The 57671-nt window shown below is 70.7% G+C and carries 20 protein-coding genes (1 of these 20 running past the window's edge); 12 read left to right on the top strand and 8 right to left on the bottom strand.

The features are described from left to right. Window positions 1-122 precede the first annotated feature (122 nt). Complete coding sequence (locus tag SK571_RS40330; protein ID WP_319989387.1) at window positions 123-1211, bottom strand: hypothetical protein; 1089 nt, start codon at window positions 1209-1211, stop codon at window positions 123-125. Here SK571_RS40330 and SK571_RS40335 point away from each other — a divergent pair. Together SK571_RS40335 and SK571_RS40340 are read left to right on the top strand one after the other, a co-directional pair. Further along, window positions 1174-40674 (top strand): hypothetical protein, encoded by a 39501-nt coding sequence (locus tag SK571_RS40335; protein WP_319989388.1) that lies wholly within the window; start codon window positions 1174-1176, stop codon window positions 40672-40674. The two genes, SK571_RS40330 and SK571_RS40335, sit on opposite strands and share 38 nt — an antisense overlap. A gap of 10 nt (window positions 40675-40684) precedes the next feature. Continuing rightward, complete coding sequence (locus SK571_RS40340; protein WP_319989389.1) at window positions 40685-41437, top strand: type VII secretion system-associated protein; 753 nt, start codon at window positions 40685-40687, stop codon at window positions 41435-41437. Window positions 41438-42066: 629 nt separating this feature from the next. Here the strand turns inward: SK571_RS40340 and SK571_RS40345 are convergent. Beyond that, window positions 42067-42201, bottom strand: a complete 135-nt coding sequence (locus SK571_RS40345; RefSeq protein WP_319989390.1) for a helix-turn-helix domain-containing protein — start codon at window positions 42199-42201, stop codon at window positions 42067-42069. A gap of 369 nt (window positions 42202-42570) precedes the next feature. Further along, window positions 42571-45108 (bottom strand): beta-L-arabinofuranosidase domain-containing protein, encoded by a 2538-nt coding sequence (locus SK571_RS40350; RefSeq protein WP_319989391.1) that lies wholly within the window; start codon window positions 45106-45108, stop codon window positions 42571-42573. Window positions 45109-45721: 613 nt separating this feature from the next. On the opposite strand from SK571_RS40350, the gene SK571_RS40355 reads away from it, so the two are divergent. After that, a complete protein-coding gene (locus SK571_RS40355; RefSeq protein ID WP_319989392.1) occupies window positions 45722-45940 on the top strand; it encodes a hypothetical protein in 219 nt (72 codons plus the stop codon). Between the two features lie 424 nt (window positions 45941-46364). Here SK571_RS40355 and SK571_RS40360 read toward each other — a convergent pair whose 3' ends face one another. From SK571_RS40360 to SK571_RS40375, 4 genes are all read right to left on the bottom strand, one after another. Continuing rightward, window positions 46365-47861: a SulP family inorganic anion transporter gene (locus SK571_RS40360; protein WP_319989393.1), complete on the bottom strand. Its 1497-nt coding sequence runs from the start codon at window positions 47859-47861 to the stop codon at window positions 46365-46367. Window positions 47862-47869: 8 nt separating this feature from the next. Further along, the gene (locus SK571_RS40365) at window positions 47870-48448 is read right to left on the bottom strand and encodes a carbonic anhydrase (protein WP_319989394.1); all 579 of its coding nucleotides are present in this window, start codon (window positions 48446-48448) and stop codon (window positions 47870-47872) included. A 50-nt stretch (window positions 48449-48498) separates the two neighbouring features. Then, window positions 48499-48852, bottom strand: coding sequence for a hypothetical protein (locus SK571_RS40370; protein WP_319989395.1), 354 nt, complete (start codon window positions 48850-48852; stop codon window positions 48499-48501). Window positions 48853-49021: 169 nt separating this feature from the next. Next, window positions 49022-49981: a hypothetical protein gene (locus SK571_RS40375; RefSeq protein ID WP_319989396.1), complete on the bottom strand. Its 960-nt coding sequence runs from the start codon at window positions 49979-49981 to the stop codon at window positions 49022-49024. A gap of 224 nt (window positions 49982-50205) precedes the next feature. On the opposite strand from SK571_RS40375, the gene SK571_RS40380 reads away from it, so the two are divergent. The 3 genes from SK571_RS40380 to SK571_RS40390 all read left to right on the top strand — a co-directional run bounded on the left by SK571_RS40380 (window position 50206) and on the right by SK571_RS40390 (window position 51530). Continuing rightward, entirely contained in the window at window positions 50206-50559 is a 354-nt protein-coding gene (locus tag SK571_RS40380; RefSeq protein WP_319989397.1) for an acyl carrier protein, read from the top strand. A gap of 205 nt (window positions 50560-50764) precedes the next feature. After that, window positions 50765-51007: a hypothetical protein gene (locus SK571_RS40385; RefSeq protein WP_319989398.1), complete on the top strand. Its 243-nt coding sequence runs from the start codon at window positions 50765-50767 to the stop codon at window positions 51005-51007. Window positions 51008-51026: 19 nt separating this feature from the next. Continuing rightward, window positions 51027-51530 carry a carbohydrate ABC transporter permease gene (locus tag SK571_RS40390; RefSeq protein WP_319989399.1) on the top strand — a complete coding sequence of 168 codons (504 nt, stop codon included), beginning with the start codon at window positions 51027-51029 and terminating at the stop codon, window positions 51528-51530. Window positions 51531-51821: 291 nt separating this feature from the next. Here SK571_RS40390 and SK571_RS40395 read toward each other — a convergent pair whose 3' ends face one another. Then, window positions 51822-52340, bottom strand: a complete 519-nt coding sequence (locus tag SK571_RS40395) for a CAP domain-containing protein (protein WP_319989400.1) — start codon at window positions 52338-52340, stop codon at window positions 51822-51824. Window positions 52341-52690: 350 nt separating this feature from the next. On the opposite strand from SK571_RS40395, the gene SK571_RS40400 reads away from it, so the two are divergent. From SK571_RS40400 to SK571_RS40425, 6 genes are all read left to right on the top strand, one after another. Next, window positions 52691-53611, top strand: coding sequence for a substrate-binding domain-containing protein (locus tag SK571_RS40400; RefSeq protein ID WP_319989401.1), 921 nt, complete (start codon window positions 52691-52693; stop codon window positions 53609-53611). 226 nt (window positions 53612-53837) lie between these two features. Next, window positions 53838-54362 carry a thiamine pyrophosphate-binding protein gene (locus SK571_RS40405; RefSeq protein ID WP_319989402.1) on the top strand — a complete coding sequence of 175 codons (525 nt, stop codon included), beginning with the start codon at window positions 53838-53840 and terminating at the stop codon, window positions 54360-54362. After that, complete coding sequence (locus tag SK571_RS40410) at window positions 54359-54919, top strand: thiamine pyrophosphate-dependent enzyme (protein WP_319989403.1); 561 nt, start codon at window positions 54359-54361, stop codon at window positions 54917-54919. The genes SK571_RS40405 and SK571_RS40410 overlap by 4 nt, the downstream gene beginning before the upstream one ends. Window positions 54920-54933: 14 nt before the next feature. Continuing rightward, window positions 54934-55959, top strand: coding sequence for a beta/alpha barrel domain-containing protein (locus SK571_RS40415; protein WP_319989404.1), 1026 nt, complete (start codon window positions 54934-54936; stop codon window positions 55957-55959). Next, on the top strand, window positions 55956-56864 hold the full coding sequence (locus SK571_RS40420; RefSeq protein WP_319989405.1) for an isocitrate lyase/phosphoenolpyruvate mutase family protein: 909 nt from the start codon (window positions 55956-55958) through the stop codon (window positions 56862-56864). Before SK571_RS40415 ends, SK571_RS40420 begins: the two co-directional genes overlap by 4 nt. Further along, window positions 56861-57671: the 5' portion of a phosphoenolpyruvate carboxykinase (ATP) gene (locus SK571_RS40425; RefSeq protein WP_319989406.1), read on the top strand. It continues 281 nt past the right edge of the window; 811 of the gene's 1092 nt are visible here — the first part of the coding sequence; it begins with the start codon at window positions 56861-56863; the stop codon falls past the right edge of the window. Before SK571_RS40420 ends, SK571_RS40425 begins: the two co-directional genes overlap by 4 nt.

The raw sequence follows: 57671 nt of genomic DNA on the forward strand, positions 1-57671 counted from the left end.
GGTCAGCCGTCGACGACGCAGTCGCCGACTACGTCGTCGCAGAATCAGGGCACGGGTCAGCCGTCGACGACGCAGCGGCCTGCCACGTCGTCGCAGGGTCAAGGTGCGGGCCAGGGGACTGGTCAGCCGTCGACGACCCAGCAGCCTGGCACTACCTCGCAGGGCGGGCAGACGACGGTCTCGCCGCAGACCGGCAGGCCCGCGGAGACGCCTGGGCAGCACCAGCAGTCCACCACGCCCACGTCCTCGCCGCGTGTCCCCGAGTCGACCGGCTCCAACCCGGTGCAGCTCAACGACAAGTCGCCTGCCACGTCGGGCGACCAGAGCCACAGCGCCACGCCTGCCAGGGGCTCCGGCGACTCCGACTCGAACACCTCGAACACCTCGAACAGCACGAGCCCTCGCGGCACCGTGCCAAACAGCGGGGACAACCAGGCTCCCGGCTCGGAGTCGCGTCCGTCCACTTCGGACGCCAGCGTGCCCCGCACGGTCGCTACGAACCCGTCGTCGCATGACGCCGGCGTCTCGCAGCCGAGCGTCGTCAGCCGGCCGGGAGACCAGGTACCCGCCGGTACCGGGCACCCCGCTGGACACGACGCCGCGCCACAAGGGACCAGCTCGCCGGTTCGCGATCCCCAACCGCCCGGCGACGGACCGAGCCGCACCACGGAACACCCGCCCGCCGTCTCGCCGTCGCGTGTGGACACGCCCGTTTCCCGTGCGGGCGATGGTGTGACGCCGGGTGACTCCGTCGCGCCCCGCCCAGGCCACCAGCCGATGCACTCGCCCGCCCAAACGACGCCCACGCACAGCGGCGACAGCACGACCATCCCGCCGAGCACGCAGTCGACCACTCCGACAACGCAGGCCGCGCCGTCGACCACTCCTGCCGCGCAGTCGACTCCGTCGACGACGCCGACCACTCCTGCCGCGCAGTCGACTCCGTCGACGACGCCGACCACGTCGACGACGCCGACCACGTCGACGACGCCGACCACGTCGACGACGCCGACCACGTCGACGACGCCCGCCGCGCAGCCCACTACGCCTGCCGCGCAGCCGACCACGCCTGCCGCGCAGCCGACCACGCCTGCCGCGCAGCCCACTACGCCTGTCGCGCAGCCGACCACGCCGGCAACTGCGCCGACCGGCAAGGCGGGCGACAGCACGGCCGTGCCGCCCACGACGCAGTCGACTGCACCGACCGGCAAGCAGGCCGAGCAGCCCGCGTCCAACTCGAGTGGTCAGCCCACGACCCCCGCGGACCGGCCGTCCACCAGCAGCCCGGACCGTGCTGGCCGCAGCGACCAGGCGACTCCGGCCACGTCCCCGGAGCGGTCGCGTCCCGGCTCACCTGCCCGCGGCGAGCAGACCTCGACTCCCACGAGCACGCCCACCTCCGACCAGAACGCCGACCGCGCACGCACCACCAACCCGCCGCTGACCGAGTCCAAGCTGACCGAGTCCAAGCAGCCCGACCGCCCGGCCACGTCTTCCTCCCGCCAGGACCACCGGACCACACCGGCGGACCAGTCCCAGACGGCGCCGCTCCCCGGCCCGCTCGAGCCCGCCGCGCGACCGCCGCGGCAGGCCCGCGACACCGAGCAGACCCCGAACACCGAGCAGACGCCGAACACCCACAACACCGAGCAAACCCAGCGGCCACAAGACACCACGACCCCGAGCAACGAGATCACGCCCCAGCCGGAACCGGCGCGCACCTCCGAGCAGCCGGTCGAGGAACCGGTTTCGCCGAGGCCCGCCACTCCTGTCGACCGGGTTCAGCGCGCCCAGGTCGACCGGCCGAAGGTCGAGGAGGACTTCGACGCCCAGCCGGTGCGCGACGCCGTCATCAGCCTGCTGAAGCTGAAGAACAGCAGAAACGACAAGGTGCTGAAGGCGTTCATCGAACAGCACTTCTCCAACGACAACCTGAAGGAGAACTTCCACCGCGCCCTGGACGGTGGTCTGATCGTCGACCTCGGTCCGCGCAGGCGCAGCGCGCCGCAGGTGCGCGTCGAGATCACGTCGATCGGCACACCGCCCAGCACGCCGAAGCACACGAAGGGCGACTTCTCCGTTTCGACGAAGCGGGAGGAGCAGAAGGTCAGCCTGAGCAACGCCAGGGTTCTGCCCACCACCGGTGAGCGGAACTTCCGGATCCCGCTCAACGTCGTCGCCCTCACGGTCAGGATCGGCGACCTGTTCAACTCGCGGGGCTCGGATCTGAAGACGTCGATCGCGCACAAGGGCGAGACGAAGATCGAGCGCACCGACGCGCCGGGCGAGAAGGCGGTGCACGATGTGCAGTTCACGGTCACGGTGCGCAAGCCGCGCGGGCCGAGCTTCCTGCCGCTGAGGCCGGTCAAGACGACCGACAACGTGTCGGTGCCCGTGACGTTGTTGTGGCCGGAGTCGGTCCGTTCGACGCCTTCCACGCCCACCACGGTTCGGTTGGAACACCCGCAGGACATCGTGCACGCCGACTTCATCGGCCTGAACGACGTGTATCGCGCGCTGGAGAACGAGCTCGGTGACTTCCCGCCGAGCTCCATGGGTGCGCGCCGGTTGCGCGACTGGCTGCACAACCTTCCCTCGAACGCCCCGGACCTCCTCAGCGGCAAGCCGCAGACCACGTCGTTGAAACTGCCTGGCCGTCGCGGTCGCACGGACATCACGGTGATGGTGACCAACCCCATGGTCACGCGTCCGCACCCGAACGCCGACGGCACCATCACCCGGTCCCGTGAGTCGAGTGCCGAGACCAACACGGGTCAGTCGTTGTCGCGTCGCCGGGGCCTCGGCTTCGGCGTGCTGATCGGTGACTTCAGCAAGAAGGTGCCGAACCCGGAAGGCGCGACCCAGGGCGGGGGCATCGGTCCCAACATCGGTCTGTTCCGCACCACGAAGACCGAGACGCGGCTGACGGAGAAGGTCACCGACGAGTTCGCGGCGAAGTACCAGGGTCCGGTCAGGAAGGAGGAGGTGTCGTTCGAGTTCGTGGTGCGGGTCGGCGACGACCGCAAGAAGGTCGTCGGTGCGACGAACCACGACATCGCCAACCAGCACGACATGGTGCGGAAGGAGGACCTGCTCGGTCCGAATCCCACGCGGAAGGAACGGGCGAGGGCCGAGGCGCTCAAGCCGGTTGATCCGTCCAAGGTGCGCCATTACGAGCCGCTCACGGTGTTGAAGGTCGACGGCAAGGCGAATGTGTGGCGCAAGCCGCACGACGAAGTCGCCGACACGAGCACGCCCTCGACCTCGCAGACGCCGCCGACGGTGGTCGAGCCGAACCCGGCCACGCGTCCGGCGCAGGAGTCGCCGGCGATCCCGCCGAAGGTGGATCCGTCGCGGATGCTGGATCGGCTCGATGCCGACCACCGTCTGCCGGAGGAGACGATCTCGCACCTGGTGGGCAGCGTGCTGCACCGGTTGTCGAGCGAGGGGAAGGTGGAGCCACAGCACCTCGCGGACGTGGAGGCGAAGCTCCGGCGGTTCCTGGAGGACAACGCCCACGACCTGGTCCGTGGCGGCGACGGTGTGCGGTTCCCGTTGTCGGGCTGGCACAAGGACGCGCCGGACGTGTTCGTGCGGGCGCATCCGGATGTGTCGAAGCCGCATTACCTCGGCGTGCTGGAGAACGAGACCGGCACGGGCAAGCTGCGGACCGACCACGGCAGCAGCGTCGAGACCGGCCGGACCAAGGACCTGTCGCTGGGCATCTCCTCGATGGGCAACATGACGCAGAAGGACCAGTACTCCCGCACCGGGACCGCTGGGCTCACCTACGACGGGGCGTTCAAGAAGACGACGGAGGCCAAGCACGAGATCGGGCACGAGCAGCGGCTGGAAAGCGACAGGCCGTTGCACCGCGTGCGGTTCCCCGCGGAGTTCGAGGTTCGGTTCGGTGGCCGATGGGCTGAGCCGGGGGAACTGGTGTTCCCGAGGGTTCCGGCGCCCGATGAGACCGGCCCGGTGCACCGGTTCCACAGCGATGTCGAGGTGGTCGCACCGGAACGCCCGGCCGCACTGCCCGACGCCGACACCGGTCGTGGAGAACCCGCTCCGCAGTGGCATGAAGGGCAGGCACCGGAGTCGCGGCAACGTCGCGCCGACCTGCCGCCGCGTTTCGAGCTCGACACCCTCAAGCCGATCCCGGACATGCGGGAGACGGTCGCGAAGATGATCGACGCCCCTGTTCGTTCCGGGTGGCGCAAGCTCCTGGCCGATACCGGCGACAAGGCGCTTTCGGTGCTGAGCGGGTCGAGCCCGGCGCGTTTTGACGAGCACGACGGTCTGGGGCCGTTCGCTCGTGAGGAGGGGACGCTCGACGAGCGCAACGCGGCGCGCGACGCGCTGGAGTCCTTCGGGAGCATGCCCACCCGCGCGGCGAAGTTCGGGTTGGCGGTGCACGGTACGGACTTCACCGTGCTCAAGAGCCACAACACTCCTGGCCTTGCCGGCAACCGGGAGCGCACGGCCAGGGTGGAGCTGTCGACCGAGCTCGCGAACCCGAAGATCCTGGCCGTCGACGACACGCACAGGTTCTCGACCGCTGAGGCCGCGGAAACAGGCACCACGCAGACCAGCGGTGACGGTCACACGGGCAAGCTGAGTCTGGGCCTGACCAACATGTTCCCGGTGGGCACCGGCAAGGTCATGCCCGGTGTGCTGGCCAGCACCGGTGGCGGCTACTCCCGGCTGAACGAGACCTCGCACGGTGACCGGGCGAAGGTGACCGAGACCATCACCCGCACGGAGCGGGGTTACCTGGTCAGCTTCGACGCCACGCACCAGCTGCACACGCGCTGGCAGCACACCTGGCACGACCTGGCAGGCCTCGGCCACCAGTGGCCGGTGCCGACGCGGGAGGCCGAGAAGTGGGTCCACGTACCGGAAGCGGCGACGGTGTGGGTGCCCGCGAGCGAGATCCACCGCATCGGCGACCTCGTCGACGGTGACGTCGCCAAGCTCGACCCGGCGGATGCCGCCAAGTACCGCGAGACCGTCAACTCCAGCGCGGGGGAAGGCCCGAGCGGCTCCGACCCGGCGCAAGCGCCGAGCCACCGGCCCGGCAAGGAGCCGATGGCCGACCCCGGTGAGGGACCGAGCAACCGCGACCAGGACACCACGCCGACGGAGCAGCAGCCGGAACGCGACGATCTGCGGCCTCCCTCCGACGTCGGCCGCGGTACCGGCCGGGTCGAGGTCTACCGGCCGGAGTCGGGCAGGGAGCTGGTCTCCCAGGTCGCCTCGATCCTCGCGGACTGGACCAAGCAGCCGGAGTCGCTCCGGTTGAGCCTCGTGGACCTGACGACGCAGTTGCTGAGCGGGTCCTCCCGGCGGCAGGTGGAGTTCGAGCCGATCAACGACCGGCTCGTCAACGACGTGCTCGGGCCGAGGCTGAGCGGTGCGGACTTCAACGCCGCGCTGCGCGAGATGCTCGGTCCAGGACTGTCGGTCCTGCTGCCCGGTCAGCGCCCGCTCGGCAAGGTCGAGCAGCTGGTGGTGCTCAAGGCCGAGCTGGGCGACGGCGCCTATCACCGGACCGTGATCGGTGAGAAGGTCGAGCTGGAGCTGAGGTCGACGGACAAGTCCACGAAGAAGACCACCGGTGGCTGGTCTTTGGAGGGCGGACTTGGGTTCGTCGCCGCGCGTTCGATGAACGGGCAGCCGGGCTTCGGACTCACCCAGAGCGGCGCCTTCAGCCACAACCGCACGGGCGAGCTCGAAACCGGTCAGGAACGCACCGAGAAGATCAAGTTCACCGACGAGCACGACAGCGTCGAGTTCCTCCACGACCTCAAGGTCACGATGGAGGTGCACACCTACGCGCGCTCCGGCGACGTCCGGAAGATGTTCCCCGGTGCGCGGCGGCTCAGCGACCACTTCAGCCAGACCTTCGACCTGCCAGGTGCCGTGCGGTCGGTCGTTCCGGTCGACGACGCGGTGCCCGTGCAGCCGAGGAACCCGGCGCCGCCGCTGGCCGAGGCCGAAGGACCGTTGCGGGGGTGGCTGGATCCGGAGGGCCGGCCGGGTGGTCTGTCCGACGACGCCGTGGTTCGCCCGTTCGACGCGCCGAAACTGCAGGACGCGCTGAACCAGCTGGCTGATGGCGGCAACGGGCGGCCGATGATGTCGCCGAGCTCGGTGCACGAGCTGCGGGCGGCCACGCAGTCGCCGATGCTGCGCGGTGAGCTGAAGGAGCTGTTGTCGCCTGCGGGGCATGAGGTGAAGTTCCCCGGCGGTGGCGTCAAGAGCGTGAAGATCTCGATGGACGTCGTCAAGCGTGAGCTGGTCGAGGTGCTGGAGACGCCGGCGACGCTCACGGTCACCGAGAAGCAGACGACCACGCAGAACCTCGCGGGCAAGAACGAGGTCAAGGGCAACACGGCGTCCACGCTCAACAACCAGCCGGTGCACCAGACGGCGGGTCAGCGTCCCAGCGGGGCGATCCACGACGTGACGCTCAAGCGCGACTGGGAGTCCAAGGGCGACAGTGCTTCGTCGACGTCGCACGACTCCAATCCCGCCGAGGCGACGAAGCCCGTTGACGGCACCCCGGCCGATGGCACGTTCACCGACAACACGCGCGCTGACGGCACGCCCGCCGATGGTCAGCCCACCGCGGACCCCGCGGCGGACCGGCGGTACCTGGTGCGGTTGACCCCGCAGTGGGAGGTGACGCCGACGTTCCGCAGCTGGCGTGCGCCGACGGAGTGGAACGCGCCGGTGCGGACCGAGCCGGACAAGCCGATCCTGATCGAGACGAACCGCGAGGGCCTGCGCCGCCTCGGGCTCGACGACCCCACCGCTCCGCCGCTCGACACCGCACGCCCGGCCGACACGACCCAGCCTGCTGACACGACCCAGTCGACGGATCCCCGCTCGCCGGAGCGGACCGCCGACACCGATCCGCCGCGGGTCGAGGACCCCGCCTGGATGCGCGACGGTCACGAGCGGCGGCCGCTGGAGACCATCCCGGAAGAGGCGGAACTCGAGCTCGGCGACCGCACTCCGGTGGGTGACGCACCGGCTCACGTGCCCAGCGACGCCCTGGTCGAACCCACGCAGGCCCACCAGCCGCCCGCCGGTCTGCAAACCGTGTCGGACGGCACCCCGCACCGCTCGCAGGAACTCCGCTCCGAGCCGGCCCAGGACAGCGGTCGTGGTGGAGAGTCCTCTTCGGACGATGCCGCTCCGCGTTCCCAGGAGTCCGGTCGTGGGGAAGAGCCGGCGGACGGCGGGTCGCCGCGTTCGCGGGTGTCCGAGGACGATGCGGCGCCGCTGAGCGACACGGAAAGTTTGCTGGCGGAGCTGGAGAACCTGAGCGAGGAGCTCGGGTCGCCGCGTTCGCGGGAGTCCGGTGCCGGTGACTCGACGCCCGCGGGTGACCGTGACGGGACCCGGCCGCCGTCCAGCCAGCCGTCGCCGCGGTCCGAGAACGCTTCGCCGCGCTCGATGGAGCCGCAGGGGTCTCCGCGGCGCGGGTCCGAGCCGGTCGCCGAGGAACACACGCCCGGTTCGCGTCCCGAGAACCTGTCGCCGCGCTTCGTGGAGTCGGGGCCGTCGCGGGACGGTGCGAACGAACCGGTCCACGCCGATGGCGGTCCGGTGGACTCGCGCGACGGTGCGCTCGATTCGCAGCGTGGTGACGAACCGGCGCATTCGCGGGAACCGAGCCGCTCGGCTGAGCAGAGCACTCAGCCGTTGGAGCGCAGCAGGTCGCTCGCGGACTTCCTGCGTCAGGAGTCCCAGCAGGAGGCCAGGGAGTCGCAGGCGCGGCCGGAGAGCCGTCCCTCCCGAGTGGAGCGGGCCGGGCACTGGGTCCAGGAGCGGTTGCGGTTGCGGACCGCGACGCGGGAGAACCTGGAGCTCAGCGGCGAGGGGGTCGCGGACGGCGCGCGCAGGACCTTCCACTCGTCGGACGTGAAGGTCACGCGGGTCTCGCGGGACGGCCGCGACGCGGGGCTGGTGTTCTACACCGGCCGGGACAAGGCCGATGTGCGGTCGTGGTTGCAGCGGCACGACCCGTCGGAGGCGACGCAGCTGTTCCCCGAGGGCGTGCGCGACGGCGAAGGAATCAGGCAGGCGCGTGCGGATGGTCAGTTCGAGAGCACGCCCGCGCCGTGGCCGCGGAACTCGCTGCACGTGTTCGCGCACGGGTCGGAGAGCCGCGCGCGGGTGACGTTGCGGGACGGTTCGGAGGTCAATCTCGACGGCAGGACGTTCGGCCGGTTGGTCGGCGATCTGAAGTCGTTCCACCGCGCGATGAACCGGTCGGAGCCCGACGCGCTGGTCATGGTGGTGTGCGAGGCGGCGCGTGTGGACGGTCCCGGCGGGACCGCGCACGACTTCCGCCAGGCGTTGACGGAGTCGTTCCAGCCGCCGCGGGTGTTCGCGCCGACGCGGGACGTCTACAGCCGCCTCACGCAGAACACCGGCCGGGTGGAGTACTCGATCACCGACGGCGGCAGGTGGCAGGAGCTCCCCGCGCACGGGCCGCCGAGGTCCGACGCCGGACCCGGCGGCACGCAGGAGCCGGCCGTACCGCAGCGCCAGGGCGACCCGGCGCCGTCCGACACGCGTGGCCGTGAGCTGCGGTCCGGACTGTGGTCGTCGGTGACGCGTCCGATCGCGCGGCTGTTCGGCAGGGACTTCGCCACGCTGACCGGACTGGACGAGACCGGTGCGGCGCGGACGTTCCAGCGCAAGGACGTGGTTTCCCGGCCGATCGAGTCCGACGGCCGCCCGGTGGGCATCTCCTTCCGTGACACCGGCACCCCCGCCGAGCTGCCGGCGTCCTTGCGCAGCGGCCCGGTTCACCACGTGGACGTGGACGCCACGGCTGACAGGTTCCAGTTGCGGCTGTCCGACGGTGGCCGCGTGTCCGTCGACGGCTCGACGCTCGCACGCGTGGTCGCGAAGAGCGAGCCGTTCCTCGCCGCGGTGCGTCACGGAGACCTCGCCGCCGTGGTCGTGCCGGGATCGAGGGCGGACGGCTCGGCCGCGCACGACTTCCAGCGCGCCCTGAGCGACCGGCTGGGTGCCGAGGTGCCCGTGCTGGCCCGCACGCCCGAAACGCGGCGGTCGTTGTCCGATCTCATCCGGGAGGAGGACGCGTTCGAGGGGCGTTCGTCTGACGGCGACGGCTCACCTCGCGGCGAGGACTCGCCCCAGCAGGGTGACACGCCGCGTTCGCCGGAGCAGGAGCAGGATGGGGCGCAGCCGTCGCCGAACGAGGCGCTTTCGCCTGTGCACGAGGGGAACCTACAGGTCGTCCCTGCCGGCGGAGCGTTGCTGCGCCTGCCCGCCGACGGCAGCACGTTCGCCGTGCTGGCGCACAACGGCCGGACCGTCGACGTCACCGTGTTCACCAGGGACGGCGAGCTCGGTGCGCGGCCGCAGCCCGAGGGCTTCGTCCAGCTGCGCTGGTCCACCGACGTGCGTGACGCGTCCGAGGTGTTCCCGCCGGACGGGCGACCGCTGCGCGAAACCTGGCAGTCGCTCACCGTCGGCCCGCTGCCGGTGGCCGTGCTGGACCACGCCCACGGCCCCAGGACGTCCGTGGTCATCGACGGCGAGAACGTCGCCCGGATCGTGGCAGAGGCGCAGCCGTTCCGCCGCCTGCTCGGGGATGGCGGGCTCGCCGCTCTCACGCTCCCCGCGGAGCACACCCGCCACGTCGAGACGCCCGGCTCGTCGCCGAGCCGGGCCGACGCGCGGTCCACGCCTTCCGACACCTCGGACGCCGAGTCGCCGCGCAGCGAGTCCACAGAGGACCTCGACAGCCTGCTGGCGGAACTCGACAACCTGAGCGACGAGTTCGGGTCGCCGCGCTCGGCGATCGACGACACGGAGTCCCTGCTGGCGGAGCTGGACAAGCTCGACGACGAGCTCGGGTCGCCGCGCTCGCCAGAAGCCGAACCGTCCCGGCGGCCGGCAGACAGCGTCGCGAACGAGTCCACGACCGGCACGACCACCGAGGTGCCGGCCGACACCGGCCCGGCCACTCAGGAGCCGGGCCCGTCCGCAACCCGCGACGGCGATGGCGCAAGCGGCCGCGACGGCGACGGGATCATGGACCCGGCCGAGCGGGTGCGGAAGGCCAGGACCGACGGCGTCAAGGTGGAAGGCGACGTCGACGGCTCCGGGCTGCGCGGCAAGATCGTCGAGCTGCTCGGCTCGAAGGCTCTGGAGCGCGACGGCGACCTGCGGCGCATGGTTCAGACCGCGTTCTCCGACGACAACCTCAAGGAACACTTCGCGCGTGCGCTCGACGGCGGCTTGACCGTCGACTTCGGCGGACGGCACAAGGGCCCGCAGATCACCCTCGAAGTGACCTCCGTCCACTCGCCGGTCGAACCCAGGCACACGACCACCACCGTCTCGGACGAGCAGGTCCGGCGGTCTTCGAGCATGTGGCGGTGGACCGAGCGTGGGAAGGTCTCCTTCGATCCGCGGTCGTTCCGGCTGCCCCTGCCGTGGGTGATCGTCAGCGGCAGGATCGGCGACTTCGTCAACACCCGTGCCTCGTCGCTGTCCTCCACGACCGCGCACACGCTCACGACGGCGCTGGAGGAGAGCGACCTCCCCGTCCGGACCGCCCAGCACGACGTCGCCTATCGGATCACGGTGCGCAAGCCGGGACGTTTCCCCTGGAGCAACGCGATCATCCGGACCGAGACGCACGACGTGCGGATGGATCTGGCCTGGCCGCAGGATCGCCCGTCGGCGGACGCGCCTTCCGCGAACACGCCTTCGGTGCGGCCGCCGACCTTCGAGCACGTCGAGCTCAGCGGACTCGGCGACATCTACCGGCAGGTGTCGGAGAAGCTCGAACTGCGCATCAACGACCCGGCCGCGCGTGACTTCCGGACGTGGCTCGAGACCCTGCCCGGACGCGCCGACCAGCTCTTCCGCGGTGGCGCGGCTCGCGAGAGCTTCGCCTTCAACGGCAAGAAGCCGGTCGAGGTCGTCATCGGCATCGCGCCGAGGGGAGAGGCCGACAGCAGGGGGCCGGTCGAGGCGAAGCTCACCCAGACCGAGACCTCGTCGAACGAGAGCGTCACGGCGCAGTCGTACATGCGGCGCCGGGGAGCGGGCGTGGACTTCTCCGTCGGCGACATCATCCACCCGGACGGCGGGTTCGCGGGTGTCTCCCTCAGCCACTTCCGCAGCACCACGACCGGCACAGCCATCACGGACCGCCACGGGGCCGAGCTGAGCACTGTCTACGCAGGACCGTTGGACAAGCATCGCGCCGACCTCACGTACGTGGTGCGCATCGGCGACGGTTCGCGCTGGACGCAGGGCGGTGGTCCGGAGAGTCAGATCGGAGCCGACCACGACACGGGGCAGGGCACCACGCCCGTCGACTCCGCGAACGTCCGTCGCTACTCGCCCGACGTCGTCAAGGTGGACGGCTCGGCCACCGTGTGGTCCGGGCCGCAGGAGCCGACTCGCCCGCTCACCGACCCCGACGCCCGCACCCCCGAGACGGCCGACGTGCCGGACCGCGTCGGTGCGCGGTACCGCCTCGACGACGCCACCGTCGACGGCGTCGTGGGTTCGGTCCTGCACAAGCTGTGGACGCGTGGCGACATTCCGGGTGACCAGTTGCCCAGGCTGGCCGACCGGTTCCGCGAGTTCCTCCACGAGCGCGCCAGGGAGGTCACCAACGGCGGCGACGGCGTCAGGTTCCCGCTCAGCGCCTGGCACAAGGACGCGCCCGACGTGTTCGTGCGCGGCTCGTTGCTGCGCGGGGAGGGACGTCACGTCGGTGAGGTGCCGTCGCAGACCTTCGAGGGCAAGGTCGAGCTCGGTCACGCCCACACGGTGACGGTCACCACCGGCACCGAGAACACCGTCGGACTCACCGGGAACGCATACCAGACCCCGTACAAGCCGCCGGCGAACCTGAAGCCAGGCGAGACCGACCCGAACGCGCCCGCGCACCCGGTCAACCCGTCCGAGAGCATCACGCTGAGCAGGGACAGCGGCGTCACCACAACCCGGACGACCGAACAGCAGGCACAGGCCGAACGGTCGCTGGAGAGCGCCGAGCCCGTCCACCGCTACACCTATCCCGTCCAGTTCGAGGTGCACGTCGGCGGTCGCTGGTCCGGCTTCGACGAGTCGTTCGCAGGGCGGTCGGACGACCTGACACCGGAGGTGCTCGCGCGGCACATCGAGGGCGCGGTCGAGATCGACGCACCGCAGCGTCCCGGTGTTCTCCTCGACGCCGGCACCCCGGTGTCCCGCAGCGGCGACCCGATGTGGCTCGACGGCACCGCGGGCGAGAACGGCCGCGTGCCAGGCGAGCTGCCCGCGGGTGCCGAGCTGGAGTCGATCAAGCCGGTGCCCGGCCTGGTGCAGACCATCTCGGCGATGGTGGGCCGCCCGGAGGGCAACCGGTGGTACGACCCGATTCTCAAGCTCTTCATCGGTTCCAGGCCACCCGAGTTCGACGAGCACAAGGGCATGCGGGCCTTCGACAGCCGATGGGGCGAGCCCAACGAGCGCAACGTCTCCCTCGACGTGCTGGAGCAGTTCGGGACCCCGGCCGCGCGAGCGGCCAGGTTCGACCGCGCCCTCATGTTCGAGGACGTGCTGCGCCTGCGCAGCCACAACGGGCCGGGACTTGTCGGCTCGCGCGAACTGGACGCCAAGGTCACCCTGACCACGACGTTGGACACCCCGCACATCGTGGCGCGCGACGACGCGCACACCTTCCGCGACACCCAGCGACTGGGCACGGACGGGAGCACCACGACCGAGACCAGGCGCGAGTACCAGGCGAAGATCGGCCTGAACGCGGCGACCCCGCTGCACAAGGTGGTGCCCTTCAGCGCCGGGGTGGAGCTCGGCGGTGGCGTGCGGAACTCCGAGTCGACGACGGAGGCGCGCAGGTCGCCGGTGGAGACCGGCGAGCACCACTCGGAGCGCGGCTACCTGGTCAGCTTCGACGCCACGCACCAGGTGCGGTCCTCGTTGCAGCGGAGCTGGGGCGACCTCACCGGCCTGTGGCACGAGGGCGCCACCCGTGAGCAGTCGAAGTGGGTCGAGGTGCCTGACGGTGCCCGCGTCTGGGTGCCGGCGAGCGAGATCCACCGCGTCGGTGCGCTGTCCGAGGCCGACCTGGCCAAGCTGGACCCTGCCGACGCCGAGCACTACCGCGCCCAGCGCCCCGGCGACACTCCGGCCGACGCTCCGTCGACCAGCACCCCGACCACGGAGCCGTCGCACAGCGGTGATCAGGACGCGGGGCCGTCGCGCACCGAAGAGCTCGAGTCGCAGCCGCTGCGCGCGCCGAGCGACGTCGGTGCCGGCACCGGCAGGGTGGAGATGTACCGGCCCGCGGCCGGCGCCGAGCTGGTGCGGCAGATCGAGGACCGCCTGCGCCACTGGACCGAGCACAACGGCGGCATGCGGCTCAGCCGCGTCCTGGATGGGCCGGCCAACGCGCTCGGTGGACTCCTCGACGGGGCCAGGCGCCACCCGTTCGAGCCCATCAACGAGCGTCTGGTGCACGACGTGCTGGGGCCGACACTGGGCGGCGCGCTCAGCCACTCCGTGCTCAACGACATGCTCACCGGCGGGCGCGCGGTCTTCCTCGAGGGTGATCTCGCGTTCGGCCGGGCCGAGCAGCTCGTCGTGCTGCGCGCCAGGTTGGGAGACGGCCAGTACCACCGCACGATCACCGAATCGACTGTCACCGACCGGGTGGAGGGAACGCACGACACCGCGGCAGGCGCGGAGACCCGCACCCGGTTCGACGCCGGGCTGAGGACGTTCGTGGGCTACTCGGAGAAGGGCAAGGGCTCGGTCGGCGCGAACGTGAACCCGTTCTCCGGTACGTGGCGCCGGGCCGACTCGACCGAGCTCACCACCGGCCGCACCGACGCGGTCACGACCGAGCACACCAGCGACGCCGCCCAGTTCCTGCACGACCTGCACGTGACGATGGAGGTGTACCCGTACGCCTCACGTGGCTTCTACTCGAGGTACCTGCCGTCCTGGCTCCCGACGCCGGGACCGAGGCCGATCCAGGAGGTCTGGACCACCGAGTTCGCGTTGCCCGGCGCGGCACGCTCGACCGTGCCCATCGACGACGTCGTCCGGACCGACCAGGAACCGCCGCGCGTGCTCGACCGGTCGGAGGGCTCGCTGCACGAGCGGCAGCGCGAGCGGCGGCAGCCGCTCGGCCTGCCGCCGGAAACGCCGGTGCACGTCCGCCAGTTCACCTCGCCGCGCCTGCACGAGGCCCTGCAGGACCTGACGACCGGCCTCGGCGGCCGTCCGATGCTGCACCCGCAGGCGATGCAGCAACTGCTGACGGAGACCGGGATCGCGCCGCTGCGGGCGCACATGGCCGACCTGCTCTCGCCCACGGGTCACCTGGTCCGCTTGAGCGAGGGTCCCGTCTCCCACGTCCGCGTCGGCGCCGACCTGGTCGACCTGGAGCTCGTCCGGGTGCTCGACCAGCCGCTCGGCCACGAGCAGAGCACCGAGCAGGGGCTGACCGCCACCACCTCGCGCTCGGGTGAGATCGGCCTCGGGATCAGCGCGACCGTCAGCGCGCTGCCCATCGAGAACGCCCGTCCGCGGCCGTCGCTGCCGATGACCAGCGTCTCCACGACGCTGCTGCCGTGGTTCAACGAGGACACGAGCACCGTCACCAGCAGGCACGACACGCCTGCGCCGGATGGCGAGGGCGGACAGCGCTACGTCGTGCGCGCCCGGCCGGTGTGGCAGATCAAGCCCACCTACAGCAGCGGGCGCACGCCCTCCGAGTGGTCGGACCCGGTGCGCACCCTGCCCGACGAGCCGATCGTGCTCGAGGTGGACCGCCGCGGACTCGAGGCGCTCGGCCTGCGCGACCCGAACCAGCCCGCAACGCCGCGGACCACCACGGCACCCGATCCCACCGCCGCGCTCGCGACCTTCACCCCGAGCCAGGGCGGCAGGACTCCTTCGCCCGGCGGCTGGACGACGTTCGACCTGCCGCCCACCGTGCCCGGCACGAACCGCATCGGGCAGGTGCGCCACTTCGACCCGGCCGACGCGCGGACGCACGACATCGTCCACAACGGACGAACGGTCGGCATGTCCTTCCGGTCGGACCCGCGAGTGGTGCCCGCCGACGCGCCCGCGAACGCGTTCCACGTCGACATCCGCACCACCCGAGGCGGCGACTTCCAGCTGCGACTGGCCGACGGCAGCCGCCGCGTCGTCGACGCCCCCGCACTGGCCCGGCTCGTCGCCGAGTCGGACACCTTCCAGCGCGCCTCCCGGTCGGGCGACATCTCCGCGATCGTGCTGCGGGCCCCGCGCGCCGGAGCCGAGCGCCACGGCACCAGCCTCGCCGAGCAGTTCCAGACCGCGCTCGCGAACCAGTTCGGCCACGACCACGCGGTGGCGGCGCCGCTGCGCAGGACCATCCCGAACCGCATCGGGCCGGACTTCGAGGCGTTGCGCCCCGAGTCGGGCTGGACCGTGGTCAACCCAAGCACGACCCGCGAGTCCGCCGACCCGCAGCGTCAGTCCGAACCTCAGGTGCGGCCGGAGCCGCAGCCGCCGACGGGTCGCTTGGAGACGATCGAGGAGGGTGACGAGGCTGCCGCGTTGGCTGAGGAGGGTCGGGACGGCGGTTCGGAGGTGTCGCGGAGTCCGGAGGCCGAGCCGGCGCCGGAGCAGCAGCCGGACTCCTCGCGTCAGCCTCAGTCTGGGCGTCAGCCGGGTCTTGAGACCTGGTTGCGGCCGGATCAGCGGCGTTCGGTGGAGCGTCTGGAGACGATCGACGAGGGCGATGAGGCCGCCGCGTTGGCCGAGGACGGCGGCACTCAGTCCGAGCCGACTCAGTCGGAGCCGAGCCAGTCCGAGCCGACCCCTGAAGATGTTGACCAGACCGACGTCGAGCCGAGCGGCCGCGAGGGCGCCGACGCGCCGCAAAGTCCGGAAAGGACCACGGATTCGCAGCCCTCGCAGGCGCCGGAGTCGTCGCGTCAGCGCGAGGCTGAGGCGCAGCGTCAGCCTGTTGACGCAGACCTGGACCAGGTGCGGCGTGACGAGCGGTCGCCGGTGTCGGATGAACCGAGTTTCGATCGGACCCGTGCGGAGCCGGGTGAGTCGTCGGGGTCGCGGCCGGAGCGCGATGTGCCGCTGGCCGAGCGCGGGCCCGAGACGCGGCAGAGCCGCCGCTCGCAGCTGATCAAGCCCGTTGCCGAGTTTTTCGGCCGTGGTTCGGCGGTGTTGAGCGGGCTCGACGCCGCGGGGGAGACGCGGTCGTTCCGGCGCGGCGATGTCGTGCAGCGTCCGTTGCTGCTGGACGGCCAGACGGTCGGTGTGACGTTCCGTCCGGGTGACGGGCCGGTCGAGGTGCCGGTGTCCGCGGAGCGGGGCCATGTCTTCCACATCGACGTGGACGGTGGGGCGGACGGGTTCCGGTTGCGGTTGCGTGACGGTGGCGAGGTGTCGGTGGACAGCTCGACGTTCGCGCGGGTCGTGACGAAGTCGGAGCCGTTGCGGTCGCTCACCGGGCAGGGCGCGCTGGCTGCGATCGCGCTGCCGGGGACGCGTGCCGACGGCGTGGCTCAGGACTTCCGGCAGGCGCTCACGACGTTCGGACGGCAGGAGCCGGTCGTGGCGCCGGACGGGGCGAACCACTGGCGTGCGTTCACGCCCGACACCGCGGTTCTGGTGCACACGGCGGACAACGGCCGGGTGCGACTGTCCACAGCGGACCACGTCCAGGACGTGCGGCTGACGGGCACAGTCAGCCGCACGAGAGAGCAGCGCTCGTTCGGTCCCGAGGACGTGCTGGTCGGCGAAGTCCGGCGAGACGGGCGTCTGCTCGGTCTCTCCTTCGCGATGGGTGTGGACAGGTCGACGTTCCCGATGTGGGCGAACCCGGACCACCCCGGTCAGCAGATCACCCACACCGCGCAGGGCGGGCCGGTGAAGTGGGTGGTCGACCAGCTCTTCGGCAGGGACAACAGGCCCTACCCGGTGCCGTGGCCCGACAACCCCTTCTACATCGCCGCTCACGCGTCACCGCGGTCGTTCCAGGTCTACCTGGCCGACGGGACGGTCATGTCGGTGGACGGCACCCAGTACGGCCGGTTGGTGGGGTCTGTCGCGGCGTTCCGGTCAGCGCTCGGCCCGGACGAGCGCCGCGCGATCGTGCTCATCTCCTGCTCGCCGGCGAACACCGTCGAGCCGGGTGGGGCGGCCCACGACTTCCAGCGCACGCTCGCAGGGGAGTTCGGGTACCGGCAGCCGGTCGTCGGCGCGACGCAGCTGGTCATGACGTCGTACCTGCCTAGCCTCGGTGCGCTGGCGCGCGGCCGGCTTCTGGCGAGTCCTACCTCGACCATCGCCAACGGCGGGGTGTGGCGGACGCTGGTGTCGGGTCCGTCCGCGTTGCTCGGCACCGGGCCGGAAGGCCGGACGCATTACGTCGAGCCCTCCGAGGTCCGCTCCACTCCGCTGGTGCGGGACGGGCAGACGGTGGGTGCGTCGTTCGAGCGGCAGCCTGGTGTGCTGCCGTCGCTGGGTGGCCCGGACGCGCCGTGGCCGAGCCGTGCGTTCCACGTGACGGCGTCGCTGGTCGACGGTGACTTCACGGTGCGGATGGGCGATGGCCGGCCGGTGGTGCTGGACGGGCGGTCGTTCGCGAAGGTGGTCGCCGACTCCGAGGCGTTGCGGGCGGCGCTGGACGGGCACCGGGCGCAGGCGCTGGTGTTGCACGTGGGCGAGCCGCGGTGGCAGCAGATGCCCGACGACGCGGACGTCACCCATCTGTCGGCGTTGTTCGAGCATGAGAAGAAGGCGCGTGGGGAGGCGCTGGACGCGTTCCGGCAGGCGATCGCTGACACCTTCGGCTACGAGCGCCCGGTGTTCACCCCGGAGCAGGCCGGCGGCTGGCGCCAGGATTCGGTTCGAAAGGTGTTCACGGCCGTGGACGGCGACGGTGGACAGCACCTGTTGCTGCCGTCGGACCTGCGGGTGGCCGAGGTGCGCGACGGCGAGAGCCTCGTGGGGTTGTCCTACGCGCCGGCGACGCCGCTGGATCCGGCGCGGTTGCCGGAAGACTCGTTCGCGGTCCAGTTCACCCAGGACGGCGACGCACGGGTCCGGGCGGCACTGCTCGACGGCACCGAGGTCACCCTGGACGCCGATGACTTCGTCCGCGTGCTCACCAAGGCGCAGCCGCTGCGTGACGCGTTGCCGGGAGCCGGGTTGCTGGTCGTCTCCGGCGGTGACGACGTCGCGAATGCCCTGCACGACAGGCTGGCGGAGCGCGGCTGGAACACCCCAGCCATGCTCGTCCACAGCGACGGGGTGCACCGCCTCGTGGACACGGATGGCCGGCTGCTCGGCACCACCCTCGACGGCAGGCCCCGTCCGTTCCGCATCGACGACGTCGTGCTCAACCCGCTCGTGGATGGTGAGCGGACGATCGGTGTGTCGTTGCGCGGCGGTGACGATCTGGTGGTGGCCCAGCGGTTGGCGGACGAGGCGACGCGGTCGGCCGAGTCGTTCGTCGTCGTGGCGGACTCCGTGCCGTCGCGGCCGGGCACCTTCCCCGTGTCGCTGAACAGCGGGGCGGAGATCGTGCTGGACGCGCCGACATTGGCGCGGGTGGTGGCGCAGTCGGAGGCGATGGTCGACGCGCTGGGCGGAGGACGCGAGCCGGACGGGTTCGTCCTCGCTTCCGCGAACGCGGCGCTGCCCGATGGCGGTGCCGAGCAGTTCCAGCGCGTACTGGCTGACGAGTTCGGCTACCCGCAGCCCCTCTCGGCCCCGCTCGCGGACCTGGGCCGGGCTGGCGACTGGCGCACCTTCACCAGTGACACGGCGCCGCGGTTCGTGGGCGTGGACCACTTCGGGGTGCGGCGTGCGTTCGACCCCGACGACGTGATGACCGGCAGGCTGACCAGGGACGGCGTGGTCGTCGGCATGTCGTTCCGGCGCGGTGAGCAGCTGCGCGAGGCGCTGGACTGGGCCGAGGGCGCGGACGCTCGGACGGTGACGCACCTGCTCGATGCGGAGCTGTTCGACCTCGACGAGGCTGTCGAGACCGGTGAGCTGCGCACGGAGCCTTCCCCGTGGCCGCAGAACAGCTTCTTCGTCGACACCGCCGCGGCCAACGAGCGCGTGCCGGTGATCCTCGAAGACGGCACGGTGCTGCGCACCACCGCGCCGACGTTCGCGGCACTGGTCAGGCAGTCGCTGGAACTGGAGATGGCGGACGGCTCCGGTGTCGGTGCGTTCGTGCTGCTGTCGTCGTCAGCCGCCGAAGGTGGCGTCGCACGGGACTTCCAGCAGGCGTTGGCCGAACGGTTCGGGCGCAACGAGCCCGTTTTCGCGCCCACCGACTTCGTGGAACTGGTGCCGCCGGACCACACCACCGGCTCGCCGGCCGCGACGGTGCTGACCGACGGCGGCGTCTGGCAGCGCTTCCCCGAGCTGGATCAGGCACCGCAACAGCCGAGTGCGCGTCCGCAGCCCGACGTCACCCGCGAGATCACCGACGTCACCCGCGAGATCACCGACGTCACCCGCGAGATCACCGACGTCACCCGCGAGATCACCGATGGCCGGAACACCGTGAGGCCGGATCGCGAGGGTTCGCCTCAGCTCGAACGTGAGCACCGTTTGGAGGCGATCGGCGAGGGTGATGAGGCTGCCGCGTCGGCTCGGGACGGCGGCACGGAGTCGTCGCCGAGCCCGGAGCAGCTCGCCGATCCGGCCAGGTCGCCGCGGTCGGAGGGCGACGGACCGGAGTCGTCCCCGGTTCGTGAGGACAACTCCGGCCGTTCCGGAGACAAGAGCGAGGAGGAGGACGCGCACAGCGGTGCGGGCGAGCTGAACTCTCGCCCGGAATCGTCGGTGCCCACCCAGTCGGTGCCCGCCCAGTCGGTGCCCGCCCAGTCGGAGCCCACCCAGTCCGGGGCGCGGCTGCAAGGGGAACGGCGGTCGGTGGGCGACGCCACCGTGAACCGGGCACAGCCGGAGCAGCAACCGGGACGAGCAGGCGAGTCGTCGACCCCGTCGCAGTCGCCACAGACTGAGGGGCCGCGAACGGAGGGATCGCAGTCCGGGCAGCCGTCGCAGAGGCCGTCGTCCGGGTTGCGGCGACTGCTGGGATCTGTGACCTCGCTGGGCGGTCGCGCCACGCAGGCTGCCGGGTCCGAGGGAGCCGCTGGAAGTTCGGCGCCCAGTGGTCAGCAGCAGTCGGCCGGACCCTCGAGAGCTCAGCAGCAACAGATGCTGCGTGCCCCTCTTCCTGGCTACTACTACTCCCCTTCGGGGCAGTGGAAGCAGATCAAGTTCAAGGTGGACGACGTCGTCCACCTGCCGCTGGTGCACGACGGCAAGACGGTGGGGGTCTCCTTCACCTCAGGGGCTGACCGCGATCACGTGGTGCGGTGGGCGGAGCGTGGCGGCTGGAAGCGCACCTGGCAGTTGCCTGAGGGCCAGACGAACCTGCGTGCGGCGCGTGATGCCGGTGTGGCCGTCCAGCGGCGGTCGCCGTGGCCGGACAACACGTTCTTCCTGAACGCCCACGCCCACGCGCACGTCGACGGTGTCGAGGTCGAACTGAAGGACGGGCGCAAGATCGCGCTGCTGGGGCCTGTCCTGGCCCGGCTCACCGCGATGCTCCCGGTGGTCCGCGAGGCGATCTCGCGGAACAATCCCGAGGCGTTCACCTTGCTGGCCTGCTACGCCGGAAAGATCGAGGACGGCTGGATCAGCCACTTCCAGCGCACGCTCCGCGAACCCCCGTTCAACCTGAACCGGCCCGTGTTCGGCTCGTCCGACAAGGTCACCGTCCACCGGTCCGACGGCATGGCGACCACCGTGGTGCCCAATGGTGGCGAGTGGCGGATGTTCAGCCACGGCCCGGAGCCGGTACTGGGTGTCGACGAGTCGAACCAGGCACGGCTGTTCCGGCCGGACGAGTTCCCGCACCGGCCGCTGACCGCTGGCGACCACACCATCGGTGTGAGTTTCGATCACACCGCCCCGGACGTCACGAAGCCTGCCTCCGACACGGTCCACGTCGTGGCTCAAGGTCTTCCCGACGGCGTCGTGCTGAATCACGCGGATGGCCGCCGGATTCAGTTCGACGGTGAGACGTTCGCTCGTCTGGTGGCCTCCACCGAGGCGTTCCGACAGGCCATGACGCAGTCGCCGATGATGATCACGCTGGAGGCCGCGGCCACCGGTGCGCTGGACCGGCCGGGTGGCGCCGCCCACGACTTCCAGCGGGTGATGCGGCAGAAGTTCGGCCACGAGCAGCCCGTGGTCGCGCCGCGTGCGTCGGTCGCCGACCCGCAGTGGCGCACGTTCGGTGAGCAGCGGGAGCAACCCGCTGCCCCCGTCGAGCCCGAAGAGCCCGTCGTGCGTCCAGGGTCGCAACCGCAGGCGAACCTCGACTCCACGCAGTCTCCGGCGGCCTCGGGATCTCACGCCACCGATCCCGCCGCGACATCGCAGGTGCCGGGCGACGCTGCCACCGGCTCGCCTGTGCAGGACGGCGGGGCGCGTCCCCGTGAGGACGCGCCGTTGGTGGCCGAACGTGGTCCGGTGTCTCGCTCGGGTCGTTGGACGCGGATTACGAGGCCGATCAGCAGGCTCTTCGGAGGGGACGCTGCGACGCTGAGCGGTCTGGACGCGGCTGGTGAGACGCGGGCGTTCCGGCGGAGTGACGTGGCGGTGCGGCCGCTGCTGGCCGAGCATCGTGTGGTCGGCATGTCGTTCCGTTCGGAAGACGGGCCGGTGGCTCTGACGGTGCCAACCGGGGACGGGCGCGTGTTCAGCGTCGACGTGGCGCCGGATGCCGACCGTTTCCGGATGCGGTTGCGCGACGGCGGCGACGTCTCGGTGGACGGCAGGACGCTTGCTCGAGTTCTCACCAGGTCGAGCCCTTTCCGGGCCGCAATGCGCGACCGTGACCTGGCCGGTGTCGTGATCCCCGGATCGCCGATCGGTGAAGTGACGCATGACTTCCAGCACGCGCTGAGGGAATTCGGTCGCCGTGAGCCTGTGTTCGTGCCGGACGCCGCGGGTGGCTGGCGTCCGGTGGAGTCCGCGCCGGTCTCGGCGCCGGCCTCAGCGCCGGTTCGTGCTGGCGACGATGCTCCTCCCGCGGAGACGACGCGGTCCGAGCAGGGGCCCGTGGATGTGCTCGGTGGCGAGCCGGAGCGGTCCGCCACGCGGGACACCGGTCCGCAGACGGACGCGCGGCAACCCGCTGACGCAGGCTTGGACCCGGCGCGGCGGGAAGAGCAGGCGCCGTCCGTCGAGCAGACGCCTTCCGCTGAGCCGTCGCGGACGGAGCAGGCGCCGTCTGCCGAGCAGGCTCGGACCGAACCGGCGCCGTCTGCCGAGCCGTCGCGGACGGAGCAGGCGCCGTCTGCCGAGCAGGCTCGGACCGAACCGGCGCCGTCTGCCGAGCCGTCGCGGGAGGCGGAGTCGCCTGCCGGGCTGTCAGGGGTGCAGCAGCCGTCGCGAACGGAGCAGACGCCGTCGGCTGGGGCGGCGCAGCAGCCCAGGTCGTCTGCTGGGTCTTCGGCGGGCGGGCAGCCGTCGGGGGCGGGCCAGCGACCGCAGGGGAACCGGCCGCAGCAGGCGGGCGGTCCGTCGGCGGGACCGCGTGGGGCGTCGGGCAGGCAACCGACGATTCGGCTCAGCGGCATGCGGCTGGACCCCGATGCGATCGACATCGACGGGGCGCCTCCGGAGAAGGTGCAGTTCGTTGCTGCGGAGGTGGAGTACGCGCCGTTGGTCCACAACGGCCGCCCCATCGGCATCACGTTCACCACGGGTGAGGACCGGGCTCATCTGACGCAGTGGGCCGAGCGTGGCGGCCGGGAACGCACGTGGCTGGTTCCGCGGGATCAGGATCTGAGGTCGGCGAGGGAGAGCGGTACGGCCACGCCGCAGCGGTCGCCGTGGCCGGACAACTCGTTCCTCCTCAACGCGCACGCGATGCCCGATGGTATTCAGGTCGAGCTGAAGGACCGGGGCAAGGTGCTGGTGAGCGGCAAGGTGCTGGCGTGGATCGCCGCGCAGTTGCCGGTGTTCCGGGAGGTGGTGCAGCACAACAAGCCGGAGGCATTTGTTCTGGTGGCTTGTTATACGGGTCGGTTGACGACGGGTGCGGCACATGACTTCCAGCGCGTGCTGCACGAGAAGTTCGGCCTGAACCGGCCGGTGGTGGCGGCCACCGACAAGGTCACGGTCAGCGTGTCCGGTGGCACGGCGACGACCATCGTGCGCAACGACGGCGTGTGGCGGACGTTCGCTCCCGGCTCGGAGCCGGTGCTGGGCGTGGACAGCTCGAACAGGGCACGGTTCTTCCCGACCGCCGAGTTCCCGCATCGGGCGTTGACCGATGGTGGCCGCATGATCGGTGTGACGTTCGAGCGGCCGGTGCAGGAGGGAACGCGGCCGGAGGGTGTGGATCCGGCCGCGAACACCGCCCATGTCGTGGCGCAGGGTCTTCCGGACGGGTTCGTGGTGACCCACGCGGATGGCAGCCGGGTTCAGTTCGACGGCGCGATGTTCGCTCGGCTGGTGCAGTCGACGGAGGCGTTCCGGCAGGCGATGGCGCAGTCGCCGGAGTCGATCACGTTGCTGGCGTCCGCCGCGGGTGCACTGGATCGGCCGGGAGGTGCGGCGCGGGAGTTTCAGCGGACGATGCACCGCCTGTTCGACCATGAGCAGCCGGTGGTGGCGCCGCGTGGTGCGGTGACCGATACCCAGCGCAGGACGTTCAGCCACGAGCAGCCGGAGTCGTCCACGCCCGCTGAGCAGTTGGCGCCGGTGGACGACCCCGCCGTGGAACGCACGTTCCCCGCTGAAGGGAAAGAGCGGGTCACGTTGGAGTCGCTCATGCGCGACGCCGACGAAGCCGACTCGGTGACGCCGGGCGGCGTGCGCTCGCGGCTGTCCGAGGACGGCACAGAGCTGACGACGGACGTGCCGGAAGGCGGGCTCACGCACTCCGAGCTCACGCACTCGGCGGGACCGCAGGACGGGGCGCCGCTGGAGGAGATCGGCAGCGGTCGTTCCGATGCGCGGTTCGACGGGACCAGGACGGACGGGAACGTCGCTCGCGCCGAGCAGGTCGACGCGCCGTCGCAGACGAGGCGGGACGGTTCGGAGCCGGCGTCGCCGGACGGGGACGGGCAGCGGCGGGTCACGCTCGCATCCCTGATGGAGGAGGCGGACGGGCAGGCGTTCCGCGAAGACATTGGGGCAGACGGGAACGGCACCCACGCCGAACACGCCGACCAGCCCGGCAGCGAGCCGAGCGGTCGTGAGGACGCCGATGCGCCGCAACGTCCGGAAAGGACCACGGGCTCGCGGTCGTCGCAGACGCCGCTGCGGAGGATCACGCAGCAGGTTCGCGGCCTGCTCGGCTTCGATCGGTCGAGGGTGGTGCAGGGCATCACGCTCACAGGCGTCGACCGGGACACCGGCCAGCGCGCCACGTTCACCAGCTCGGACGTGAAGTTCCGCCAGATCATGATGCAGAACGGCACCACGGTCGGGCTTACGTTCTCCAAGGATTTCCACGCCGAGGACCAGCTCCACTTCAGCAAGCTGACCCATGACCGAACGACGGAGCTTTTGCCCGAAGTCTCAACCGTCGGGCAGGGCACGCCCTCGTCGGCGGAGGGGCAGTCACGCCGGGTGTGGACGCCGTGGCCGGAGAACAGTTTCTACATCAGCACCCACGGCTGGCCGAACACGTTCGGCGTCGACCTGAAGGACGGCCGGGTGCTGAAACTCTCCGGTGACGAGTTCGGGCACCTGCTGAACGACCTCCGCCCGTTCCGCAAGGCGGTCGAACGCAACAACCCGGAAGCGTTGACCATGCTCGTGTGCAACGTCGGTGCGATCGACGCGCCCGGCGGTGCCGCGCACGACCTCCAGCACACCCTGAGCCAGTTCGGTCTGCGGCAGCCCGTGGTCGCGGCGACCAAGACCATGGGCACGGACACCCACAGGAAGACCTGGGGCACCTACATCAACGACGGCGGGCACTGGCGGGTGTTGTCGTCCGGGCCGGCGCAGGTGCTGGGGCAGGAACCGGGAGGCATCAACTACCACGCCTTCGACGCCGACAACGTCGAGGCGGTCCCGCTGGTCCGCGACGGGCGCACGATCGGCGTGTCGTTCCGCGCGGACGGGCCCGTTCGTGCCGAGGTGTCCGAGTGGGCGGCGTCCGGCGCGCACACCGACCACGCGCCGTGGCCGGACCGCACGCTCTTCGTCGACGCGAATCCTGCGCCTGAGGGTGGCTTCCTGCTGCACACGCCGCACGGGCCTCTGGAGGTCGACGGCAGCACGCTCGGCCGGGTGGTGGCCAACACGCGGGTGTTCCGCGACGCGATGCTGCACGACCGGCCGGAAGCGCTGACGCTGCTCGCGGCGGACACCATGAGCGCGGACGGGAATCTCGTCCGCGACTTCGCGGCCGCGATGCGGCGGGAGTTCGGCACCACGACACCGGTGTTCGCACCGAGGGGTGCCATCGAAGTCGAGGACAGCGGCCCTCATCCGGTGCTCGACGCGGAAGGCGGCTGGAGCGTGCACAGCCCCTCCGGGCCGTTGGTGTCCGGTGTGGACGAGGACGGGCTGCGGCGGCTGGTCCACGCGGACGACGTGCAGGCCACACCGCTGCACCACGGCGGCCGCCAAGTCGGCGTGTCCTTCCACGACGGGCCCGCGCACACGGGCCTTGCCCGGTGGATCGAGCGGCACGGTCCGGCGCATCCCGCTGTCCCGTTGTCGGAGGACTCGTTCGTAATTGCCGCCGAGGGCATGCCGGACGTGGTGGCGGTGCATCTCCACGATGGCAGCAGGCTGGAGCTCGGCGGCGACGACTTCGCGCGTCTGGTGGCGGCCAGCAGGCCGTTCCACGAGGTGATGGCGGATCCGGCGCAGGCCGAGGACGTCACCGGGTTCACCTTGTTCGCCTCCAGCACCGGAGCCGGTCTCGCGCAGGACTTCCAGTCCGCGCTGACCGAGGTGCACGGCTACCGGCAGCCGGTCACCGCGCCGACTGAGTCGTTCGGGGGCGGCGGCGAGTGGCGGTCGTTCCCGGAAGGTCCGCTGGAGCCGATGCGGGGCTTCGACCCGATCACCCGGACGCACGGCTGGTTCTCGGCCAACGTGGTCGACGCGACCCCGCTGGAGGTGGACGGCCGTGTCGTGGGCATGTCGTTCCACCTCGACGCGCGCCCGGCTAAGGAATGGGCGGAAGGACCGGGCCGCGACGTCACGCAGCGGGTTCCCGGCGAGGACGTCGACACCGATGGTGCGGTGCACACCGACGACACGCCGACCAGGCCGTCGCCGTGGACGCAACGGACGTTCTTCGTCGACGTGGCCAACAACGACGGGCACTTCCTCGTCGCGGCGGGCGGGGTACCCCGCTACGTCGAGGCTGCTGACCTCGCCAGGCTCGTCGCTCACTCGGACGCGTTCCAGCGCGCCCTGGCCGACGGGCACGGCGACTCGGTGACCCTGCTCGCGTCCAACGCCGGTGACGGCCCGGCGGCCGAATCCTTCCGGCGGACGCTGGCTGACGAGTTCGGCTTCGACGGACTGGTGCACGCGCCGACCGCGGGGTTGGAGCTGCGGACTTCCGGCGAGCACGGGGAAAGCGGCACCGTCCTGCACGACGGCGGCGACTGGCGCACGCTGCCCGAGCCGGAAGGAGCGGCTCTTCGGACGGAGGGCGAGTTCTTCAACGCGCCGCGCGGAGACACGCGGACCGCTTCGCGCGGTGAGTGGGTGCCCGGCGAGGGCCGGTTGACGTCGATCACGCGGCGGCTCGGGGCGCTGCTGTCCCACCGCACGGACACGGTGGCCAACGTCGAGATCGTCGGTCAGCACGAGACTCGCGGCGAGGTCAGGTTCCGCTCTGACGACGTCCGGGTGCGGCCCCTGGTCAGCGAGGGCCGCACGGTGGGCGTCACGTTCAACGTCGACGACGCCCGCGCGCAGGACCGAAATGTGGTGCGGGAGCCGTACAGCGGGCTCACCGAGTACCGCGACGGCACCGATGCGTCGCCGATGGTGCGGGAAGAACAGGCGCCCTTCCCGCGTGACACCTTCTTCGTCTCCGCCGGCTCGGCCGATGGCCGCGTCGAGGTGCACCTGGCGGGCCGCGGCCGCGTGACGATCGACGGGCAGAACCTCGCGACACTGGTCAACGACCTGCGGATCTTCCACAGCGCCGCCGGTGACACGGCCGATGCGGTCGCGCTGGTCGTCCGGGACGCCGGGCAGCGCGACGAAACCGGTGGCACTGCGCACGACTTCCAGCACGCCCTCGACCAGGTCGGCCGGCGTGTCCCGGTGGTCGCGGCCACCGGAAACGCCGCGCTGCGTTCGGATCCCCAAACGGGAACGTGGCGCACGGCGGTGACCGACGGACAGTGGCGTGCCTTCTCCTCCGGCGCGGCGCAGGTGCTGGCCCAGGACGTGTACGCCCGCCAGTGGCGCACGATCGACGTGTCCGATGTGGACCTCGCGCCGCTGGTGCGCGGCGGCGAGCCGGTCGGCGTGACCTTCCGCCCCGGTGGTCAGCGGGCGGCGGACTCGGTGTGGACGCCGGGGACGTTCGTCGTGGACGCTCCCTCCACTTCGGACGGACACTTCCGGGTGCGGACCGCCATCGGGGAGGAGGTGCTGCTCGACGGCCGCGCGCTCAGCCGGGTGATCACCGCGTCGGAGGTGTTCCGGCAGGCGCGTCAGGACGACGGCGGCCCGATGCCGCTCGCCTTGTTCCACGACGCGCACGACCACGGCGTCACGGTCGACCCCTCCGGCTTCACGGCGATGGGCGAACTGCACGTCACCGGAGAGCACCCGTCCACGCGGCGGCTGGACTTCGATCCCTCGGACGTGCGGTCGGCGCCGCTGCGGCACAACGGCCAGACCATCGGGGTGACCTTCCGGACCGGCATCGGCCGGGCCGACGCGGAGACCTGGGCAGGCGGTGACGGCAAGGGCTTCACGGACGTCCTCGACTCCGGCGAGCACAGCGAGTTCGACGCCGGCGACGCGCGGCACTACCTGCGTTCGCCGTGGTCGGAGCGTGCGTTCTTCGTGGACGCAGGCGGCACTCCTGACCAGGTCGAGCTGACGCTGCGCAACGGCGGCAAGGTCACCGTGGACGGGGCGGGTCTCGCCAGGGTCCTCGCCGAGTCGGAGCTGTTCGACCGGGCCGTCACCCGCGATGCGGACGGTGGCCACGAGATCGTGCTGCTGTCCTCGAACGCCGGTGCACACGCCGATGGTGGGCTGGCGCACGAGTTCCAGCAGGCGTTGGCTGACCTGTACGGCGTCGACCGTCCCGTCCTCGCTCCCTCGACCGGCCTGGAGCTGGTCCACAAGCGGGCTGGCAACTACAGCGGGACCGCCGTGCACGACGGCGGCGCGTGGCAGGTCTTCCCGCAGCTGAACGTGCCGGCGACGGGCCGCACGGCGGACGGGCAGCACGTGTGGTTCCGGCCGGACTCGGTCGCCGTGGCCGAGCTGAGCCGTGACGGCGGTGTCGTCGGGCTGTCGTTGCGCGGCGAGACCGACGCTGCGACGTTGCGGAATGCGACCGACGGTCCGGGCGATCGGCCGTCGCGGTCGTTCGTCATCGACGCGACCGGTGGTGCGGATCATGTGGTCGCGCTGGTGGACGGGCGGCCGGTCCAGCTCGACGGCCGTCAGCTCGCCGGCCTGGTGGCGCGGTCGGAACAGTGGCGCACGGCGGTGGCGGAGCACAACGCCGAGTCGGTGGTGCTGCTGACGTCCGGCAGCGGTGGCCCCGGTAGGCTGGCCGACGACTTCCAGCGCGAACTGGCCCAGCAGCACGGCTACCGCGGACCGGTGCACTTCCCGGCCGAGGGCGGGTGGCACCGCGCGCCCAGCCACGTGGTGGAGGGCGTCGAGCTGAGCGGCCGCGACCCGCGTACGGACCAGCCGGTGGCCTTCCGGTCCTGGGAGGCGAGGACGGCCGAGCTGCGGCACAACGGGCAGCCGATGGGTGTCTCGTTCGGCGTGGCTCAGTGGCAGCAGCTCGCCGTGCAGGTCGCTCAGCACACTCACGAGGGCGTGACCTACCGGTTCCCCGAGGGCGCGAACAGCAGGATGCAGGCCGGTTCGCGACAGGAGCGGTTCGTCGCACCGTGGCCGGACAACTCGTTCCTGATCAGCACGCACGGCACGCCTGCCGGGCTGGAGGTGCACCTCGAGAACGGGACGAGGCTGTGGGTCTCCGGCGCGGACGCGGGACGTCTCGTGCACGACCTCCGGCTGTTCCGCGACGTGGCCGGGCGGGACGAGACCGACGCGATCGCGATGCTGGTGTGCTGGGCGGGCTCTGCCGCCGAGCCCGGCGGTCTCGCCAGGGACTTCCAGCGGGTGCTCGCCGGCCACGGGCACCAGCAGCCGGTGGTCGCGGCGAGCCGCGAGGTGGTGCTGCGCGACCACACCGAGAAGGGCACCTGGGACACGAGCATCGCGGACGGCGGGTTCTGGCGGTCCTTCGCCTCGGGACCTGCCCGCGTGGTGGCTCAGGCCGTCGAGACGGGACAGTGGCGGCAGCTTCGGCCAGAGGACGTGCAAACCCGCCCGCTGACCGCGCAGGGCAAGACCGTCGGCGTGACGTTCCGCTCCGCGGACGACACCGCGGCGAACCTCGTGCGGGAGCAGGAACCCGGCCGCGACACGTTCCTGGTCGACGCGCCGATGCAGCCGGATGACCGGTTCGTGGTGCGCACCACCGACAACCGGACCGTTCAGGTGGACGCGGGCACGCTGGCCCGGCTGGTCTCGGTGGTTCCGGCGTTCCAGCAGGCGTTGGCCGGGGCGGACCCGGCCCGGCACTTCGAGCTGCTGACGGACCGGCCGGGTTCGGTGGGGCAGCGCAGCTTCCTGACCGCCCTGGCGGACTTCGCGGCAGGCGACCGCGACGTTCTCGACGTGGTCGACCCCGCCACCAGGGCGCAGGTGGAGACGGCGGGCGGCTACCGGCGTGCCGGCGGTGCGGAGTCCTCGGCGCAGGACGGCGTGTTCGGCCCGTCCACGCTCGACGGGTGGTCCGCGCCCGAAAGCCGGATGCTCTCGGTCAAGCGGCTCGGTGCGCTGGTGTCGCACCGGACCGATGTCGTCGACAACGTCGAGATCACCGGCTACGACCCCGCGCGTGGCCTGGTGAAGTTCCGCTCGGGTGACGTGCGGGTGCGGCCGTTGGTGAGCGAGGGCCGGACCGTGGGTGCGACGTTCCAGGTCGACGCCGGCCGGGACCACGACCTGAGCACGGTGAAGGCGCCGTACAGCGGTGTCACGGAGCACCACGCCAAGCCGGGTGACCCAGGTCCGTCGGTGCGGGAAGAGCAGGCGCCGTTCCCGCGTGACTCCTTCTTCGTCTCCGCGACCACCGACCGGGCCGACAGCCGCCGGGTCGAGGTGCACCTGGCCAACAGCGGTGTCGTGTGGCTCGACGGGCGCAGTCTGGCGACGCTGGTCAACGACCTGTCCGTCTTCCGCGGTGCGACCGGTGCGGACACCGGTGCGGTGGCGCTGGTCATCCGCGATGCCGGGCAGCGTGAGGGTGCCGGTGGCACGGCGCACGACTTCCAGCGGGCCTTCGAGCAGTTCGGTCATCGTTTCCCGGTGGTGGGGCCGACGACGAACACCTTGCTGCGGCCCATCGGCGAGTCGGGGACGTGGGGGACCGCGGTGACCGGCGGCGGCCACTGGCGAGCCTTCTCGTCCGGGGCCGCGAACGTGCTCGCGCTGGATCCTGGTACGCGGCAGTGGCACAGGACGGTTGTGTCCGATGTGGACACCACCGCGCTGGTGCACGGTGGTTCGGCCATCGGCGTGACGTTCCGCTCCGAGGCCGGGCGTGCGGACGTGCTCGCCTGGGCGGACGCCGGTGGTCATCGGATCGGACGGGTGCCGTGGCCGCGGGACGCGTTCTTCGTCGACGCCGCGTCCACTTCGGACGGGATGTTCCGGTTGCGGACCGGTGCCGGGCTCGACGTGCTGGTCGACGGCCGTGCCTTCGCGAGGGTGGTCACCGAGTCGGACCTGTTCCGCCAGGTGAGTCGTGACGACAGTCCGTTGCCGTTGGCGTTGTTCCACGACGCGCACGATCGGGCCTTCACGTTCGATCACTCCGGCTTCGAGCCGCGGGCCGAGCTGCACTTCGTGGGTGAGCGCCCGGTCGCGGGGCGGTTGGGCTTCGACCCGGCGAACGTGCGGTCGGCGCCGCTGGAGCACAACGGTCGGGTGATCGGTGTGTCGTTCGAGACCGGTGAGGCGCTCGCCAACGCGGAGAAGTGGGCGAGCGAGGGAGAGGGCAGGGACTTCACCGAGCTGCTCGACGCGGGCAGGACCAGCGAGCAGACCGCTGGAGGTGCCCGCAGGGTGGTCAGCTCGCCGTGGTCGGAGCGGGGCTTCTTCGTCCACGCCGACGGTACTCCTGACCAGGTCGGGCTGACCCTGCGCGATGGCCGCGAGGTCACCGTGGACGGTACGGGCATGGCGAAGGTGCTGGCCGAGTCCGAGGTCTTCCGGCAGGTGCTCGCCCGTGACCCGGAAGCCGCCGACGAGCTCGTGCTGCTGGCTCCGCACACCGGCGCGCACGCGGCGGACGGCTTCGCGCAGGACTTCCAGCAGGCGCTGGCGGAGTTCCACGGCTTCACCCGTCCCGTGGTGGCTCCGTCGAGGGGCGTGGAACTGCTGTACAACGCGATCAACCGCTTCAGCGGGACCGCGGTGCACGACGGCGGCGTGTGGCGGCTCTTCCCGAGCGCGGACGCCCTGGCGTGGGGCCGTGAGGTGGACGGGCAGCGGGCCTGGTTCAACCACGACTCGATCTCGATGACCGAGCTCCGGCGTGGGGACCAGACAGTCGGGGTCTCGTTCCGCAACGAGGGCAACCCGCTGTCGCGGCAGTGGGCCGACACCGAGCGCACGGTCAGCGGTACGGGGCAGACGCCGTGGTCGCAGCGGTCGTTCTTCGTCGACGCGCCTGGCGACGGTCGCCACGCGGTCGTGCTGGTGGACGGGCAGCCGGTCCGGCTCGACGGCCGGCAGCTGGCCTCGGTGGTGACTCGTTCGGAGCAGTGGCGCAGCGCGGCTGTGGACCGCAACGCCGAATCCGTGGTGCTGCTGGTGGCGCAGAGCGGTCACCGGTCCGGTCCCGGCCACCTGGCGCACGACTTCCACCGGACGCTGGCCGAGCAGTTCTCCTACCGCGGCGTGGTGCACGCGCCGACGGGACAGACGCGTGTGCGGTTCACCGACGGCGGTCGCGGTGTGGTCGACGTCGAAGGCCGCTGGCGGACGGTGCCCGACCACGTGGTGGAGGGCGTCGAGCTGCGCGCGATGGACGGGCGCACGGGCAGGGTGCGCACCTTCCGGTCCTGGGAGGTCAGCACGACCGAGTTGCTGCACAACGGCAGGCCGGTCGGCACGACCTTCGGGACAGGCCGCGACCTGCAGAGCGATCAGCGGATCGGCCAGTTCGACCACGCGAACGTGAGCACGCGGCTGCCAGAGGGGGTGGGCAGCTGGGAGGAGCGCACGCCGACCACCCGGCTGGAAGATCGGGTGGCGCCGTGGCCGAACACGTCGTTCCTGGTCGTCGGGCACGGCAGCGGCACCACGGTGCAGCTGACCCTGCGCAACGGCGAGCGCCTCTCGGCCACCGGGGCGACCTTCGCCAAGGTCCTGCACGACCTGCGGGTGTTCCGCGACGTGGTGGGCGGCAACCGTGCCGATGCCATCACCATGGTGGTCTGCTACGCGGCCGCGGTTACCGAACCCGGTGGTATCGCCAGGGACTTCCAGCGGGTGCTCGCGGGCCTCGGGTACCGCCAGCCCGTGGTCGGCGCCGACCGGCTCGTCTACGTGTTCAACAACCTCAGCAGGAGCATGTGGCGCACGGGACTCGCCGACGGCGGGTTGTGGCAGTCGTTCAGCTCCGGTCCGGCCGGGGTGCTGACGCAGGACACCCGCACGGGGCTGTGGCGGCTGACCCACGCGGCCGACGTGCAGAGCCACGCGCTGAACTTCCAGGGCAGGCCGCTGGGCACGACCTTCCGCTCGGACAACCAGGCGGCGATGGCGCGGCTGACGCGGACCGCGGAGAACCTGCTCCAGAACCCGGCGCGCGCCCGTGAGACGTTCCTGATCGACGCCGACATCACGCGGGAAGACCGGTTCGTGGTGCGGACGCAGGACAACCGGACCGTGTACGCGGACGCGGGCACGCTGGCGCGGATGGTGTCGGTGGATCCGGCGTTCCGGCAGGCGATCTCGGCGATGCCGCCCGCCTCGCGGTTCGAGCTGCTGGTGGATCGGCCAGGCTCGGCGGGCGGGCGGAACTTCCTGAGCGTGCTGCGGGACTTCGCGAGCAACCGCGGCGTCCACGACGCCCCGGTGATCGACCACGCTCACCGCGAGGTTCTGCTGCAGCGCGCGGGGTTGCTCGCCGAGCCCGGCAACCCCGGGCCCAACGCTCGCAGCGACGACACGGTGCCTCAACCGAGGTCCTCCGCGGATGGCGAGGACGCGGCCGCGAACCCCGCGCCCGACGGCGATCCCGAGGTGGGGCCCAGGCTCGACGGGTGGCGCGACGAGACGGAGAACTGGTCGGTCGGCAGGCTGACGGGGTGGACCGCGTCGGGAGAGGTGCGGCACTTCACCGCGGACGACGTGCAGGCGCGCCCGCTGACCAAGCACGGCCGCACCATCGGCCTGGCGTTCGAGACGGGTTCGGACTTCAAGCACACCCAGCGGTGGGCGAAGGCCTCCGGTGCCAACCAGGCCGTCACCAAGATCCGTCCGGACGGGCCGGGCGGCTCGCAGCGCGTGCGCTCGCCGTGGACCGAGGACGGGTTCTTCGTCTCGGCCCGCGGTGCCGCCGACCGGTTCGAGGTGCGGCTGGCCGACGGCACGCCGCTCACCGTGGACGGCAGGAACTTCGCCCGGCTGGTCGGTTCGCTCGACGGGTTCCGCGCCGCGGTCGCGCCGGACGCGCGCACGTCGGTCACGTTGCTCACCGGCGGTGCCGGTGCTGGTGAACGCGGTCCGGCAGCGAGCTTCCAGCAGACGCTGGAGTCGGAGTTCGGCCACCGCCAGCCCGTCGTGGCCGCCACCACCGACGTGCGCCTGAACGCACCGCTCATCGGCAGGCGCGGCAGGGTCACCCTCGGCCGCGGCGGTGAATGGCGGGTGTTCTCCACGAGCGGCGCCGACCTGCTCGGCCTGCACGAGGGCCGGCCACGGGTGTTCTCCGCGAACGAGGTCTCCTCCGCGCCGGTGACCGGCGACGGCGGCACCGTCGGCGTGTCGTTCCGTCCGGACCGCACCCCCGAACCCCTGCCGCGCGGGCAGGAGGGCCTGCCCGCCGGGACGTTCCAGGTGGACGCGGGCGTGTCCGGCAACCGGTTCGAGGTGAAGCTCGCCGACGGCGGCGTGGTGACCGTGGACGGCCGGACGCTCGCCCATCTGACCGCCGAGTCGCAGGCGTTGCGGGACGCGACGGCCATGCACCACGTACAGGCGGTCGCGCTGCCCGCCGGACGTGACGCGAGCGGGTTCCACCAGGCGCTGACGCACCTGACCAGGAACGACCGGCCGGTCGTCACGCCGGATTCCTCCGGTGGCTGGCAGCAGGCGGGCGGACGCGCTCCGCTGTCCGGTGTGGACGCCGACGGGCGGGTGCACTGGTTCGTGCCCGCCGATGTCCAGTCCCGGCCGCTGGTCGCCGACGGGCGCACCGTCGGCGCGACCTTCCGCGACGAGCCCGGCGCGCCGGTGCACGTCACCTCGTCGCACGGCAGCGTGGCGCAGGTCGACGTCGACGCCACCGCCACCCACTTCGCGGTGCGGCTCGCCGACGGCACCGAGGTCACGGTCGACGGCACCACGTTCGCGCGGACCGTCGCCGAGTCGCCGCTGCTGCACTCGGCCGATGTCATCGCGCTGCCCGGTGCGGCCGGCGCACTGGACGGCCGCGGCGCCTCACACGACTTCGGACGGGCGCTGTCCGAAGCCGTCGGCCACGACGTGCCGGTGGCGACGCAGGACGCCACGGGCCGGTGGCGCATGGCAGGCGACCGGACGGATCTCGCGGTCGGCCACGACGTGCACGCGGGCGTCCCGCACGTGTTCGACGTCGGCGACGTGCGCGCGAACCCGTTGCGGCAGGGCGAGACCACGGTCGGCGTGTCCTTCCACGAGGACGGTGCGCAGCAGGTGCGCACCCTGCCGGACGACGCCGGTGTGCCGGTCGTGGCCAGGTCGGTTCCCGGCTGGTTCGAGATCGACCTCGCGGACGGGCGCCGGATCGGCCTCACGGGCGGCGAGTTCGCCACCGTGGCCGCCGGGTCCGAGCTGTTCCGCACCGCGCTGGGCAACCGCGACGGCGCGATCACCCTGCTCGCGTTCGGTGCGGGCGACCCCGCCGGACGTGGCGGCGCGGCGCACGACTTCCAGACGGCGCTGGAGAACCGTCTCGGCATCGACCGCCCGGTCACCGCACCGGCCGGTCCCGTCGACCTGAAGAGCTTCCTGGGCGGCGGCAAGCCTGTCGAGGCCACCCCGGCCGCCGCCGAGGCAACCGCGCCCTCCTGGCGGACGTTCCCGCCGGAGCAGGCGGGCGGCGAACCGCTGCGCGGCTGGGACTCCGGCCTGAACTGGCACACCTTCGACGTGGCTGACGTGGACACGCACTCGCTGGTCCGCGACGGTCGCGTGGTCGGTGTCTACTTCGACAGCCCCGGCGTCCTCTCGGTGGACGACCCCGCACAGCGGCTCGCCGCCGCGCGGACGTGGGCCGAGCAGGCCGACCACGGCCAGGTGCACTTCCTGCCCGAGGGCCACGAGACACTGCAGGACGTCCGGGCAGCCGGTCTCGACAGCGAGGCCAGCCGCGCGCCCTGGCCGGAGGACACGTTCTTCGTCGTCACGCACACCTTCAACGACAGCGCGCGCGGCCAGGGTGGTTTCCGCGTCCGGCTGAACAACGGCACGGAGGTCTACCTCCAGGGCAACACGTTCGCCGATCTGGTGCGGCGCACGGAGGCGTTCCACGACCGGTTCCGCGGCACGGACAGCCCCGAGTCGATGGCGCTGATCGCCTGCTACGCGGCGCAGGGCCGTGGTCCAGGGATGCCCGCGCTGGACTTCCAGAACGCCATGGCGAACGTCTTCGGCCACCGGCAGCCGGTCGGGGCGCCCGACACCAGCATCGGCATCGGCAGGGACACGACCGTCGCCGACGGCGGCCGCTGGCACACGTTCTCGGGTGGGCAGGCCGACCTGCTCGGCTGGGACGCCACCGGCAGGCCCACCGTGTTCTCCGCCGCCGACGTGCGGGCGAAGGTCCTCAGCGAGGGCGACCGCCGGGTGGGCGTGTCGTTCACCGAGGACTCCGGCCCGACGGACTCGCGCTCGTGGCCGCAGGACTCGGTCGGCGTGCAGGTCACCGGAGCGGGCGAGAAGTTCCAGGTCACCCTGAACGACGGCAGGAAGGTCGCGGTCGAGCCGAGCACGCTCGCGAAGGTCGTGGTCACCTCGCGCCAGTTCTGGGACGCCGCCGGCAACAAGATCCCGGCCGCGCTGATGCTGCACTCGTCGGTCGCGGACGGCACGGCGCGCGGCTTCCAGGAGGCGCTGGCACGCGACTTCGGGCACACCGAACCCGCACTCGTGCGGCAGGCAGGCCACTGGGAGACGGTGATCCCCAGCTCCGAGCGGCTGACGGGCACCGACGCGGACGGCCGGACCCGGCTGTTCACCGCCGACGGGGTGGAGACCCACCGGATCCAGCGCCTCGGCCGGCTGGACGGCGTGTCCTTCGTCGATCCGGCTGGGCGGCCCGCCGAGGTCGGCTCGGCCGCCACCGACGTCCCGATCACCGTCGACAGCACGGGCGACCGGTTCCACGTGCGGCTGACCGACGGTTCGGAGGTCTCGCTGTCCGGCGCCACCCTGGCCGAGCTGGTGGGCAGGTCAGGGCTGGTGGACCCGGCGCAGGCCGAGCGGTTCGTGCTGCGCACGCTCGCCGACGCCTCGGGAGTCGCGGATTTCCAGCGCGCGCTCGCGAACCGGTTCGGGCACTGGCAGCCGGTCGTGGCCGGCACCCGCGAGTTCTCGTCGCTGCCGCAGCCGTTGCGCGGCTTCGACGGCGAGCGCACGCAGCGGTTCCAGGTCGGCGACGTCCACGCGGGCATCCTGCGGCACGAGGGCCGCACCATCGGAGTGACGTTCATGCCGGGACGCCGCGAGACGATCGCCGAGGAATGGGCTTCCGCGCCGACCGGCCACGAGAGCCTGGTCTCCGACGGCCGTTCGACGCGCGCGCCGTGGGGACGCGACGCGTTCTTCGTCGACGCCTTCGGCACCGAGCACACCGCGGTGATCACCCTGAGCGGCAACCGGGTCGTCGAGGTGGACGCCGCGACGTTCGCCGAGCTGATGCACCGGTCCGAACCGCTGCGCGAGGCGCTGAGCGACTCGGGCTCGGTCGCGCTGCTGGCGTCGGAGGCCGGACGGCTCGACGGGCGCGGTGGGTTCGCGCACGACTTCCAGCGCGCGCTGGCCGAGCGGTTCACCGGTGACCGCCCGGTGTTCGCCACCCGCGGCGACGTCGACCTCAGCGTCAGCCCGGACGGTGCTCGCGCGCTGACCACCGTCTCCGGCGCCGCCGACTGGCGACGGTTCGGCGACGCCGACTCGGTGACGATGGGCGGCGTGCGCCCGTTGCCGTCGGTGATGACGCGCGGCATCGGCGCGATGTTCGGCCGCGGTGGAGCGCAGGCGGTGGACCGGATCACGGTCAGCGGCCGGGACGTGGTGACCGGCGAGCGCGTCGAGTTCCGCTCGTCGCAGGTGCGGGCCTACCCGCTCGAGCACGGCGGCCGCACCATCGGCATGACGTTCGACGTCGGCCGGGAGCGCCAGGTCCAGCAGAACTGGGCCAGGTCGACCGACCCGACCCAGGCCGACGGCGCCCGTGCTCCGTGGGCGAGGAACACGTTCTTCGTCGCCGCGCACGCGGAGGCCGACCAGACGCACCTCACCCTGTCGTCAGGGCAACGGGTCGCGGTCGACGGGTCGAAGCTCGCGTACATCGCGAACGACCTGAAGATGTTCCGCAACGCGGTCACCCGCACGGCTCCGGACTCGCTGGCGCTGCTGATCTGCGACGCGGCGACGGAGTACCGCGGCTCGGAGCTCGCCCGCGACTTCGAGGAGACGCTGGCAGGCGGGTTCGGCCACCGCACGCTGGTCTTCGCACCGACGACGCGGGTCAGACTCAGCTCGACCGGCCAGACCTCGGTGCTCGGGGGCGGCGTGTGGAAGGCGTTCTCGTCCGCGCCGGACGCGCGGCTGGGCACGGACGTGCGCACCGGCACGCACCGCTTCCTCGATGCGGACGAGATCCAGCGTCGTCCGCTGGTGGCGGACGGCCGTGAGGTCGGACTCTCGTTCCGGGACGAGCCGACGACCGTCCGAAGCGCCGACGGCGGGTTCCACCTCGACGTGGACGCCACCTCGACGCACTTCGGCCTGCGGATGGCCGACGGCAGCCAGGTCTCGGTGAACGGTGCGACGTTCGCACGGGTGCTCGGACAGAGCGGGCTGCCGTCGCAGACGACCCCGCTCGCCCTGCCCGCTTCCCGCGCCGGTGTGCTGACGCGGGAAGGCGGTGCGGCGCACGACTTCCAGCACGTGCTGGCGACCGAGTTCGGCCACCGCGCACCTGTCACGGCGCAGGACGGCGCCGGTGGCTGGCGGGCCTTCCCGGACGCCGTGGGGGAGATCGCTCCGGCGCACACCACCGCAGTCGAACTGGCCGGCGGGCTGCGGCCGGAGAACGTGCAGTGGCGCGTGCTGGAGCACGACGAGCAGATCATCGGCGTGACCATCGCGCACCGCACCGAGATGCCGTGGACGCAGGGCTGGGCGGTCTACCCCGGCCGGGACAAGGTCTTCGAGATCCCCGGCGGCCACCCGACGCCGGAAGCCGCCCAGGCCGCTGGCCAGCACCTCATCGGCCACGCCGCGCCGTGGCCGAAGAACTCGTTCTTCGTCAACCTGCACAGCAACGGCCGCGACTTCGGCGTGTTCGACCTGAACGACCGCCCGCACACGATCACCGGCGCGCAGCTCGCCGGGCTCGTGACCCAGCTCGAACCGTTCCGCCGGCGCTTCCTCGGGACGGACGCGCCGGAGTCGGTCGTGCTGCTGGCGTGCCTGAGCGCGGCGACGACCCGAGCGGAAGGCGCGGCGCACGCGTTCCAGACGGCGTTCGCGTCGCTGGGCCACCAGCAGCCGGTGCTCGGCGCCACCCGCAAGGTGTGGGCCGCGCCGGAGCGCGACCCCGCCAACGGCCGGTACACCGCGGCCGTCATGGCGGGCACCGGCAACCAGTGGCGCGCGTTCTCCAGCGGTGCCGCGCACGTGCTCGGCCACGACGTCACGGGCGCGGTGCAGGCGTTCGACCCGGCCGACGTGCGCTCGCGGGTCGTGACCGACGGCGGCCGCACCGTTGGAATGTCCTTTGTGGATGAAGCCGGAACGTCGATGACGCGGGACGGCGCGGTTTCCGTGCACGTCCGCCCCGGCGGCGACGGTTTCGCGGTCACGCTCGGCGACGGACGGCCCATGACGGTGGACAGCAGGGCGTTCGCCGCGGTGCTCGCGGCCTCCGAGCCGTTCCGGGAGCTCACGCGCGACGGCGAGCAGCCGACGCTGCTGCTGCCCGCCGCGGTCGGTCATCGAGCAGCCGATGTCGAGCTCGCGCTGGAGCGCGGCTTCGGCCACAGCGCCCGCGTCGAGCTGGATGCGCCGGCACCCCGCGGGCCGCGCGTGGACACGGATCGGGCGATGGACCCGACCGGCTGGCAACCCGAGCGGTACGTGACCGCGGGCGCTGGGCAGCGTCCCGCCTTCGCCATCGATCACGGGACGCGCGAGCAGCGCTCGTTCGGTCCCGAGGACGTGCTGGTCCGCGAAGTCGTGCGAGACGGGCGCGTGGTCGGCGTCTCCTTCGCCGACGGGTCGGCGGGCACGGCGGTGGCGAACGGCGGTGAGCGGCGGCAGTTCCCGAACCCGCCCGCCGCCCTCGCCGCCGACACGACTCTGTCCACTCAGGAGGCCCCGGTGACCCTTTCCCGCAGCGACGATCAGCCACGCACCTTCGACGAGGAACAGAGCCTCGCGCACGGTGGCGAGCCGGCGCCGCCGGAGCCGCCTTCCCTCGTGGACGGTCTGTCGCTGGGCAGTACGGCTGAGATCGTGCGGTCGTTGGTGCTCCAGGCGATCCACTCGTACGTGGCGGACTTCTTCCGATCGAACCCCCCGGTGCTGGCCGCTCTGACCGGCCCGCCAGGTCAGGGCGACCCCGACGAGGGGCTGGAGCGGCTGCTGGCAGAGTGGCTGGAGCACGACACGTCCCCCGCCCACGAGTCGGACTGGCGTCGCTTCCCGTCGCTGCTCCAGGTGCCCGGTGTCACCGGACACAATCCGGTGAGTGATTCCCCGCAGGCTGACGACACATCGCGGTCTGGGCGTGCAACGAGCCTGCGTGAGTTCCTTAATAGGGAGCAGGGCCGATGAAGGTGCGCAAGTGGCCGAGGAGGCTGTGATGGCGGAGACCGCCACGACGGAGGAGACCCCGGTTCGTCTCGAGGGCGACCAGTGGGTGTTCCTGATCGACCCCATCTGGCAGGCCGAGGCCGCCGGGAAGGGGGAGGAGGGCGCGGATCCGGAGAAGCCGCCGCTGGAGGCGGTGCTGGGCGGCTGGCACGTCGCCGAGAGCGGTGTGACCAGCCGGTTCCACGCCAACCCCGCGTACGAGCCCGCCACCCCGGACTCGCCGACGGACCCGGTGGACGCCGTGCTGCGGCTGGTGGTCCGCGGGGAGTCGGAACCCGACCAGCTGCTCGACGTCATGGCCGAGTCGGTCTTCGGGCTCGCGGTGAACGCCGAGAACTCGCCCGTCGTGGTGATGTCCCCGGACGACGTGCCGTGCGTGATCGTCGCGTCGGCACCCGCGCACAGCAGGCGTCTCGCCGAGCTCGATGGGCTCGCCGACGTGGAGGCCTGGGCCGAGGTGAACCTCGAACAGCTGGTCGGCGTGCTGCCGGAGGAGGGCGTCGACGTGCTCTTCAACCCCGGCGCCACCTCGTCTATGCGGCTGATCGCCGCCGCGCTGCGGGAAGCCGTCGTCACGGCCGCGAGCGAGAACGCCGCGGAGGCCGCTGCGGAGGCACCGCCCAAGCCCGAGACGGAGGCCGGTCCCGTCCCGTCGGGCAAAGCCGCGCCGACGACCGAGTCCGCGCCCACGCGCAATCCGAGCACCAAACAGGCCAAGGCCTGATCCCCCCGCGGAGGGAAACAGGGGTGCGAGACCCCGGTTTTCCGCCGCGCGGGCCGAGTCGGTGTGGGACGTGTGCGGGCTTCAGGCGGTGGTGATGGTCACCTGAGGGCGCCGGCCGGTGCGCGAACGCCAACTCGGACCTGACAACAACGCGCCCGCTGTTCGGCCTTGTGTTCCGCTCCGTGTCTTCTCCGGTCCGCGCATTTTATGGCCTCGGTTTTAGAATCTGCGAATGCGGATGAGGGGCGCTTTCATCAACCTCACGTTGATGAAAGCTCCCCTCAGGTAGAGCATCGGGCGCACGATCCAGAAAGGTGCGTGCGGTCCGTCAGCGGGGCCAGTTGATGTTGACCGTGACCCAGTCTCCGCTGCGCGGCGCCGCACTGTTCGCAGAACTCGAAAATGATGACGCCGGCTGGAGAGTCGGCAGGCCATCCGCGGGCGCGCGTCTCACCCCAGCGGCTTACACGAACCCGAGCACACAGCCGGAGCTGGCCATCGCCGATGCGACGGCCAGCTCTGGAAGCTCACCCGACGTCGAGCATCGGCGGTGCGGAGTCAGCAGGTGGAGCCGGTCTGGGTCAGCAGGCCGAGCCGCCACGGCAACAGGTTGTACGGGTCGTTGGCGCCTACCGCGGCTGCTCGGCGTAGGTGTGGTGATAACCCAAGTGGACGGCGAGCTGGGCCCGGGTGAGTCCCGCCCGCTCGCGCAGGCGGCGCAGCTCCTGACCGAACTCGTCTCTGCCGGATTCCGCTGACGTCATTGTTCACACCCCCGCACGTTCATTCAGGGGCCGGACGCGAAAGGCAGAGTCAACGCGTCCGGCGTTGTGAACGTTACGGCGCTGTGTGCCGGTGTCAGCAGTCGGAACTGCCGCGCAATTTATTACCGACAACTTTGTTCGAATCGAATTCGACTATTTCAGTCACAGGTGAGAACGGTGCGCCCTAGGCGCATGATCGTACGCGTTGCCGTTGCGCGCGTCGGTGACGCGGAGCTCGAGCGCGCGTATCCGATGGTCGTGACGGCGAGGGAGGACGGTTCCTGGCTCGCGGTTTTGACGCCGCTGTCGGCCATCGGCTGTTCCGTCCCCGTACACGAGGAACCTGGACGCGGCTGTGAGACGGCTCGCTCACCCCGCTGCGAGCGAGCCGACCTCCGACGGCGACAGCACGCGGCCGTAGATCCGGAAGTCGTCGAGTGCGCCGGGCAGGTACGTCTCGAACGCGGACCTGCCGAGGTAGCTCTGCTTGATCTCGCTGCCGAACCACCGCGGCTGCACGGGCATCGCCGTGTTCCTGCCGACCTCGGCGCCGTCGACGTACAGCACGCCGATGCCGTCGCCGTGAGTGACAGCGACGTGGTGCCAGCTGCCGATCGGCAACACCGCGGCGTCGATGCGCTGTCCGCCGTCGTACCCGCGGGCGGAGATCGTGTAGCACATCGTGTTCTCCGAGCTGTTCGCGTTGAGGAACATGTGCGCCGTCGTGCCGACACCGAAGCAGAAGATCGGCGCCCACGCCGGCAGGGCGTCGAGCCGTACCCAGGTCGCCACCGAGTACTCGGTGGCTCCGCTCAGGACGCCTGGCAACTGCACGTGACCGTCTTCGCCGTTCAGCTGGACCGCGGCGCCGATGCGGCCGATGGTCCACGACGTGCCGCCCACGAGCCTGGCGTTCTTGCGGTGTCCGGACGAGTCGGTGGCTGTGGTGCCCCGTGTCTCGTCGAACCGGTACCAGGCCGCGAAGGGGGGTGGCGGTGGTGGCGGTGCTCCTGTTCGCCAGTAGGCGGTGTGGTGCCGGTGGTGCATGCGCGAAATCGGCATGAGGGTCACGTCCTGGCCGTCCGCCTTGGCCGTGAAGGTCATCGGCTTGGCGATGGTGCGCCGCACGGAGGTGGTGTCCAGCCGAGGCGTCGGCATCATCGCCTGGCCGCCGTAGTCGCCGCTGAGCACGGTCGGGCCGAAGGTCACAGCCTGCAGGTCCGGGTCGTCCGGTGTCGGATTGAGTTTCACGCTCATCGGCAGCGACAGGTCGACGGTGTCACCAGGACGCCATTGGCGGCGCAGGGTCAGCCAGCTTCCCGGCCGTGCCGTGTGCCGGATCTTCTCACCGTTGAGCAGGACCCGCGGCGGTCCGTCCACCCAGGACGGAACCCGCACCCGCAGCGTCAGCGGACCGCCCGCCGAGGTCATCACGAGCCTGGAGCTCGCCTCGTCCGGGAAGGAGTTTTCCTGCCGCAGCACCAGGTTTCGCTCAGGCCAGCTGACCTCCGACGGGATGAACAGGTTGACGAACAGGTCGTCGCCGCCACGGGAGTAGATGGTGTCGGCGAACTTCGCCTGCGTCTCCATGCCGGTGCCGTGGTCGCAGGAGAAGTTGTCGTAGTCGGTGGAGTACACGTCCGGGTCGTCGCCCATGAACGACGGCTGCTGCTTGATGGCGCCGGTGCACAACCCGGTGTAGTAGATGTTGAAGCCGTGAGCGGAGTCCGGGTCCTGTTCGCCGAGCATCTGGTTGAACAGGGTGCGTTCGTAGTAGTCGAGCAGGTCCGTGCGCCGCGGCTCGGCGAAGTGCAGGAGCCTGGTCAGCTTCAGCATGTTGTAGCTGTTGCAGTTCTCGCACATGAAGTTGCTGAGGTTGCCGGCGATCACGTCGGGTTCGTGGAAGTACTCGCCCTCGCTGTTGCCGCCGATGATGTAGGTGTGGTGGTGGACGACGATGTCCCAGAAGTTCCGGGCGATGTCGCGGTACTTCCGGTCGCCGGTGTGCTCCCAAATCCGCAGCGCGCCGATCACCTTGGCGATCTGCGTGTTGGCGTGTCTCCCGACGAGGTCGTCCACGCCGGCCGCGAGCGGGTCGAAGATCTCGCGGTCGTAGAACCGTTGCGCGGCAAGCAGGTGCTTCTCGGCGCCGGTGACGGCGTAGACGTTGACCAGTGCTTCGTTGATCCCGCCGAACTCGACGGCCATGACGTCCTGCATCGTGGCGTCGTCGAGCCTCGCGGTGCGCCAGTCGATCCAGTCGGCCATCCGCGTCACCACGTGGAGGGCCTGGTCGTTCCCGGTCAGCGAGTACTGGTCGAGCAGGCCCGCCATGATCTTGTGGATGGTGTAGTAGGGCGCCCAGACCGCGGTGCCTGTCTCCAGCCGGTCGAAGAAGCTCTCCGGGAACGCCGAGAGGTAACCGGGGTGGAAGCCCGCGGCGGCCGAACGCTCCTGGCACGCTGCGAGCTGGCTGACCAGATAGCGCCCCTTGGCCAGGGCGTCCTGGTCGCCGGTGTTGGCGTAGGTGATCGCCAGCCCGGACAGCAGATGGCCGGTGCTGTGCCCGCGCAGCTCCATGTCCGGGTGCTCCCAACCACCGCAGGGCTTGGCGGAAGACGGCAGCCCGACGTTGCGCCGGAACGTGTGCAGCAACCGGTCCGCGTCGACGAAGTGCAGGTAGCTGGTGTTGCGGGCCTGGTTGTCGGCGAACGGGCCTGCGTCGAGCCGGACCGCGCTCAGCGGAAACGAGGCCGTCCGCCCTGCCACGCCGTCCGCGACGTTGCCGCTGGTCGCGGTGACACGAGCGGCGGCAGTGTTTCCGCCGCCCGCGACCAGGGAGGCAGCCGACGCGGCTGCCGCGGTCACCTTCAGGAACTGCCTGCGGTCAAGTGGTCGACGCGCCATGTCGTGCCCTCCGGTGCCAGGCCTCGAATCGAATTCATTTCTGCTGGTGCGGAAAGCACACGACGGTGGCTGGATCGCCCGAGTGTGCAGTTCGCTTCAAGCCCGCCAGGAGCTGCGGTGGGTTGTGCGCGCTTGAAGAGCACCGGGATGTAGAGGTCCCATGTGCGGTCGTTGGAGGTGGTGATGAAGTCGGCTCTGGTGACAATGGCGTTTTCACGTCGACATCACATTCGGTGCCGTCGTCGATCTTGGACTGAAGGTCGAGCCGGACCAGGAGCGAGCCGTTCGGGCTGTGTGGTGAATGTGGTCGGGGCAGACGGCGTGATCGTCTTGGGTGCCGCCGCCAGCGTGAACCGGCTACGGACGTCGTCACGGCCAGGAAGGCCGCCACGACGGAGGCCTTCGCGATCGTGGAGATCATGGCCGGATGCTAGCGGCGCGCGCGGCCGGGTCCGTCCACTTCGGACGCGTTTCCGCTTCCCGTGGAAGCTGTTCCGCGCAACGTGCACCTCGCGGTCACTCTTCGCTGTCGTCGCTTCGCCCGGAGGGCTGACGGGGTCTGGTGTTGCGGCGTGGTGCGTGGCGGCTGTTAGGTGCCGGCATCGCACTGGGGTTGCAAAAGGAACTCGAGGCAGGGCTGCGGTCGCGCTGGGGCGTGCCGATCGGGCTGATCGACAGGGAACACGCCGTACGCCGCCAGGGGGTCCTCGACGCGATCGCCGTACAGGCGAAGGACTCCGGCGGTGAGCACATCGCGACCGGCCAGCCTGGCCGCGTCCGCCCACGCGGAAGCCGGCACGCAGGGCTGGACGACGTCGCCGGTCAGCCTTGACCGTCCCGATCGGTCTGGCGAACGTGTCCCAGTCGGTCGGGACGCCTTCACCCATCCACACCTGGTTCGGCGGCCCGCAGGCGCTGGTCGGGTCCGCCGGCGGCGCGCCGATCGGACTCGAGCACAGCGGTGATCCAACGGGATTGGCGAGCACGTACCGGTGGACGTCCATGTCAGCGATCTTGCCGAAGTGCTCGTGGCTGACCGCTGGCGTGGCGGTGTGGGAACGGTGCATCGGCGCGGCCTCTCGTCATCCAGGGGCTACGACGTGCGATGTCAACGTTAACAGTCGGCCTCTTCGTCAAGGGAGTTGATTCGGCTCGCGGCAGGACGGCTCGACTTTCCCATGCCGATGATCCTCAGGTTCGGAAAGCACGTCCGGGCAGTCATTGCCCGGACGTGCTTTCGTGCCGAAAAGGGCCGGTCAGGGTGCGTGGATCACGTCTACGTCCAGGCCGGCCTCGCGGTGGCGGGAGGCCCAGTTGTCGATGGCCTGCTGGCACGCCTGGTCGAGGTGCCGCAAACCGGTCAGGTCGAGCCGCACGTGCTTGGTCAGCGGCAGCCCTTCCAGCACCGCGAGCAGTCGCGGCAGGCGCAGGAACGTCGCGTTGCCGCGCAGTACGACGACCTCGTCGTCGTCACCCCGGGGAGTCACGGTCACCGAGAGGTGCGAGACGTCCCACGCCGTCTTGATCACCGCGGCGAGCAGGCCGGCGACCGTGCCGGTGAGCAGATCGGTGGCCACGATCAGGCCCGCGGTGAGCACGAGGATCGCACCCTCGGCGCGATCCGTGCGCAGCATGCCGGCCACACCCTTGAGGCCGAGCAGCTTCCACCCGGAGTGCACCAGCAGAGCGGCGAGCACCGCGCTGGGGATCAGTCCGAGCACCCCGGGCAGCAGGACCACGAACAGCAGCAGCCACACGCCGTGCAGCACGCGCGACGCCTTCGTCTGCGCGCCGGCCTGCACGTTGGCCGCACTGCGGACGATCACGGCCGTCATCGGCAGCGCGCCGAGCAGACCGCAGAACGTGTTACCCGCGCCCTGTGCGATGAGTTCGGTGTTGTACCTGGTTCGAGGACCGCTGTGCATGCGGTCGACCGCGGTGGCGCTGAAAAGGCTTTCCGCCGACGACACCAGGGCGAACACCACCGCCGCGCCGAGCACGCCGGCGTTGAGGAGCGAGAGGTCGGGCAGGCGCAGCTCGTCGTGGAGGCTGCCTACCTCGATGCGGTGCAGGTCGAAGCCGGCGATGACGGACACCGCGGTGGCCACGACCACGCCGACGAGGACACCCGGCAGGACGCTCAGGCGCGGCGGAGTGCGTTGCCAGAGCACGGTAACGATGATGGTGAGCACACCGACGCCCAGTGCCGTCAGACCCGCCGGCGTGGTGAGCGCCCGCACGGTCAGCTCAGGTAAGCCCACCAGCTTCGCCCAGGTGCCGCTCGGCTGGGTGCCGCCCATGAGCGGGTAGAGCTGGCCGACGATCAGCACCAGGCCGATGCCCGCCAGCATGCCCTGCACCACCGCGGGCGAGATCGCGCGGAACCACGTGCCGCAGCGCAGGACGCCGAGCAGGATCTGCAGCAGTCCGGCACCGAGCACGATGACGCCGAGTTCGGCGATGCCGTGCTTGGCGACGGTGTCCGCGACGAGCACGGTGAGTCCGGCAGCGGGACCGCTGACCTGCATGGTGCTGCCGGGCAGCAGGCCGACGACGATGCCGCCGACGATGCCCGTGACGATGCCGAGCTCGGCGGGTACGCCGGACGCCACCGCGACGCCGACGCACAGCGGCAGTGCCACCAGGAAGACGACGAGCGAGGCGGTGAAGTCCTTGCCGAAGGTCTGCCGCCACGTGGTTCGGGAGCCGGGGGAGTTGTCCTGGTTGTCGGTGTGCTGGGTCAACGCGGTCATCTCCGGCCTCACAGCGGCTGGAAGGACGCGGTCGCCGACGTCAGGACCTCAGCGGTCTCGATGTCGTAGAACCAGCCGTGCACGCGGAGATCTCCGGTCATCGCGCGGTAGCGGACGAACGGGTAGGTCTCGAGCTTCCGCAGCTGTTCCAGCACGTGCTGCTTGCCTTCCTCGCGCAACGCCGGGTCCGCCGCGCTCGCGCCCGTCCTGGCGTGCCGCGACAGCCATCGGCGCATCGCGGGCAGGTGCCCGATGTCCGCGCCGTGCAGCGCGCTCACCGCACCGCAGTGCGAGTGCCCGCACACGATCACCTCGGACACCCCGAGCTGCACGACCGCGAACTCGATCGTCGCCATCTCGCTGGACGGCGCCTCCAGGCGGTACTCGGGGATGACGTTGCCCGCCGTGCGCAGTTCGAAGACGCTGCCGGGCTCCGCGCCCGTGATCGCGGAGGTCACGATGCGGGAGTCCGCGCAGGTGATGAACAGAACGGTGGGCTGCTGGCCGGTCGCGAGCTGTTGCCCGACGGACTTCGGACGGGTGGTGGCGTGTTCGCGGGCGCGCTCGATCAAGCGACGGAAGTCCATGAGTTCCTCACTGTGATGTTCAGGTGTTCGGTTGTCGGCGAGCGTGCCGATCAGTTCCGGAACACCTGCAGCACAGCGGGTCTGGCCAGCCTGCTGAGGTGCTCGACGCGGTCGGTGTCGTCGAGCGCAGCTGGCCCGGCAGCGGAAGGGGCTGGTGACACGCGGGTCCACGACCGGGTGGGCCGCGGCAGCGCGGCGCGCCGGGATGGCACCTGCCGCAGAGCTTCGTTCTTCTCACCGGTCTGGCGAGGCGGGTCTTCCTTCTTGGGTTCGTGCTTGACCGGGTCGTGCTGGCTCTGGGAGGAGCTCTTCCTCGGCGCGGTCGCGCAGTCGGTGACCGCGTGGCCGACCGGGGCGAGCACCCCGATGAGGGCCAACACGATCGTGACGACGACCAGCTTCACCATCTCCCCTTCGACGACTAGTTGTGATCTTATCGTCACTGCGGGCGACTGAAAGGTTCCAGTAGGGGTTTCCGAGCAATTCTGAGTGAGAGCGCGGTCATGCTCTGTTTTGCCGGAAGCGCTGAGGAGCTGGGCACCGGCGCTGACCTCACCGGCCGGGAGGACCCGCTCAGGCAGTGCAGTCGGCCCTGACGGCGGCTGCCGCGTGGTGCGCCCAGGTGGCGCCCTGGCTGTTCCAGTTCACCCCGGTGTTGATCATCTGGATCGAGAGCCTGCCGCCGGTGATGCGGTACGCGCCCACCCGGAGCCACTGGCCTCGCTGGGCGACCTGCCTCACCTGGAACGAGCCGATCATCGCACCGCCGAAACGCTCGAAGACCCGGTAGTAGGTGGGATCACCGCCCACTGCGACGAGGTCGCCGTTGGGCACGTAGACCGAGACCGCGCACGAACCGCTGGCGACCGGTCCGGTGGTGAAGTTCCACAGGGTGTACGCCCTCGGATCCTCGCGCTGCGCGTTTCCGGACATCGGTACCGACACGAACCCAGAGCCGCAACCGCCGCCGTGGTTGATCCAGCCCTTGTTTCCGTCCTGGTACTCGCCGTAGCGGATGAACTGCGTCGAACCGCCGCAGGCCGGCCCCGCCGTGGCCGAGTAGGTGGCGGGTGCGGGCTTGGCCGGTGGGGGAACGGGGGCGGTCTTGGCGGGGGTCGCCGGCTTGGGCCCAATGGTGGTCGGAAGCTGTGCGGGCCGCGGGCCGACCAAGAGCGGTGACGCGGCTGCGATCGGTCCCTTGTTCGCCAGAGGTTCAGGTGAAGGTGCCATCGCCGTTGCGGTCGACGGCGGCGTCTCGCTCGTGGACGACCGATCTTGCAGCGAGGGGGCGGCCAGGAACCAGCCGTCGGCCACCTCCGCGGGAGACTCGAGGACGGCTTCGCCGGCCTCCGGACCGCAGAAGGTGATCACCATCCCGGCGACGGTCGCCAACGTGGTGCCGAGGCCGATTGCCGCGGTGCTGCGGTGCAGCCGCCCGTACCAGGGTCGGCTGGGCGCAGCCGCGAGTGCCTGGGAGGCGGGCTCATCGGAGCGCTCCGCGGCAACACCGGTGTTCTGGTGTTCTGTCGCCATCGTGTCTGCTTCCTCCGGTGCCGTTGGAGCCGGCACGGCCTGCCTGGTTCTTCCGGTTCGGTGGGCACCGCCCACGGCGGAACCTGGCTGACCGCGATGCCGCCTGCTGGTGACCGGGTGGCACCGTTCGTGCTCTGTCCGGTCGACGATCATCTTGCGGCATCGGGGCTCGAACACGGCCGGCGTGAGCGAGATCAGGGGGATAACCCTCACCACCGTGCGTGGTGGACTTCGGCCCGGCAGGTGAAGCGGCGGTAGAGGCCGCGGTGGCGGAGACGCTCGGCGGACTGGTGAACGTGCCGGCCGAAGGGCTGGATCGGGCCCGGACGTTCTTCGAACTGGGCGCCACCTCGTTGCTCCTGGTCCGGGCACATCGCGAGCTGCGTGCGAATCGCGCCTCCGAGCTCACCGTGCTCGACCTGTTCGCCCATCCGCTTGATCGAGGGCTGGCGGCGCACGTCGTCGACTCGACTGTGAAAACCGTCGGCGAGTCCACTGTGGACTCGATTGGGTCGCGCGGCCGCGAGCGCGCCGGTCGGCCGGCTCCCCGCGGGGTAGCAGCCGGTGCGGCAGGCTGAGGGAGTGGGGACTTGGCTGTCAACGACAGCTGTTGACGCAGTCGGGAGACTGCGATCCCACAGAGAGGCTAGATAGTCCACATAGGACTGCACCTCGAATGACGTCTCCCTTGTTCGACAACTGCTTCGACGCCTTGTCTGACGCTGGTGATCAACCGATGCAGACTCCGGAAAGCGTCTTCCAGCTTAGTGGAGCAGGGAGTTCATGAGCGCTCTTGACGAACTGCGTCAGTTGCGCCACTGCGGTGTCCAGGTGCGCAGGCGGGACAACAAGGCGGCGTTCTGGTTTCTGGCGCCGTGGTTCGCCGGGCTGGTTTTCATCACGGTGGGTCCGGTGCTCGCGTCCTTCGGGCTGGGTTTCACGAAGTACAACCTGATCCAGCCGCCGGGGTTCATCGGGTTCGACAACTTCGCCCGTATCCTTCGCGCGCCTGCATTTCAGTGGTAAGCGGTGGTGGTTCGGGATCATGCTCGGCACGATCATGCTGCCGATCCACGTGATCATCGTGCCGCGGTACGTGCTGTTCTCCCAGATCGGCTGGGTGAACACGTTCCTGCCGCTGATCGTGCCGAAGATCCTTGCCACGGACGCGTTCTTCGTGTCCCTGATGGTGCAGTTCATCCGCGGCCTGCCGCGTGAGCTGGACGAGGCGGCGCGCATCGACGGCTGCGGTCACCCGCGGATCTTCGCCCAGATCATCCTGCCGCTGATGAAGCCCGCTCTCGCCACGACGACGATCTTCACGTTCATCTGGACGTGGAACGACTTCTTCGGCCAGCTGATCTACCTGACCGATCCGGACATGTACACGGTGCCCGTCGCGCTGCGCTCGTTCGTCGACTCGACGGTCGCGACGTCGTGGGGTTCGCAGTTCGCGATGAGCGTGGTGTCGCTCCTGCCGATCTTCCTCGCTTTCCTCATCGGCCAGCGGTACCTCGTCAAGGGGATCGCGACGACCGGTGGCAAGTAGCCGAAAGGGACGCTCATGCCTGTTCGCCGAGGAGCGGGTGCGTCGTCGTTTCCCGCACCGGCGTTCCTCCGAGGAAGAGTCCGTAATGGACTGTACGAGTTCGATGGCAGGTCGTGGTTTCCGCGGACGCCGGCGAGTTGATCGCCGCCCAGGAGCACGGCCGCGCCCTGTCGGTGGTGACAGTCGCAACCACCACTCCGTCGCGAGCCGACGGTTCGGATTGCGACGAGACGAGCGGAGACGCTCGCAGCAGACCGGCGGGGCAGGACGCCGACCTGGCCGAGGTGAGGCTCAGCAGCCGAAGTTCTGGGTCCAGTACGGGCCGCCCGCACTGAGGTCGACACCCACTCCGATGGTCGCGAAATCCGGGTTGAGGATGTTCGCGCGATGGCTGGGGCTCGCCATCCAGGCGGTCATCACCGCGTGCGGCCCGGATTGTCCTCTCGCCACGTTCTCGCCACCGGGATTCGGGTACCCCGCTTTGCTCATGCGTTGCGCCGGGGTCACGCCGTCCGGGTTCACGTGCTCGCAGAAGTCGCGGCGCGCCATGTCCCTGCTGTGCTTTCTGGCCGCGACGCGCAATCGTTCGTCGTAGCGCAACCGGGGCAAGCCCGCCCTCGAGCGGACGTGGTTGACCAACCAGATCAGGGTGTCCTCGTCGGACGACTGGCGCGTCGCCGGGCGCGCGACCGTCGTAGCGGGAGACGGTTCTGCGTGCCCGGCTGCGAATGCGCTGTCGATCCGCCCTGGAGAGGGCCCGAACCTGACGGCTGAGCCGTCACGGCGGTTCCACTTGCGACTGCTCGGCATGTGGCGGTTCCTTCCGACGGTGCTCGCCGCCAATTGTGCCTCTCACAGCTCAGGAGTACGTCTCATGATGTTCCATGGTGGACACCGATTCGTCGACCTGATGTTCAAAGGCGTGACTGGTGTGTCGATCGCGGCCACGGGAGCAGACCTGCTCACCGCGGGGTCAAGCCGCAGGACTCGGCGAGTGTCATGTCGTCGCGGTCGGTGTTACTGGTGCCGGCTTGGCTGAGCGATTCTTTCCCTCTCGCACACCGGTATCGGCGCCAGCGGTCTCCGAAGGACGAGGAAGTTCTTCGCGGGTGGCGGGAGAAGTCGCCGATGCCGGTGCGGTGGCCGGTAGAACCGTCGCCATGAAGCGCTCCGGGGTCCGCAGGGCTCTCCTCGCCTGTTCGGTACTGGTGGTGACCGCGTGTGCCGCCGCCGAGGAACAGGCCGGTCACGGCATCACCATCGGTTTCGCCTTGTCCACGCTGGACAATCCGTTCTTCGCGGCGATGAAGGACGGTGTCGAGAAGGCTGCGGCCGAACTGGGCGCCACCGTCGTCGTGGTCAGCGCGGGCGACGACGCCGCCGCACAGGCCGATCAGGTGCAGGCGCTCACCACGCAGCACGTCGGAGCGATCATCATCAACCCGGTCGACTCGGAGAAGGCGAAGCAGGCGGCCGACACCGCGCAGGCGGCGTACGTCCCGTTGGTGGCGGTGGACCGGTCGATCCACGGTGGCCAGGTCGCGTCCGAGGTGGCGTCGGACAACGTGCAGGGCGGCGCGCTGGCCGCGATCGAGCTCGGCCGCGCCACCAACGGCAGCGTCGCGCACCTGCAGGGTGTTCCCGATGCGTCGGCCACCAGTGACCGCGGTGAGGGTTTCGGGCACGGGCTGAACTCGGGTGGCCTCAAGGTCACGGTGACGCGGACCGCTGACTTCAGTCGTACCCGTGCGATCGACGTGATGACGGAACTTCTGCAGGCGGGCGTACCGATCAGAGGCGTCTTCGCGGACAACGACGAGATGGCGCTCGGTGTCATCGACGCACTCGGGGAGCGGGCGGGCAGGGACGTGCACGTGGTCGGCTTCGACGGCACTCAGGAGGCCCTGCGGGCGATCGAGGAGGGCACGATGGCGGCGACCGTCGCGCAGCAACCGGAGCTGCTCGGGCGCAAGGCGGTCGAGCAGGCTGTGCGCGCGGCGCGCGGCGAGAAAGTCCAGCAGGTCGTTGACGTGCCGGTGCGAGTCGTGACGAAGCACAACGTGGCCGCATTCCGGAGGTAGCGCCCGGCGGCGGAACGCCCGGTATTTCCCGCTGCGGGCCTCTTCGTTTTCCGGGACAGTCTGCGGGAAAATCCGTCATTGACGGAAATGGTTCCTCAACCTCGGGAAAGTGCAGGCACAGCGCGTGGTGCGCGTCCACCGTACGGGACGGTAATATCAAAGGAAGCTTATTTCGTGGGAAGTGCCACGTTGTAGTCATTGTTCTGCAATGCATATGTTGAACGGCATGTCATCTGTCGCGCCCGCCCAGGAAATGCTGGGGGCATCACCTGCCGAAGTGGTGGTGCGCACCCTGATCGAGCACGGATTCGAGCACTACACCGGTGTTCCGTGTTCCTTGCTGAAGGGAATCTTCCGAGTACTGGAGAGTCCGGACACGCCCGCGCGCTATCTGCCCGCGCCGCGTGAGGACACCGCGCTGGGGGTCGCCTCCGGGCTGGCCGTCGCCGGCGCGAAGCCCGTCGTTCTGATGCAGAACTCGGGACTCGGTTACTCGCTGAACGTGCTCACCTCGTTCAACCTGATCTACGACGTCCACCTGCCGCTCGTGGTCAGCTGGCGGGGTCACGACGGCAACGACGCGGTCGAGCACGACGTCATCGGCAGGGAGCTGACCCGCCTGCTGGACGTGTTCGCCCTGCGGTGGACCGTCCTCGACAACGACGTTCCCGTCCAGTCCGTCGAGAAGCTCCTCGACCTCCACGACGGCGGCAGGTACACCGCCGCGCTGATCGTCAGGGAGGGTGTGTGAGCACGCTCGACATCCGTGCCGCGCTCCAGGCGGTCCTGGAGCGCGAGTCCACCGCGCTGTACGTGTCGACCTGCGGCTACATCACGCGCGATCTCCACAACCTCGCGGACCGCGCCAACCACCTCTACCTCGTCGGCTCGATGGGGATGGCCGCGCCGATCGGGCTCGGCGTCGCGCTGGGGCAGCCGAACCGCAGGGTTGTCGTCCTCGACGGCGACGGGTCGTTCGCGATGAACCTCGGTTGCCTGCCGATGATCGCCGAACACCGGCCGGATCTCGTGCACGTGGTGCTGGACAACGGCGCGCACGAGAGTACGGGCGGCCAGCGCACCGCCGGGCTCGGTGACCCCGCCGCGTTCGCGCGGGCAGCAGGCTACGCCGCCGCGTACACAGTGGACGGTGTCAGGGAGATCGCCGAGCTCGACCTGCGCGACACCCCGGCACTCGTGCACGTCCGCTGCCGTCCGCGCAGCCACCCCGCGGGCCGACGGGTCGCACTCACCCCGCAAGAACTGCTCGCACGCTTCCGCGCCGAGCTGGCCACCACTCCAGCCTGAGGCGAGGAACGAAGTTGACGGCGATCAAGCCCGTACTGCTCGACTGCACGCTCCGTGACGGCGGCAACCAGAACGACTGGCAGTTCAGCCAGGCCGACGTCCGTGCCATCGTGTCCACTTTGGACGCCGCGAGGGTCGACGTCATCGAGGTCGGCTACCGCGGCGGCTCCGGCAGCCGCAAGAGCGGCACCGCCGGTCCGTCCGCGCACTGCACGCCCGAGTACCTCGCCGGCCTGCCACCGGTGCGGCACGCCGAACTGGCCGTGATGGTGGTGCCGACCGCCTGCCCGATCGAGGCGATGGCCGACCTGCCGGACAGTCCTGTCGGCATGATCCGGATCGCGGCCTACCCGTGGGACGTCGCCGCAGTACCCGCCTACGTCGAGGCCGTCCGCGCACTGGGGTTGCGGGTCACGGTGAACCTGATGGCGGTGAGCTACGCGGAGCTCGACGAACTGGTCACCGTCGCCAAGACGGTGCGCGCGGAGCTGCCCGACGTCTGCTACGTCGCGGACTCGTTCGGCGCGCTGCACCCGGATGCCGTCCGGGACAGGGTGGAACTGCTCACCGCCGAGCTGGACTGCCCGATCGGCGTCCACATGCACAACAACCTCGGCCTCGCGGCGGCGAACGCACTCGCCGCCGTGGACGCGGGAGCCGGCTGGCTCGACGTGTCGCTGTGCGGGATGGCTCGCGGCGCGGGGAACCTGGCCACCGAACAGGCAGCGGCGTTCCTCACCGCGTGGCCGAGGTACGCCACCGACATCGACCTGCGCGGTGTGTGCGAAGCGGCCGAACACGTGGCGGAACACGTGCTGCCGCGACCGATGGTGACCCGGCGAGCGGAGATCGCCGCCGGGATCAACGACCACCACTACTACTACCAACACCGCATCGAGGCCGCGTGCGCGCGCACCGGCCTCGACCCCTGGGAAGCCGGACGGCGGCTCGGTGGCGCCCGCCCGCGCCGGGTGCTCGACGACGTGGTCGAGCGGGTGTGCCTCGAGCTGCAGAACACGAACGAAGGACAGCACCAGTGAACGGGCAGGACAATCCCACACCAGCGCAGCGTCTCCGCGATTTGCTGCACGCCCCCGGCCTGGCTCAGGTCATGGGGGCGCACAGCCCGCTGAGCGCGAGGCTCGCCGAGGAGGCGGGCTTCGAAGCGATCTGGTCGAGCGGGCTGGAGATCTCCGCGACGGCGGGTGTGCCGGACGCGAACATCCTCACCATGACCGAGTGCCTGAACACCGCGGCCGGGCTGGCCGAGGCGGTGAACGTGCCGGTGCTCGCCGACTGCGACTCGGGCTTCGGCAACGTCAACAACGTCATCCACATGGTCCGCGCCTACGAGGCGTGCGGCATCGCCGGTGTCTGCGTCGAGGACAAGCGGTTCCCGAAGCTCAACAGCTTCGTCGAGGGCAACCAGGACCTCGCGCCGGTCGACGACTTCGCCGCCAAGATCTGCGCCGCCGCCGATGTCAGCGACGAGCTGGTGGTCATCGCCAGGCTGGAGGCGCTGATCTCGGGCCAGGGCATGGACGAGGCGCTGCGCAGGGCCGAGGTCTACGAACGCGCGGGCGCGGACGCGCTGCTGATCCACTCTAAGCGGGCGGAGCCGGACGAGGTGTTCGCGTTCCGCGACACCTACACCGGGCAGCTTCCCGTGGTCGTGGTGCCGACGACGTACAACCGGGTGACCGCGACCGAGCTCGCCGACCGCGGGTTCGCCATGGCGATCTACGCCAACCAGGCGCTGCGCAGCTCGTTGAAGGCCATGCGCGACACGCTCGCCTCGATCAGGCGCGATGGCACCACGCACCACATCGAGGGCGACATCGCCTCGCTGAACGACATCTTCGCGTTGCAGCGGGTGCCGCGGATGCTCGAACAGCAGGCGTACTACGAGTCGCTCGGCCGCAAGATCGCGGAGAACGCCCGATGATCGCCGCACGCACGCTCGGCTACCGCGGAACCAGGCTCCGCGTGGAGACGGAGCCGGGCGCGGGCGCGGAGCTCGAGGTGGCGTTGTCCTTCCTGGAAACGCATGTCGCGATCGAGCAGGGGCCCGCGGACGACGTCCTGGCCACCCTGCGCGTCGCCGGGACAGCCGACGCACGGCACTCGCCGGAGACCACCGCGGACTGGGAGGACATCCACGTCCGCAAGAGCGCGAGCGCGTTCTTCACGGTGCCTGCCCGGCGAACCGAGCAGGCGGGCCGGCAGTACCTGCGGTGCACCAAGACCGGCAGCCAGTTCGCCTTCGACCCCGCGGCACGCACGATCGACGTCGTGCTCGGGTCGGGTGGCGCGATGGACTTCGTCGAGCTCGTGCGCGACCTGGTGCTCAAGGACCAGGAGAACACCGGTGCGGCCGTGCTGCACGCGACCGCCGCGTTCCGCGACGGCGGCGCTGTGCTCGTCACCGGCGCCAAGGGAGCGGGCAAGAGCACGATCCTGCTGGAGCTGGTGGAGAAGTTCGGCTACCAGATCATGAGCGGTGACAAGACCGTGCTGCACGAACAGGCGGACGGCGAGGTGCTCGCGGCAGGCTGGCCCGACTACCCGCACCTCGGTTACGGCACCATCGTGAAGTATCCGGGGCTCAGGGAGATCGCGGGCATCGGCGCGGACTACTGCCCACCCGCCGCGCACGCGTTCGCACCTACCGGCAAGTTCGCGGTGGACCCCATCCGGTTCCGCTGGCGCTTCCCGAGCGCGCCGCGCGAAACGCACGTGCCGGTGATGGCGA

Origin of the sequence: Lentzea kristufekii, assembly GCF_033949925.1 — a bacterium.
In the GTDB taxonomy this organism is placed as follows: Bacteria; Actinomycetota; Actinomycetes; order Mycobacteriales; family Pseudonocardiaceae; genus Lentzea; species Lentzea kristufekii.

Coding starts and splice junctions, on each gene's coding strand:
- SK571_RS40360 (WP_319989393.1), bottom strand. CDS start 47,861: ATGACCGCGTTGACCCAGCACACCGACAACCAGGACAACTCCCCCGGC.
- SK571_RS40390 (WP_319989399.1), top strand. CDS start 51,027: ATGCTCGGCACGATCATGCTGCCGATCCACGTGATCATCGTGCCGCGG.
- SK571_RS40350 (WP_319989391.1), bottom strand. CDS start 45,108: ATGGCGCGTCGACCACTTGACCGCAGGCAGTTCCTGAAGGTGACCGCG.
- SK571_RS40385 (WP_319989398.1), top strand. CDS start 50,765: ATGAGCGCTCTTGACGAACTGCGTCAGTTGCGCCACTGCGGTGTCCAG.
- SK571_RS40375 (WP_319989396.1), bottom strand. CDS start 49,981: ATGGCGACAGAACACCAGAACACCGGTGTTGCCGCGGAGCGCTCCGAT.
- SK571_RS40400 (WP_319989401.1), top strand. CDS start 52,691: ATGAAGCGCTCCGGGGTCCGCAGGGCTCTCCTCGCCTGTTCGGTACTG.
- SK571_RS40365 (WP_319989394.1), bottom strand. CDS start 48,448: ATGGACTTCCGTCGCTTGATCGAGCGCGCCCGCGAACACGCCACCACC.
- SK571_RS40405 (WP_319989402.1), top strand. CDS start 53,838: ATGTCATCTGTCGCGCCCGCCCAGGAAATGCTGGGGGCATCACCTGCC.
- SK571_RS40345 (WP_319989390.1), bottom strand. CDS start 42,201: ATGACGTCAGCGGAATCCGGCAGAGACGAGTTCGGTCAGGAGCTGCGC.
- SK571_RS40395 (WP_319989400.1), bottom strand. CDS start 52,340: ATGCCGAGCAGTCGCAAGTGGAACCGCCGTGACGGCTCAGCCGTCAGG.